The following is a 54,180-nucleotide window of genomic DNA, read 5'->3' as shown; positions in this document are numbered from 1 at the left end:
CAGCTGCATGCCAGGAAGCTATCAGCGAATGAGAATCTTTCCCACTTGAGGGCGTGTGTGCTGGGTCACGGCCACCCCGGGCGGCACCCGACGCCTGTCCGATTGCGCACTTGAGTTCCACGAACGGAACCCCAGCGCGCATTCGGACAGCCCGCCACCCAGACATCGCGCCCGCCACGCGAGCCCCCACGCCCGATTGCGCACTTGAGTTCCACGAACGGAACCCCAGCGCGCCATCGGACAGCCCCGGATGCACCGCGCCCCGCCGGCCGCGGGAGGCGGCCGGCGGGGCGAGGGGACCCGGAGCGACGGCGCTGGTCAGCACGCCCGGACGAAGGCGCTGGTCAGCGCGCCTGGGGGAACGGCCCGGGCAGAATGGCGGGGCTCAGATCACGCCGAAGGCGATCATCGCGTCGGCGACCTTGCGGAAGCCGGCCACGTTCGCACCCACCGCGTAGTCACCCGGGCGGCCGAACTCCTCGGCGGTCTCGAGGCAGGTGGTGTGGATGTCGCGCATGATCTGGGTCAGGCGCGCCTCGGTGTGCTCGAAGCTCCAGGCGTCGCGCGCGGCGTTCTGCTGCATCTCGAGCGCGGAGGTGGCGACACCGCCGGCGTTCGCGGCCTTGCCGGGGCCGAAGGCGACGCCGGCCTCGCGGAGCACCTCGACGGCGTCCGGCGTGCAGGGCATGTTCGCGCCCTCGGAGACGGCCTCGACACCGTTCTTGACGAGCGCACGCGCGGCGTCGGCGTCGAGCTCGTTCTGGGTGGCGCAGGGCAGGGCGATCGCGACGGGGACGTCCCAGACGCTGCCGCCGGCGACGAAGCGGGCCTTGCCGCCGCGACGCTCCGCGTAGTCAGCGATGCGGCCGCGCTCGACCTCCTTGATCTGCTTGAGCAGCTCGAGGTCGATGCCGTCCTCGTCCACGACGTAGCCGGAGGAGTCCGAGGCGGTGATCGCGGTGCCGCCCAGCTGGGCGATCTTCTCGATCGCGTAGATCGCGACGTTGCCGGAGCCGGAGACGGCGGCGCGGCGGCCCTCGACGGAGGTGCCGCGGGCCTTGAGCATCTCGTCCGCGAAGATCGCGGCGCCGTAGCCGGTGGCCTCCTTGCGCACGAGGGAGCCGCCCCAGTCGAGGCCCTTGCCGGTGAGCACGCCGGCCTCGTACTTGTTGGTGAGGCGCTTGTACTGGCCGAACAGGTAGCCGATCTCGCGGGCGCCCACGCCGATGTCCCCGGCGGGGACGTCGGTGTACTCGCCGATGTGGCGGTGCAGCTCGGTCATGAAGGACTGGCAGAAGCGCATGACCTCGCCGTCGCTGCGGCCGCGCGGGTCGAAGTCGGAGCCGCCCTTGCCGCCGCCGATGGGCAGGCCGGTGAGGGAGTTCTTGAAGATCTGCTCGAAGCCGAGGAACTTCACGATGCCGAGGTTGACGCTCGGGTGGAAGCGCAGGCCGCCCTTGTACGGGCCGAGCGCCGAGTTGTACTCGACGCGGAAACCGCGGTTGATCTGCACCGAGCCCTTGTCGTCGACCCACGGGACACGGAAGATCAGCTGGCGCTCGGGCTCGCAGAGGCGCGCGAGGATGCTGTGCTCGGCGTACTCCGGGTGGCGGCCCTGGATGACCTCGAGCGACTCGAACACCTCGCGCACGGCCTGGTGGAACTCGGGCTCCCCCGGGTTGCGGCGGAGGACCTCGTCGTAGGTGTCCTTGAGCATCGAGTCGAGCATCGCGCGCCTTTCGTCGTCGTCCATGGTGGGTGGTCGCAGGCGCGCGCGGGACCGCGCGGCGGTGCCCGCCACCGCGACCACGCTACGGAGCGACGGCCGTCGAGCCACCCCATGTCCGCTCCTCGGACGCTTCTGAGACACCCGTGGACGGGACACGGCCATGTGGCCGACGGACCTCCGACCCCCCCGTGCGCACCCCCATCCCGCTTGTGTACGATCGTACGCATGTCCGTCTCCTCCAGCGCCTCCTCCCCCGCCGCGCCGCTGCGCCGCGCCCGCGTCGCCGTCGCCGCGCTCTTCCTCACCAACGGCGCCCTGCTCGCGAACCTCCTCCCCCGCTACCCCGAGATCAAGGCCGCCCTGGGTCTCGCGAACTCGACCTACGGCCTCGCCCTCGCCGCCTTCCCCGCGGGCGCGATCCTCGCCGGGCTCGCCGCCGCCGGGCTGATCCGCCGCCTCGGCTCCGCGCGGCTCGCCGTGCTCGGCACCGCGCTCACCGCGCTCGGGCTGCTGCTCGCCGCATGGGCGCCGAGCGCCGCCCTGCTGGGCCTCGCCCTCCTCGTCGCGGGCGGCTGCGACGCGATCACCGACGTCGCCCAGAACGCCCACGGCCTGCGCGTCCAGAAGCGCTACGGCCGCACGATCATCAACTCGTTCCACGCCGTGTGGTCCGTGGGCGCGGTGATCGGCGGGAGCATGGCCGCCGCCGCGATCGCCCTGGGCATCCCCCTGCGCTGGCACCTGCTGGGCTCCGGGATCCTCTTCGCGATCGTCGCCCTCGTGGCGCTGCGCTTCGCGCTGCCCGGCCACGACGAGGAGGACCACCTCCCCGACCCCGCCGCGGGCGACGCCGCCGTCGGACCGGACGCCTCCACGGGCGGCCGCACCCGCGGCCGGCTCCCCCTCATGCTCGCCGCGCTCGTGCTCATCGCGATCGGCGGCACCCTCGTCGAGGACTCCGGCAACTCCTGGGCCACGCTCTACCTCTCGCGGGACCTCGGGGCGGCCTCCTCGATCGCCGCGATCGGCTACATCGCCCTCGTGGGCGCCCAGTTCGTGGGACGGCTCCTCGCGGACGGCCTCGTGGACCGCCTGGGCCAGCGGGCCGTCGCCCGGGGCGGCGGCGCGATCATCGCCCTCGGCATGGGCACGGCCCTCGCGGTGCCCACCGTGCCCGGCACGATCGCGGGCTTCGCCCTCGCGGGGCTGGGCAGCGCGAGCCTCGTGCCCGCCGCGATGCAGCAGGCGGACGACCTCCCGGGCCTGCGCCCCGGCACGGGCCTCACGGTCGTCTCGTGGCTCATGCGGCTCGGCTTCCTCGCCTCCCCGCCGCTCGTGGGCCTCGTCGCGGACTCCGCGGGGCTGCGCACGGGCCTGCTCGTCGTGCCGCTCGCGGGCCTGCTCGTCGTGCTCCTCGCGGGCGTGCTGCCTCCGCGCCGCACCGCCCACCCGGAGCGCGAGCGGGAGCTCAGCGCCGCCGGCTGAGGCGGGCGACGCCCTCCCGGGCGAGGTGCGGGAGCGGCTCCTCGAGGTGCAGGGCGCGGTGGATCGTGAGCCCCTCGTTCATCGCGTCCAGCAGCGAGGCGGTCTCGGGGTCCACGTGCGGCGCGAGGCATGCGCGGGTGCGGGACATCCACCGGCTCGTGATCTCCCGGAACTCGGGGCGGCGCGCGGCGAGCGTGTACAGCTCGAGGGTGATCACGAGGTTGCGCTCGGTGTCGAAGACGTCCTCGTCGATGTTCGCCTCGAAGCCGGCGAGCGCCTCCTCGAGGGTGGTCGCCTGCGCGGTGCGCCGCTCGACACGCTCCGCGGCCTGGTCGGCGAAGCGGGTGAACGCCTCGCGCAGCAGCTCGTCCATGCCGGTGAAGTGGTAGGTCATGGAGCCCAGGGGGACGTCGGCCGCGGCGGCGACCCGGCGGTGCGAGGTCCCGGCGACCCCGTGCTCGGCGATCGTGTCCAGGCATGCGTCGATGATGCGATCGCGGCGCTCCGGGTCGTGGCGGCGCGGTCGCGCCGCACCGGAGGCGGAGCCGGGTCCGACGGGGGCGGGCGATGCGGTCATGCCCCCGACGGTAGCGGGCCGCGCCGGGGACCGGCGCGACCGCCGCCCGACCCGGCCCGGCCCGCGTCCCTCAGGCGGCCGGCGCCGTCTCGCCGAGGCCCAGCTCCCGCACCTGCACCCACTGCCCGCCGGGGTTCGGCGCGGTGACCCGCACCCGGGCGTACCTCGCGGGACGGGCCTCCTCGAGGCGCACCTCGAGCACGGGCGTGCCGTCGGTCCTCCCCACCTCGGTCCAGCTGTCGCCGTCCTCGGAGAGCTCGAGCACGCCGGAGTGGATCTGGTCGCCGGGCGTGCCGTCGGACTTCGCCATCTGCACGCGGGCGAAGCGGAGCGGATGGACTGCGCCGAGGTCCGCGCGGATCTCGTCGCCCGCCTTCGGAGCGCGCGAGGACCAGTAGAAGGTCCCGAGGTCGCCATCGACCATGCGGGCGGGAGCGTAGTCGCGGTACGTGCCCATGGTGGTGCTCGCCGTCGCGGGGAGTCCGCGGAAGGGGAGCGAGGGGTCGTCGGGCAGCTCCGCGCGGAGGATCTCCCAGGCGGCGCTGACGAACACCTCGACGCGGCCGTCACCCACGCTCGGCACGATCTGGTCCTCCTTGTGGACGCCGTCCTCGCGCTGGTCGGGGACGGTCGCGCGGCCCGCGAGGTCGAACTGCTCGACGGCGCGGGCGGCCGCGGCGGAGGCCTCCTCGTGGTCGCCGGCGGCGAGCGCGGCGAGCATGGCGTGCTGCTCGAGCAGGCCCTGCGCCCACTGCGCGCCCGCGACGACCCACGGCCGGACGTCCTCGAGGAAGCCGGCGCAGGCCATGCCCGCGAGCGCGTCCTCGAGGCCGGCGATGCGGGTCAGGCGGTCCCCGAGGGCGGTGCCGGGGGCGCCTCCCGCGGCGGAGGCCGCCCAGTAGGCGTCCACGTCGGCGCCGAGGGCCGGGGCCTGGGGCGAGCCGTCGCGGTAGGGCCAGTTCTGGTGGAGGTCGGTGAGGTCGCGCAGGGCGGCGCGGGTGGCCTCGTCCGGTCCGGCGAGCTCGTCGACGACGGCGTCCCAGGACTGCGCGGCGTCGTAGCTCGGCGGGTTCCAGCAGTAGTCCGCGTAGTTGCCCAGCGAGATGAGCGAGGCGTACGGCTGGATCATCGGGTTCGCGGTGAAGCCGGCGAGGTGCTCGTGCAGGCTCGGGTCACGACCCTCAAGGGGGTTGAGGAAGAGGCGGTCGCGCCTGCCGTCGTTCACCGGGAAGTTGTCCCAGATGTAGAGGTGGTCGGTGCGGTAGGACTCGACGGCCGCGACCACGGACTCCTCGGTGACCGAGGGCGAGAAGACGCCCTCGCCGGTCCACTGGATGCGCACGTCGGGGTCGGTGTCCTCACCGAAGGTGGTCTTGTAGTCGCTGGGCCCGGAGCCCCAGTACTCGGTGGGGACGGTCTGCAGCGGGGCGAGGTCGTGGGCGCGCACGTACTCGTCCTGGACGCGGTTGAGGTAGTGGGCCTGGGCGGCGGCGAGGGAGCCGAACTGCGCGGCGTCCTCCTCGCCGAGCTCGGTGGGGATGTCGTCCAGGGCGATGTAGAAGCTGTCGACGCCGAGCTGGCGGAGCTGCTCGAACTTCGTGATCGTGGCCTGGAGGTCGTCCTCGGAGCCGTAGGTGATGTCGTTGCCCGGGGAGAGCGCGAAGGTGAAGGTCACGTGGTGGGCGTTCGCGGTCTCGACGAGCTCGCGGAGACGGTCGAGCTCCTCGCCCTCGTAGAGGTCGCGCCACTGCGCGCGGAGCAGGAGGTCGTCCTTGGGCGTGTAGATGTAGGTGTTGAGCTTGTGCTCGCCGGAGAAGGCGAAGAGGTCCTTGCGGGCCTCGTGGGACCACGGGATGCCGTAGAAGCCCTCGATCGCGCCGCGGATCTCCATGAGCGGGGCGTCGCGCACGGTGAGGGCGGGCAGGGAGGCGCCGCCCGCGAGGAGCTGCCGGAGCGTCTGGACGGCGTAGAAGGTGCCGCGGGCGTCGCGCCCGGCGAGGGCGAGGTGGGGGCCGCCGTCCTTGCCGGCGGCGAGCACGTAGCCGTCGGCGGCGAGGTCGGCGGGGCCCTCGGCGCCGAGGGCGTCGAGCGCCGCGGCGAGGGCGGGGTTGTCCTCGGGGGTGCCGAGGTGGATGCGGGCGCCGTGGACGTCGTCCTCCGCGCCGGTCGCGGTGACGAGGCGGGGCTTGCAGTCGGCGGACTCGAGGAGGTCCACGAGCGCCTGGCGGGCGACGGCGTCGGTGCCCTCGCCCACGATCACGCTGACGCGGCCGGCGAGGCGCAGGCTCCCGCTGCCGGTCGTGACGGACTGCGGGGTGGGGCGGATCGCGGGGACGTCTGGGGACGGGGGCGCGGCGACCGCAGGGTCGACGAGTCCGGGGAGGGTGGCGAGCCCGGGGAGGGCGAGGCCCAGGCCGATCGCGGTGCGGCGGCCGGGGCGGAGGGAGGAGGGGGCGGAGGCGTGGGTGCCGGAGGAGGGGCCGGTCGGGGATGTCGAACGATTCACAGCGAGCACGTTCCGATCCGCGGGCGACGAGCGCCGGCTGGGAGGGGAGGTGGTGGCGGGCCATCGACCGTCCCGGCCGGTGACCCGCCTCACAGGTCGCTGTTCACGCTAGCAGCGCCCCTCCGCCCCGACACCGCTTTCGCGGGGAGAAGCTCAAGCGGTCAAGGATCAGCCGCCGATCGTCAGCGCGATCTTGCCGCTCGTATGGCCTTCCATGCTCGCGCGGAAGGCGTCCGCCGCCTGCTCGAGCGGGAAGCTCCGGTCCACGTCTACGCGCAGGGTGCCGGCGTCCACGAGGCCCGCGAGGTGGTCGAGGTCCGCGGCGTCGGGCCGCACCCAGAAGTACTCGCCGCCCTGGGCGAGCACGGCGGGATCGGCGATGGAGCCGTGGCGGCCGCCCTCGGCGAGCACGGCGAGGGTCTGCTCGAGCACGTCGCCCACGTAGTCGACGACCACGTCCACACCCTCCGGGGCGAGGGCGCGCACCCGCTCGGGCAGGCCCTCCCCGTAGGCGACGGGCTCGGCGCCGAGCTCGCGCACGCGATCATGGTTGCGCTCGGAGGCGGTGCCGATCACGCGCGCGCCGAGGCCCGCGGCGATCTGCACGGCGAAGGAGCCCACGCCGCCGTTCGCCCCGTGGACCAGCACCGTGCTGCCCTTCGTGACGCCCAGGCGGGTGAGGGTCTGGTACGCGGTGAGGCCGGCGAGCGGGATCGAGGCGGCCTGCTCGAAGCCGATGCCGGCGGGCTTGCGGGCGAGGGTGCGGGCGGGGAGGGTCATCTTCTCGGCGAAGGATCCGGCCTGGACCCAGTCGCGGCGGCCGTAGGCCATGACCTCGTCACCCACCTGGAACTCGGGGGTGTCGGGGCCCACCGCCTCGACCACGCCGGCCACGTCCCAGCCCGGGACCACCGGGAAGGTGACGGTCATGAGGGAGTCGAGGTAGCCCGCCATGATCTTCCAGTCCACGGGGTTCACGCTCGCGGCGCGCACCGCGATGCGCACCTCCCCGGGGCCCACCTTCGGGTCCGGGAGCTCGGTGAGGGTCAGGACGCTCGGGTCGCCGTAGCTGCTGTAGGTGATCGCCTTCATGCCCCGTCCCAACGCGTCGACCGCGGGACGGATTCCCGGGTGACGCGACTGTGAGGGGCGAGACGGACGGCCGACGGCCGCGACGCCCGGGCGGGGTGTCGCGGCGACGGTCCTGACCGGGTGACGGTCAGTCCCCGGAGCCGGGGGTGAAGATCTGCTCGATGGGAGCCCCGAAGACCTCGGCGATCCTGAAGGCGAGCGGGAGGGAGGGGTCGTAGCGGCCCTTCTCGATGGCGATGACCGTCTGCCGGGAGACCCCGAGGGCCTCGGCGAGCTCGGCCTGGGACCAGCGGCGGTCGGTGCGGCGGGCCTTGATGTCGTTGTCCACGGCGGGCCCCTCAGTGGTGACGGATCGCGACGACGACGGTGCCGACGATCCAGCCGAGCATGAGCAGGGAGAAGGCGAAGATCCAGTTCAGGGCCGGCAGGCCCATGAACTGCAGGACGCCGACGGCGAGGATCAGCGGGGTGGCGAGGAGGAAGGCGAGCATGACCGCCTCGGCGACCCGGCTGCGCTGGTACTCGTCCCCGGAGCGGTACATGTCGAGGTTCGCCCAGGCCATGAGTGCCACGGCGGGGAGCACGAGCAGCGCGGGCAGCCACAGCGGCACCCCTGCGCCGGCCAGCAGGCCCGGCAGGATCAGCGCGGCGAGGTACACGACGACCCCCGCGACGAAGCGGAGGGCGAAGGTGCGGTTGGCCTGGCGTCGAGCGGTGGGGGTGGTGGCGGTCATGGCGGTCACGTCCTTCGGTGGTGTCATGTTTCCTTGACACCATGAAGGTATGGCCTCCTTGACATCGAAGTCAAGGGTTCTTGACAGAAGAAGTCAATGTCCCTTGACCGCCGGTCAGCGGCCCCCGGCGATCAGACGGTTCAGGCCGTCGACGAAGCGCTGGGCCGCGGCGTCGTCACCGGAGCGGATCCACACCCTCGACCCTCCGCGCGTCCTCACGATCACTGGGCCCCACCAGAAGCGGCGTCGGAACTCCGCTCCCGCCACGTCGTGCGCCGGGACCTCCCGGATCCTCCGCCACGGCAGGACCGTCCCCTTGCGCAGGTGCAGCAGCCGACGATCGGTGACGACCAGCATCGGGTCCCACCAGGTGAACCCGTTGCCCTCGAGCGCGAGCAGGACGGTCTCCTGCGGGTCCAGGAACCGCTCCGCGACGCTCGCCCACGCGCCCGGGTGGATCCGGTGCTCCCTCCCCACCTGGAGCGCGTCGACGAGGCTGGCGAGGGCAGGCGATGGAGTCGTCACGGCGGCGAGTCTAGGTCGTGGCGCCGTGCGCTCCCCATGGAAGCTCTCCCCATCGCGGAGCCCGAGGCCGCCGGCCTCGGCTGACCCGGCTCCCGCCGTGCGGCGGGGCGGGCAGCTCAGCCCTCGAGCGCGGCGCGCACCCAGGCGGGGTCGTCGGTCGTGATGGTGTCGACCTCGCAGGCGAGCGCCACCGCGAGCTGCTCGGCGGCGTTGATCGTCCACGGGTTCACACGGAGCCCCGCCTCCCGGGCGGCGCGCGCGGCACCCAGGGAGAGGCCGTCGACGGCCGGGCCGATCCCGGCCGCGCCGATCTCCGCGGCGACCCGCAGCGCCTCCTCGTCGATCGCGCCGACGAGGTAGGAGACGGGCACCTGGGGCACGCTGCGGCGGATCTCGGCGAGCGCCTCGGGGTGGAAGCTGATGACGGTCGAGGCCGCGGCCGGGGACCCCGCGGTCAGGGCCAGGAGCTGCTCGGCGACCGCGGCGGCGGCCGGGGCGGCCTTCACCTCGATGAACACGGGCACGGTGGTGAGGGCGAGCAGCTCCTCGAGGCTCGGCACCTTCTCCCCGCCCTCGAGCAGGACCGTGTCGAGCTGCTCGCGGGTGAGGTCGGCGATCGCGCCGGTGCGCAGCGGGGAGTCCGCGGCGGCGGTGCGGTCGATGCTCTCGTCGTGCATGACGACCACGTGCCCGTCGCGGCTCAGGTGCACGTCGCACTCGAGGGTCTGCGCGCCGTCCTCGAGCGCACGGCGGAACGCGGCGAGCGTGTTCTCCGGGGCGTGGGCGGCGGCGCCGCGATGGCCGACGACGAGCGGGGCGGTGGCGGGGGCGGTCATGGTGCTCCTGTCGGGGCGGGACGGCGGGTCGGGGCAGGGTGGGACGGCGGGTCGGGGCAGGGAGGGGAGGAGTCGGGGTTCGGGGAGGGGCCGACGGTCGCCCACCATGATGGGCGACCGTCGGCCCCGGAGGGAAGGACGGGTCAGGCGGCGGGGCCGGTCAGGGCATCGATCCGCTCGAGCGCCCAGGTGGGGTCGTCCACCGTGATCGTGTCGCAGCCCAGCTCGAGCGCCCGCTCGAGCTCGACGTCCACGCGGGCCGTCCACAGGTTCAGCTGCACGCCTTGCTCGAGGCACCAGGCGACGTCCGCCGCGCGGGCCTCCGCGATGCGCACCCCGATCTGGGCGACCTCGAGCTCCTCCGCGGCCGCGAGGAACTCCGGGGAGGTCACGGTCGTGGTGAGCAGGCGCGGGATCTCCGGGGCCTCGGCGCGCGCGGTCGCGAGCGCCTCGGCGTGGAAGGAGATGATCCAGGCGGGGGCGGTCGCGGCGTCGGCGAAGGCCTCCGCACCGAAGCGCTCCCGGAGGATCCGCGCGACGAGCGAGGCCGCTGCCGGGGCCTTGACCTCGACGAGCAGCGGCACCGGGGTGCCGTCCTCGCGCCGCGCGGCGTCCAGCACCGAGGCGAGATCGGGGACGTGCTCCCCCTCCCCCACGAGCACCCGGTCGAGCTGGGCGCGCGTGAGCTCGGCGACCGCGCCGGTGCGCAGCGGGGAGTCCGCCTGCGCGGTGCGGTCCAGGGTCGCGTCGTGGATGATCACGTCGCGGCCGTCGGCGCTCAGGTGCACGTCGCACTCGAGCAGCGCCGAGCCCTCCGCGACACCGCGCCGGAAGGAGCGGACCGTGTTCTCCGGGTCCAGCTCCGCCGCCCCGCGGTGGCCGACGACGGCGGGCCGCGCGGGCATCGCCGAGCGCGGGGTCCCGCGGCGCACGGGCGCCGGGGCGCTCACTTCCAGCCCTCGAACTTCACGGCCTCGTAGTCCTCGCGGTTGTCGTCGAGGATCTCCTGCAGCTTCGGGACGACGGCGCCGAGGGCGTCCTTCGCCGGGGTGTTGTCGCCGTAGACCTTCGCCTGCGCGGCGGAGATCTGCGTGACCGCACCCTGGTTCCAGTTCGTGTAGTCCGCGGTGCGGGCGTTCTCGAGCTGGGCGAGGGCGACCCCGTAGTTCGGGTTCTCCTTGACGAGGTCCTTCACGGTGGAGGTCTCCGCCGCGGCCTGCACGATCGGCACGTAGCCGGTCGCCGCGTGCCACGCGGCGGACTGCTCGGGCCCCGCGAGGAAGCGGAAGAACGCGGCGGCCGCGTCCTGACGGTCCTTGGAGTCCGCGCGCACCACGGAGAGGCCGGAGCCGCCCGTCGGGACCGCCTTCTCCTGGCCCTCGCTCGAGAGCATGAAGGCCGTGCCCACCTCGAAGACGCCCTCGGTGGCGGCGGTGGTGCCGGTCAGGCTGGCCGTGGAGCCGCGCATGCCGGCGGAGATCCCGGAGGTGAAGTCGGTGCCCGCGGCCTGCGCGAGGTAGCCGAACTTGTCCTCGTGGATGAACTTCCGCTGCCACTCGAGCCACTCGAGGCCCGGGTCCTGGTCGATCGTGACCTGGAAGTCCTTGTCCGAGTTCGCGCCGCCGAAGCCCCAGATGTCCGCCTGGCCGTGCCAGGCGTCGTCGGCCGTGAAGGCGAGCGCGGCGAGGGGGCGGCCGTCGACCTTGATCTTCGCGAGCTCGGGGGCGAACTCGGCGAGGTCCTGCCAGGTCGAGGGGCCCTCCTCGGGGAGACCCGCCTCGATGTAGCGGGTCTTGTTGAAGTAGAACAGCGGCGTGGAGCGGGCGAAGGGCACCACGTAGGTCTGGCCGGCGGCCTTGCCCTCGGCGACGTAGTTCTGCAGGTAGACGTCGAGGTTCCACTCGTCGTCGAAGTAGTCGTCGAGCGGGGCGAGCGCGCCGGAGGAGTGGAACTGGAGCCACTGCATCTCGGGGAAGCAGACGATGTCCGGCACGGCGCGGGCCTGGAGCGCCGCGGTGAACTTCTGGTTGAGCTCCGCGTACCCGCCCACCGACTCGGCGACGACGACCACGTCCTCCTGAGAGTCGTTGAACTCCTTGATGAGCTTCGCGAGCGCGTCGAAGGGGCCCCCGGTCCAGGGCGCCCAGAAGAGCACCGCGGTGCGGCCGTCGTACTCGGCGGGGACCTTGAGGTCCGCCTGGGCGAAGCCGTCGCGCACGGGGTTGCTGGCGTCGGCCGCGTCGGACCCGCCGGGGGCGCCGCAGGCGGCGAGACCGGCGGCGCCGGCGCCGAGCCCGAGGGCGGTGAGCATGCTGCGGCGGGACAGGCCGGGGAGGGAGAGGCCGTGGGGCGAGCGGGACATGGTGGCTCCTTGCGAGGGGGTGGGGTGGTGGGGTGTCACTTGAGCGCGCCGGCGGTGAGCCCGCCGATGATGCGCTTCTGGGCCAGGAAGAAGAGGATGAGCATCGGCAGGGAGACGAAGAGGGCGCCGGCCATGATGGCGCCCCAGTTCGAGTAGCCCTCCTGGCTGCGCAGGAACAGCAGGCCGATGGGCAGGGTGCGCATGTCGGTGGTGCTCGTGACGATGAGCGGCCACACGTACTCGTTCCACTTGCCGACCATCACGATCAGCGTGCAGGTGAGGATCATCGGCGCGGAGAGCGGGATGACGATCGTGACCATGCGGCGCAGGTGGCCGGCGCCGTCGATCTCCGCGGCCTGCAGGATGTCGCGGTCGATCCCGCGCATCGACTGGTACAGCAGGAACATGGCGAAGGCGCTCGCGATGCCGGGCAGGATCATGCCCTGGTAGGTGTTCAGCCAGCCGAGGTTCGCGACGGTGATGTAGTTGACGATGAGCGTCACGTGGCCGGGCAGCATGAGCGAGGCGATGATCAGGCCGAACAGGATGTTCTTGAAGCGGAACTCGACGAAAACGAAGGCGTAGGCGCACAGGATCGCGAGGGTCACCTCGAGCACGGTGCCCACGCCCGTGGTGATGATCGAGTTCATGAAGAACCGGTCGAACGGCGCGGAGGTCCACGCCTCCACGACGTTGTCGAGGGTGAGCTCACTGGGGAACCAGCGCAACGGCCACGAGTAGATGTCCTGGCGCGGCTTGAACGCGGAGGAGAACAGCCAGTACAGCGGCACGAGGAACACGGCGATCGTGGCGAGCACGCCCGCGGTCAGCAGGATCGTCTTCCACAGGGCGCGGCGCGGGCCGCGGGGTCGGCGGCTGCGGCCGGTGGCCGACGGCTGCGGCGTGCTCTCGGCGGTGAGGGTCGCGGCGCGGCCCGGGACGGTGGCGCTCATGCGTCGGCCCCCTGCTTCTGGCTGTAGCGGACCTGGACCCAGGTGATGACCAGGAGGATCACGAGCAGCACGGTCGCGGCGGCGCTCGCCCGGCCGATGTCGAAGTTCTTGAAGGCCTCCTCGTAGACCATCCAGCTCAGCGTCGAGGAGGAGGTGCCGGGGCCGCCGCCGGTCATGATCGAGATGATGTCGAAGGTCTGCGCGGCGGAGATGATCCCCGTGATGGAGAGGAAGAACGTGATGGGCCGCAGCAGCGGCAGCGTCATGTGCCGGAACAGGGACCAGCCGGAGGCGCCGTCCAGGGCGGCGGCCTCGTAGACGTCGCCGGGCAGGTCGAGGATCGCGGTGTAGCAGATGACGGTCACGAAGCCGAGGCGCTGCCACGTGTAGGCGATCGTGATCGCCCACAGCGACCAGTCCGAGGTGGTCGTCCAGTCCGGCGAGGTGAGCCCGAATAGGGAGAACAGCCAGCGGGACAGGCCGTAGTTCGGGTCGAACATGAACAGCCAGAGGATGCCGACGGCGGCGCCGGGGAGCATGTGCGGCGCGAAGGCCATGGTCTGCGCGAAGCCCGTGAAGGGGACCTTGGTGGCGAGCAGGCTGCCCAGCAGCAGGCCGCCGGCGATCGAGCCGATCACGCTGACCGCGCTGAACACGAGGGTGTTCAGGAGGACCTGCCCGAACTCGGGGTCCGTGAAGAGGCTCGTGTAGTTCTCGGTGCCCACGAACTCCGGCACCGGCTCCACGAAGTCCCAGTCGAAGAAGCTGAGGCCGATGTTGTAGAGCGCCGGGTAGTAGGAGAAGACGAGGATCGCCAGCAGGTTGGGGGCGATGAGCGCGAGGAAGAGGATCGCGGCGCGGCGGGTGCGGCGGCGGCGCTGCGGGGAGCGGCGGCGGGTCGCGGCGCGCTCGCGGAGGGCGGCGAGCCGCTCGGCGTCCGTGGCGCCCTGCGGGAGCGGCTCGGGCGCGATGCGGGCGTCGCCGGGGGCGACGGGATCGACGGCGGGCGCGGCGGTCCCGCGGGGCGGCGTCGTGGTCTCGCCCGCGGGGCGGGCACCGACATCCATGGTCATGGGTCTCCCTGGTGGAGGGTGATCGCGGGGGTGGTGTCCCGCCGGGTTCGGGGTCGCGCTGCGGCGACCGGTGGCGACCCGCTCCGGAGGTTCTGGTGGTGGTGCTCCCGTGGTGGCCGCTCGGACACCGTAGGAGCGCTCCCAGTGCTCCTGCCAGCACGGACGCCCCCGGGTGAACCTCGGGTGAACGGGGCCTGTCCCTGCTGGTGGGAGCGCTCCCACACCGTTCAGGAACGCTCCCCGAGGGCCGCCCCGGAGGCTCGCTCCACCCGCGCGCCACCCACTGTTCACCCCGCGCTCGACGACTGTTCTTCCCCCGCCCGGGAGCGCGCGGGACCGCCGCACCGAGGCTTCACCGGGGCGTCACCCACCTCCCCCGAAGGGAGCCGGATCCTGCGCTACCCTGCACCGACGACCAGGGCTCCGGCGAGGACAGAGCAGTTCCTCGCCCCTGCCGGGACCCTGTCCCTGCCGACCGGAAGGCCACCATGAACCGTCCGCCGACGATGCTGGACGTCGCCCGCGCCGCCGGGGTCTCCCGCTCCACCGTCTCCCGCGTGTTCCAGAACCAGGGCGAGCGCGTCTCCCCCGATGCGCTGATCAAGGTGCACGAGGCCGCGAAGCGCCTCGGCTACGTCCACAACCTCGTCGCGAGCGGCCTCGCCCAGCGCCACGGCCGGCAGCTGGGGCTGCTCATCCGCGACGCCACGAACCCCGCCTACGGCCATCTCCACTCCGAGGTGAACCAGGCCGTCGAGGCCGCCGGGCGCACCCTCATCTCCGTCACGGCGTTCCGCCACGACTACGGCACTGCGGAGGTCGACGGCCTGCGCCGCCTGCTCGGGCAGCGCGTCGCCGGGGTGTTCGTGGGCACCGGCGTCACCGCCGCGGAGGACCTCGTCGAGACCCTCACCGCGGTGCCGATGATGATCGTGGGCCGCCCCAACACGCATCCGCTGATCGAGTCGGTGAGCTATGACGAGCGCACCCACGGGCGCCTCGTCGCGGAGCTCCTCGCGGCGGCCGGGCACCGCCGGATCGCCGCGCTCACCGCCCCGCTGCTCTACTCCCGCGTGTTCGACCTGCGCATGCGCAGCCTCGTCGACCGCTGCCGTGAGCTGGGCGTCCACGTCGAGGCGGTGGATCTGCTGCCCGTCGAGGCCGGCGTCACGCGGGCACTGGACGCGGCCGCCGCCGATCGGCTCTCCGCGATCGTGTGCCCCGTGGACTACGTGGCCCTGGACCTGCTGCGGGCTGCCCGCGCGCGCGGCACCCGCGTCCCCGAGGACGTCTCCGTGGTGGGCTTCGACGGCGTGGCCGACGGGCTCGACCTCATCGGCCTGGCGACCGTGCGGCTCCCGGTCCGGGAGGTCGCCCGTCGCGCCGTCGAGCGGATGGAGGAGCTGCTGATCCGTGCGCAGGAGGATCCCGAGGGCCCGCCCGCCGCTCTCACGGAGTCCTCGGAGTCCGAGCGCGCGGCGCGGCATGCGCTCGTGGTCGGCGACGTCATCGAGGGGACGAGCCTGGGGCCGGTGCCCGAGCACCTGCGCTGACCCGCCCGACGATCGGGAGCCTCGGATCGCCCACCCGGGATCGACCTCCGGGCCGGGCTCCCGCCCCTACGCTGTCGCCATGGCCGCGAAGACCCAGCCCACCGACGTCGACCCCGCCGCGTACTGCGCGGGGCTGCCCACGGCGCGCCGCCGCGAGGAGGGCGCCCGGCTGCTCGTGCTCTTCGGCGAGGCGACCGGGGCGGAGGCCGTGATGTGGGGGCCGAGCATCGTCGGCTACGGCGAGGACCCCTCCCCCACGCCCGGCGGGGACACCTGGCCGCGGGTGGGCTTCAGCCCCCGCAAGGCGTCGATCTCGCTGTACGGCCTGCAGGAGGTGCCCGGCGCGGAGGAGCTTCTCGCTCGGCTGGGAAAGCATCGCCTCGGCGCGGGCTGCGTGTACGTCAACGGCCTCGCGGACGTCGACGAGGAGGTCCTCGAAGCGCTCGTCGCCCTCGCCTGGCGCCACGGTGAGGGCTGAGCACCTGCCACGGGGACGAGGACGCCGGGCCGCGCCCGGGCCCGATCGACCGTCCGGTCCCCGTCGCCCCAGATGAGGCGTTGTTTCGCGGGGGCTGACAGTCCCCGCGGGCGCCGCTAGTCTCAGGAGCATGAAGCTCAGCGATTCCCTTGAGAAGAAGTTCCAGGACCAGATCACCCTCGAGTTCGCGGCGTCGATCACGTACCGCCAGCTCGCCATCGAGGCGGACGAGCAGGACCTCACCGGCATCGCCGCGTGGCTGCGCCACCAGGCGGACGAGGAGATCGTCCACGCCAACAAGTTCATCCAGCACGTCTCGGACCGCGGCAACCACGCGGCGATCGGCACGATCGAGGCGCCCGGCGTGAAGACCGGCCTCTCCGTGCTCGAGATCTTCGAGGCGGCCCTCGCCCACGAGGAGAAGGTCTCCGAGGCGATCCGCGACCTGTACCGCGCGGCGGACAAGGAGGGCGACTACGACTCCCGTCCCCTCCTGAACTGGTTCGTCGACGAGCAGATCGAGGAGGAGGCGACCGTCTCCGAGATCGTCGGCCGCGTGAAGCTCATCGGCGAGGACGGCTCCGGTCTGCTCCGTCTCGACTCCGAGCTGGGCCAGCGTCCCACCGGCTCCACCGAGGCCGACGCCGAGTGATCCGACCGGCCCGGCGTCCTCATGCGCCGGGCCACCCGGCGGGCCCGTCGATCTGACGGGCCCGCCGCTCTGTCATCCCTGGCGATCCGGCGGGTCCGTCGGGACCGACGGGGCCGACGGGGTCGGCGGGGTCGGCAGGGTCGGCGGGTCCGACGACGGAAGGGAACCGCAGGGTTCAGCGCCCGGACGGACGCCGGAGTCACCCGCCGCGAGCCTCGCGAGGCACGGTCCCTGTGCCGAAAAGGGCACTCATCATGTACATGATGAGTGCCCTTTTCGGCACGATGCTCCGGCAGCCCGGCCGCCGGGCCGCCGGGCCGCCGGGCGGCACCGCATCGCACCGGCGCCCTCGTCGGCCCCGCTGCGTCGTGCCAGACTGTGCGCGGGCGGCAGGCCCGCCGTCCGTCGAGTCGAGGGAGACCGATCATGGCAGCACCGCAGTTCAGCCCCTACATCACGTTCCCCGGCAATGCCGGCGAGGCCTTCGAGCACTACCGCGAGCTGTTCGGCGGGGAGCTCGAGCTCATGCAGTACGACGACTTCCCCGATCTCTCCGGGTTCCCGTTCACCCCGCCGCCCGGCGCGGTCGCGCACGCGCAGCTGCACGGCGGCCTCGTGACCCTCGCGGGCGGTGACGGGATCGCCCCTCCCGGCGAGGAGCTGCCGCCGCTGCCGTCGGACGTCTACTCCTTCCTCATCGGGCCGGACACCGTCGAGGACGCGAAGGCGCTGATCGAGAAGATCACGACGGCCGGCGGCAAGATCGCCATGCCCTTCGAGCTCGCACCGTGGGGTGACAACTACGGCCAGGTCACCGACCGCTACGGCGTGCTGTGGGCGCTCGTCGTGGGCGGGGACCAGCAGCAGGGCTGAGCGCGCAATCGGACAGCCGCCAGGGCCGGCGCGGTCGCGGACCGGACGGCGTCGCAGGACTGACCTCCCGCTCAGCCCTCGCCGGCTCCGTCGGCCCCGGCCGACTCGGCGCGCAGGCGCTCGAGGACCCGCGCGGCCGCCCGCTCCCGGGCGGCAGCGGTGCGGGCCGAGAGCACGGGGTGCAGCACGCTGTAGCGGGCGCTCCCCCGCAGGGCCTCGAACGCGGCGCGCGCGGCGGGGTCGCGGTCCAGGGCGGCGGTGAGCTCGGCGGGGACCTCGGCGGTCGCGGCGCCGGCGTAGGCGGCGTCCCAGCGGCCGTCGGCCCGGGCGCGCTCGACCTCGGCGCAGCCGCGCTCGCGCATGCGCCCCTCCTCCTCGAGGCGGGCGATGATGCCCACGTTCCGCGCGGACCAGATCGATCGGGGCCGGCGGGGCGTGAAGCGCTGCAGGAAGGTCGCGGCGTCGCGACTGCGCTTCTGCCCGTCGATCCAGCCGCTGCACAGCGCCTCCTCGAGCGCCTCCTGATAGCCGAGCGACGTGGGCTCCGTGGTGCCCTTCTTCGCGAGCACCACCCACGTGCCGTCATGCGTGCTCTCGTTCTCGTCGAGCCAGGCGCGGAAGGCGGCGACGTCGGCGAGGACGAGCTGGTCCTGCGGGTCCGGGGTGCTCATGCGCCCAGCATCCCACTGCGGGCCGACGGCCGGAGGGGCGGGGCCGGCGGGGCAGGGCCGACGCCGATCGCCGCGGCCCTGTTCCGATCGTCGGCGGGGAGTGCCACGCTGTGCCCGAGCGGGCGGCGACCGGCCGCCCCGACGCCAGGAGGTCCCTCATGTCCACGAACTCCCCCTACGTCAACTTCCCCGGCAACGGCGCCGAGGTCCTCGCCCAGTGGCAGGAGCTCTTCGGCGGCGAGCTGGACGTCATGAGCTACGACGACTTCCCCGATCCCGAGGCGGCCTTCGGCTTCACCCCGCCGAAGGGCGCGCTCGCCCACGGCACGCTCACGGGCGGCCTGCTCGACGTCGCGGGCGGTGACGCGATCATGTCCGAGACCCCTCCCACGCTCCCGTCGGAGACCTACTCCTTCCTCATCTCGCCGGACACGGCGGAGGAGGCGTCGGCCCTCGCGGAGCGCATCGCCGAGGCGGGGGGCGAGGTCGTCATGCCGATCGAGCAGGCGCCGTGGGGTGCGCACTACGGTCAGGTCAAGGACCGCAACGGGGTGCTGTTCCAGCTGAACGTCGAGGCCGCCGCGCCGCAGGCGTGATCTCGGGGCGCGGCGGGGCGGCCGCTCACCGCCCTGCCGTCGCCCGCTCCTCGCCGGCCGTGCGGCTCGTCGCCGGTGGGGTCGTCGCGGCCGGCGGGTCCTCGAGCCCGAGGAGGACGAGGAACGCGATCACCGGGAGCACGAGCAGCGGGAGCAGCGCACCGGCCAGGCCGACGGCGTCCGCGAGCGCGCCGATCACCGGGGCCGCCACCCCTCCCACGGAGACGGCGAGCCCCAGCGTCACGCCGCTCGCGGTCCCCATCCGTCGCGGCAGGGCATCCTGCCCGAGGGTGACGTGCAGGGAGAACGGCACATAGAGCACGAGCGAGGTCAGGGCGATGAACGGCCAGACCAGCGGCCCGGGGACGAGGAGCATGCCCGCGAGCGCCGGCACCGAGAGCAGGTAGGACCAGCGCAGGATGCTGATCCGCGGCCAACGCTGCGCGAGGTGCCCTCCGATCGCGGTGCCGAGCGCCCCGCCCAGGTAGAAGACGAACAGCGAGGCCGACGCGGCCCCGTCGCCCATCCCGCGGCAGCGGTGCATGAACAGCACGAGGAAGGAGCCCACGCCGACGTAGACGATCGATCGGCAGACGATCGCCGCCGAGAGCCGCAGGAACGTGGCCCAGTCGTCGTGCCCCGTCTCGGAGGGGGCGCCGCCCGCCCCGCCGCTCGCCGCGGGGACCCGGGGGATCATCAGGACCGCCGCGGCGCCGGCGACCGCGGGGATCAGGAGCAGCGGGCTCGCGCCGAGCCCGAGCACGCCGACCGTCGCGGCGACGGCGAGCGGCGCGAGGGCGAAGCCGATGTTCCCGCCCAGCGAGAACCACGACATCGTCAGGTGATCCCCACCGCCGATCTCCCGGGCACGGCTCGCCCCGGCGGGATGGAAGGCCGCGACGCCGACCCCCGCTGCGGCGGCGACGAGCGCCGTCGCCCAGAACGCCTCGACGACGCCCACGGCGGCGATCCCTGCGCCGGCGGCCAGCACGCTGACCGGGAGGAGGCCGCGCACCGCACCGCGGTCCCCGAGCGCACCGAAGACCGGCTGCACGATCGAGGAGACGAGCGAGAAGGCGAGCACGATGCCGGCGGACGCCGCGTAGGTGTACCCGCGCTCGAGGACGAGCAGCGGGACGAGCGCGGCGATCGCGCCCTGGGAGAAGTCGACGGCCACGTGGGAGGACGCGAGCAGGAGCGCACCGCGGCGTGCTGTCGGGGAGGAGGTGGGGGGCATGGGTCGAGCCTCACCGTTCCCGGTGCGGCGCACTGCACATACTCTGTCAGGTGATGTCAGGAATCCGCCACGTCGCCGTCGCCCCCACCGAGACCCGCCCCCTCCTCCCCGGGGACGAGGCCACCCCGCATCGCCACGACGACCACCAGCTGATCTACGCGAGCAGCGGAATGCTCGAGGTCGTGGTCGAGGAGGGCACCTGGTTCACGCCCGCCGTCCGTGCGGTCTGGGTGCCGGCCGGGACCGTCCACCGCTGGCAGGCCCACGGGGCGACGACGGTGCGCATGGTCGGGATCCCCTCCGTGCTGATGGCGCCGGCCGGGAGCGTCCCCGCGCTGGTCGCGGTCGACGCACTGCTGCGCGAGCTGATCATCGCCTGTGCCGAGCAGGGCGAGGCCGAGACCCCGCAGGCCCGCCGGCTCCTCCGCGTGCTGGTCGACCGGGTGCGCCCGTCGGACGATCCGCCGACGGTCGTCCCCTCGGTGACGGACCCTCGCCTGCGCGCCGCCCGGCAGCTGCTGGATTCGGACCTCTCCCGCTCGCCGGGTCTGCGCGAGCTCGGCAGGGCCGTCGGCGCGAGCGAGCGCACGCTCTCCCGGCTGTTCCGCGAGGAGGTGGGGATGGGGTACACGGCATGGCGCACCCAGCTCCGCCTGCACCGGGCGGTGCTGCTGCTCGCGTCGGGGTGCTCGGTGACGCAGGCCGCGGCGGACTGCGGGTTCTCCTCGCCGAGCGCCTTCGTCAGCGCGTTCCGTGCGGCGTTCGGGCGCACGCCCGGCTCCCTGTACCGCTGAGCGGCGCACTCGACGCGCCGGCCGCCACGCCCTACACTGATCCAATATTCAACGATTCCAGGAGGTCGGTGCGGCCATGCGCGCTTTCGGATTCCTCAGCTTCGGCCACTACGGCGGCAGCCCCGCCCTGGGCGGCCTCAGCGCCCGCCAGATGCTCCACGACGCGATCGACATCGCCGTGGGCGCGGAGGAGATCGGCGTCAACAACGCCTCCTTCCGCGTGCACCACTACGCCCGGCAGTCCGCCGCCCCGATGCCGCTGCTCTCCGCGGTCGCCGCGCGCACGCAGCGCATCGAGGTCGGCACCGGCGTCATCGACATGCGCTACGAGAACCCGCTCCACCTCGCCGAGGAGGCGGCCGCCCTCGACCTCATCGCCGACGGCCGCGTGGCGCTCGGCATCTCCCGCGGCGCCCCCGAGGCCGCCGACCGCGGCTGGGAGTCCTTCGGCTACACCGGCTCCACCGATCCCCGCGGCGCGGACCTCGCCCGCGAGAAGTTCGACCGCTTCCTCCGCGCGATCCAGGGCGAGCCGATGACCCGCGCCGCCGCCCAGCCGTACATGTCCGACGCCGCCCCGCACGCCCCGCTCGCGATCGAGCCGCAGTCCGCCGAGCTCATCCGCCACATCTGGTGGGGCGCCGGCTCCCGCGCGACCGCCGAGTGGACCGGCGCGCAGGGCCTGAACATGATGAGCTCGACCCTGCTCACCGAGGCGACGGGCGCCGCGTTCGGCGACCTCCAGGCGGAGCAGATCAACGCCTTCCGCACCGCCTTCCGGGAGGCCGGGCACACGCACGCCCCGCGCGTCTCCGTCTCCCGCAGCGTCTTCCCGATCGTGACTGCGCAGGACAGGATGCTCTTCGGCGCCCGCCCCGGGGACGGCGCGGACCAGATCGGCATCATCGACGGCACCCGTTCGACCTTCGGCCGCACCTACGCGGGCGAGCCCGACCAGCTGATCGAGGAGCTGAAGGCCGACGCCGCGGTGCAGGCGGCGGACACCCTCATGCTGACCATCCCCAGCCAGGCCGGCGTCGAGCTGAACCTCCACATCCTCGAGAGCTTCGCCCGGCACGTCGCCCCGGCGCTCGGCTGGAAGCCCAACACCGAGGGCCCCGTCCAGGGGGACCCCGTCGGCTGACGCGCAGGGCCGCCCCGGGACCAGACGGCCCTGCAGGGTCTACAGAGGCGAGAGCCGACCGTCCACGAAACGGTAGATGTCCTCGTGCTTGTACCCGTAGCTCCCGCCGGGCCGGCGGATGTGCGGTTCGAAGGTGAAGCTCCCGACGCTGTCCAGGCGCGCCCGGTTGCCCGGCTCGATGTACACGCGATCCCCGCTCGCCCTGGCGATGGAATGGCCGAGGTTCCCCAGGAAGTCGAGGTTCTCGTAACCGAGGGCGACGACGCGCTCGTTCATCCGACGCGCGAGCTCCTCGAACGTCATGTCGGGCACGGCGACCTCCCGGAGCTCCGCATGCAGCTGACGCTCGGCCAGGATGCCCGAGCGCCACTCCTCGTTCGAGGTCGCCGCCGGGTCCTCGAGCGGGACGCCGTCCTCGATGACCAGCGTGCGCGCGAAGTCGCCCCAGACACCTCCGCGCTGCGGGCTGAGATCCAGGGTCACGAGCTCGTCCTCGCGCAGGACGTGGTCGGGGGTCCGGTAGTCGCGCCCGGAGACGGAGGCGATCGTGCCCGTTCCGGCGAACACGAAGGCGCCGATCCCCCAGTACCAGAACGCATCCGCCCCCAGGTCGAGGAGTCGGGCCTCGCAGGAGGCGCGGACGTCGGCGAGGGTCTGACCGGGGCGCAGCGACGCGCGGGTGAGCTTCATGGCCTGCTGGGCGATCTGCTGCACCTCGGCCTCGTCCGTCATGTCGGCAGGCTACAAGTCTTCGTCGACCCCGCTCAGACCCCTCCGGCGACCCGCAGCGTGGTCCCGGAGACGTAGCTCGCCGCGTCGGAGAGCGCGAAGGCGACGACGGCGGCGACCTCCTCCGGCGTCCCGACCCGGCCCATCGGGTGGCGTGCGGCGACGCGGGCGGGGCGGCCCGGGTCGCCGGCGTCAGCATGGACGTCGGTGTCGATGGTGCCCGGCGCGACGCCCACGACCCGCACGCCCTGCGGGGCGAGCTCGACGGCGAGCCCCTTCGTGAGCGCGTCGACCCCGGCCTTCGCGGCGGCGTAGTGCACGTACTCGCCCGGGGAGCCGGTGGTCGCGGCGCCTGAGGAGAGGGTCACGAGCACCCCGCCCGCGGGCAGGACCTGGGCGGCGCGGCGCGCCACGAGGATCGCGGAGGTGAGGTTGAGGTCCACGACCTCGCGGATCACCGCGACCGGGGTGGAGGCGAGGTCGCCGATGTGCAGCGTGGCGCCGGCGTTGCTCACGACCGCGTCGATGCCGCCCCGGAACGCGATCGCCTCCGTGAACAGGTGCTCGATGCCGTCGTCGGTGCGCAGATCCGCGCGGACGGAGCGGCACTGCCCGCCCATGCCCCGGATCTCCTCCGCGACCTGCGCGGCGGAGGCGTCGTCGCGGCCGTACCCGAGCACGAGGTGGTGGCCCGTCGCGGCGAGGGCGATCGCGCAGGCACGGCCGATCCCCCGGGTCCCGCCGGTGATGAGGACTGTCCGCTGGTGCACGCACCCATCGTAGGAGCGCCGGGCCCTGGTGGCGGGCGCGGGGCCACCCCGTAGCCTCGGGGGATGCTCCGCATCGCGACCGCCAACGTCAACGGGATCCGTGCCGCGCACCGCCGCGGGTTCGGCGACTGGCTCGCCGGCCGCGGCTGCGACGTCGTCGCCCTGCAGGAGGTGCGCGCGCAGGCGGCGGTCCTGCCCGAGGGCGCGTTCGGCGACTTCCACGTGGCGCTCGAGACGGGCTCGCTGCCCGGCCGCAACGGGGTCGCGGTGCTCACGCGGGAGCCGCCGGCGGCGGTGCGCACCTGGTCCGGGACCGCGCTCGTGGGCGGCCCGTCGGCCCCGCTGCAGGAGGTGCCGGCGCCGGACCACGTGGCCCTCGCGCGGGGCCTCGGGCCCTTCGCCCACCAGGGCCGTTACCTCGAGGTGGATCTCGCGGACGCTCCCGTGACGATCGCCTGCCTGTACCTGCCCAAGGGAGGGCTCCCCGCGCACCTGCAGCGCCCGGAGCGGATGCGGGAGGCGCCCGACGGCGGCGCGAAGTACACGCGCAAGATGGGTTTCATGGCGGCGTTCTCCCGCTACCTCACCCGCACCCGGCGGGCGGCGGCCGCGCAGGGCCGGGAGTTCCTGCTCATGGGCGACCTCAACATCGCGCACACCGAGCGGGACCTCGCCGCGTGGCGCCGCAACCAGCAGACCGACGGCTTCCTGCCGGAGGAGCGGGAGTGGCTGGGCGCGCAGCTGTCCTCCCGCACGCTCGTGGACGTGGTGCGTCGCCTGCACCCGGACACGGCGGGCCCGTACTCGTGGTGGTCGTGGCTCGGGCAGTCCTTCGCGAACGACGCCGGCTGGCGGATCGACTACCACCTCGCGACGCCGCGCCTGGCCCGTGCCGCGGTGCGCGCGGAGGTGGACCGCGACCACCTCGGTGTGCGGCTCTCCGACCACTCCCCCGTGGTCGTCGACTACGCCCTGGACCGAGGGACCGGGGTCGCGGCCGACGGGCGCGGCCGCGCGTCCGCGGCGCCGCTCACGAGAGGGTCCGCCACCCCGTCGTGACCACGCGACCATATGGTCGACGGCCGCGCCCCGCCCCTGGTCAGGGGCGAGGGAGGCGACTGCGTCACGTCGGCCGCGGAACCTTCCGGAGGGCGTCGCGGGGACCGTAGAGTAGGCGATGATCGGGCACCGGTGGGGATGCCCACCCCGTCAGGTCCCGGAGGTCCTCGATGCCCGCGCCGCACCTCGTCGCCGCACCGGCGGCCCCGGCGCCCCTCCCCTTCTCCACCGCCGCGATCGGCAGCGCCGCGGCCCGCGCCCTGCTCGCCGCGAGCGGCACCCGCGACCTCGCCCTGTGGGGCTCCTCCTCGATGAGCTCCGAGCGGGGCGACGAGTCCACCCCGCTGCCCATCCGCATCCACGAGCATCTCGCGCTCACGGTCGCCCCCGGCACCGTCCACGCGCACGGCGTGGGCGCGACCTGGTCCCAGCACGCCGTGCTCATGCGCGGTCTCGACACGCCGCAGGCCACTCCGCAGGGCTCACCGGACGCCGCCACCGGCGCCGTGACCGTGACCCTCGACCCGGACCTCCCGCCGCACGGCCGGATCCGCTTCCCCGCGAGCCTCGGCGACGTGCCCGGGCAGATCGACGGCAGCTCCGGGACCTGGATCTTCACCCCGAGCGACGCCTCCGCCACCGTGACCGCCGGCCGGCTCGTCTCCGCCCTCGCCGAGCGGACCGCGGGCGCCCGCCAGGTGCTGTGGATGGGCAAGAACAACATCCTCGACACGGCCCGCGTGCTCGAGGACACCCAGCGCATGTGGGACGCCGCGCCGGACCCGGAGCAGGACACCCTGGTGCTGGGCCAGTGGGCGACCGAGCACGATCCCCGCGGCTCGGCCACGGCGGAGGCGCTCGCGGCGGTCAACGCGGAGCAGGCCTCCCGCTACGGGGATCATTTCGTGGACGTGCAGGCCCTGCTCACCTCGGAGAGCGGGCTGAGCTGCGCGCCGCTCGCCCCGCTGCAGGTGCTCGAGCAGGCGACCACGCACGACGCACTCGCGCAGGGGGTGGTGCCGCCGGTGCTCATCGCGCACGACCTGATCCACCTCAACGGCTGGGGCAACCTCGCCGTGGGCTGGACGCTCATCCGTCGCATGCGGGAGCTGGGATGGCTGTGAGGCGACCGGCGGCCCCGCATGTGCGCGCGGGCCGTCCCGGGGCGCCCACCCCGGCGCGACCTGCGGCGATGCCGAGTCCGACGGTCCCGGCGCCGGTCCCCGAGCCGGCTCCTGCGGCGCCGACCGCGCGCACGCACCGGCGGCGCACGGTGCTGCTCGGCTCCGCGGCGATCGCCGCCATCGCCCTCCCGGTCACGGCCGGCGCGCTCCTGCTGCAGCGCGGGGACGCCTCCGCGAGCACGGCCGACGGGACGTTCACCGACGTCGGAGCCGACGACGACGCGCTCGAGGCCTACCGCTGGGCGGACGCCAACGGGGTCCAGCCGGCCCTCGAGGACGGCAGCTACGCGCCGGGGACCGCCGTCACCCGCGGCGACCTGGCCCTCGCCCTGCACCGCTTCGCGGGCGCTCCGGCGGTGCCGTCGGACGCCGTGCCGGCCATGCTCGCGGACCTCGACACCGATCCGGAGCGGCGCGACGCGCAGCTGTGGCTGTTCGGGCACGCGGCCCTGTGGGGCGACCTGTCGCTGTGCGTGCACCCGGACGAGCCGGCGAGCCGCGAGAGCGCCTCCCAGACCCTCACCGCCCTGCTCCGGCCCAGCCTCACCGCCCGCGGCCACAGCCAGTCCGTCACCGACCTCGCCGCCGCGGACGCGGACCCCACCACCTCGGCGCTCGCCTGGCTGCAGGACTCCGGGCTGCTGCCCTCCGCCCTCACCGGTCTGAAGGCGGACGCCACCGCCGTCACCCGCGGCGAGCTCGCCCAGCTGCTCTTCCGCGCGGACCAGGTGCTGGCCGGCGCCCGCGGCTGAATACTCCCGCCGGTGCGCCTCACGGGCGCATCGGCAACAACGCGTCGATGCCGTCGCGCCGGAACCCGGTCCCCTCCTTCACCACATTGGAGGCCAGGGGGAGCTGATGCGAGGCGCTCTCCAGAATGTGCATGAGATAGCCCGCCGTGTTCGGCAGCGCGAGCACATCCCCCACGGCGACGCCGCCGGGGAACGCCAGCCGGCGTCGCAGGATCAGCTCGGCCTCGATGCAGTACGCGCCCACCAGGAATCCCTCCATCGGCCGCGAGGGCTCTCCCCCGGTGCGTACCAGCACCGGGTCCACCAGGAAGTCGTCGGAGGTGGACCTGCACTGCGTGCGGTTCATCTCCACCCCCACGAGCGGGACCCCGTCACTGGTCGCCGTTCGCTGGACCACCCTGGCGAGGGTCAGCCCGCAGCCGTCCAGCAGCGATCGGCCGGGCTCGCACCGCAGCTCAAGATCCCGCGCCCTCAGATCACCTGCCACACGTCGCAGCAGCTCCTCCATCCAGGCCCCGCGGGTCAGGGCCTGATGGTAGGGGTAGACCTGTCGCAGAGGCTCGCCGCGCCAGGTGACCTCGCCGCCGGGGTCGTGGCCCTGCTCGTCGTGGGCCGCCCAGAACGCGTCCCATCGTCCGGCGTCATCGAGATAGGACATGGGGATCCCGCCGCCGATGTCGAGGAACCAGGGCCGATGCCCCGCCTCTCGCAGCGCGTCGATCAGCGTCGTCGCCTCGCCGACGGCTCGCGCCCGCGACTCCACGTCGTAGCCGTGGAGGTGGAAGTGGACCCCCTCGATCCGTAGGCCCTGCAGGGCGCTGGCCCTTCTCGACCAGTCCCTCCACGTTCGTGGGGACTCCCCGAACCGGGTCGGCGCGATGAGCTCGTCGGGGGTCGGTGCGAGGCGGAGGGCGATCGGGTGCGACCCCGCCGCCTGGCGGTCGGCGACCTCAGCGGCCAGCGACGCCGCCTCGTCCAGGTTGTCCAGGACCAGCAGGGCACCGGAGTCCAGCGCCAGCCGCAGCAGCGGGCGCGGCTTGACCGCGGCGGTGACCACGATGTCGGCTGCCGGGATCCCCCGGTCCAGGGCCTGCGCGAGCTCCCGGTAGCTCCCCACGTCCACCCCGTGACCGGCCGCGTGCGCCGCGTCCATCATCCCCAGCGTCTTGTTCGCCTTGCGGGCCGCGAAGATCCGCAGCCGCACGCCGGCACGATCCGCGGCCTGCTCGAGCTCCGCGGCATTCCGTGCCAGGGCGGAGAAGTCATGGAGGTTCAGCGGGCTCCCGAACTCCTCCAGCATCGCTGCGCACCCCTCCGCATCGGCGAGGACCTCCTGCATCCAGGGCTCCAGACGAGCGGGAAGCGGCGGCAGCCCACGGCAGCCCTCACTCAGGTCGTGCTCGATCACAGCGCTCCTCCTCGGCGGTGGCGGCCACCCGTGCGGCCCAGTTCTCGATCTCATGGTGCAGGTGCCGGTTCAGCGTGTCGTGCCCGATCACATGGTCCTCCGTCGGCCGGCCGATCAGCGCGAGGTGCTCACGGCGCCGGCCGGTGACGTCCAACGCGGTGCCGTCGACGTCGACCATCGCGCCGCGGCGCCCCGGCCTCACCGCGACGATCCCCTCCTCCAGCAGCTGGCGGGGCAGCGGATCGAGGAGCGCGACGAGGCCCGGTGGGGGAATGACCGCATCGATGACCAGGTCGACCTCCGACGAGCTCGGCAGAACTCCCGCAGAGGTCGGGCCCACGCCGGCGTCGAGCCAGCTGAGGTCCACCGCCCCGGAATCGATCATCGCGAGGAGCTTGCGGGCGGTGACGAGCGGCGGGCCGAAGGCGAAGCGCTCCAGGGTCCGCGCCGCGCGCTGCAGCGCGGCCCACTGCCGAGGGGACATGTCGGAGCCCCTCAGCACCGCGGTGACCGACGGGTACAGCCGGGACCACGTCCGGCCCAGGGCCCACGCGGGGCCCGGATCACGATGCCCCAGGGCGACGTCGACACTGTGCCGCAGCGCCCGCTCGGCGCCGCGCCGTCCCCCCGGCGCCGCACCGGTGCGGAGGGTGGCCAAGACCTCCGGATGAGCTTCCGGACCACCCAAGAGGCGCGCTGCCGTGGCGGTGATCTCGGAGAGGAGGCGCTCCGCAAGAAGGGGGTCGCGCGCGTCGAGATCATCCAGGCGCTGCTCCGCAGCGGCGATGACAGCGGCATCGACCTCCGCCGCGGGGGTTCCCGGATCGGGCTTGGCGTCCAGCAGGATCCCCTGCCGGGAGGTGGGCAGAAGAGTGGCCGGCTCTCCCGAGCCGCGCTCGTGGAGGAGGACCCCGGGCCGGCCGGGCGCCGGCACGAAGGTCGCCCCTCTTCCCTCCGTCAGCGCGAGCGCGGCATCGAGGAAGGTCAGCGCCGCCCCGCGCACCACCGCACGCGAGCCGGCGGGGACGGAGGAGGGCGAGAGCATGGTGGCGACCGGGAGGACGGCGGGCCGCAGCGGGACCACGGAGGACCACGACCGCGCGAGCTCGCCCTCATGGTGCCGGCCGTGCCCGGTCGCGACGAGCACCTCGTCGAACTCGTCGCGGGGCAGCCGCGGCTCGCACTCCACCAGCCATCGCCGGCCGTGCGGTCGCACCGCGACCGCGCGCGCCGCCACCGGCTGTAGGTCGGCGACCTCACCGAGGGCGGCGACCAGGGCCCGCCACCGTGCGGTGAGGTAGCCCCCGATCACCGCCCGGGGCGGGTAGACCTCTCCCGCGAGGTCGGGCCGATGCGTGCCGACCCAGTCGGGGAACCCGGGGAAGGTCCGGCTCACGGGAGCGTCCAGAATCGCGGCGGAGACGTTCAGCCGCAGGAACTCCGGCTGCTCGAGCTGGTACGCGGCGCCGGTGCCCGGATGACTCCCGGGGTCGATCACGGTGATGGCCCAGCGGGGGGCGTCGGGTCGGGAGGTGAGCCGGGCCAGCAGCGCCTCCAGGGCGAACAGGGCCTTCGGCCCCGCCCCGATGATCGCCGCACGCCGGCGGTCCGGGTCAACCACGGAGTGACGCGGAGATCAGCGAGTCCTGGGCCGCGGCGAGCGTCGACGTATCGGCGCCGATGACGCGGCGGACCCAGTCGTCGTCGTAGACCGTGTCGAGGTACGGGGCACCGCCGTCATGCACGATGAAGGCGATCCGGCCACCCGCCTCGAGCCGCGGGACGAGGGACGCCATGGCGCGCACGATCGCACCGGTGGACGCACCGGCGAGGATCCCCTCCCGCTGTGCGAGAAGCCGGGCGCCGGCGACGGCGTCCACCGCACCGATCCGGTGCACCTCGTCGGGGACGACCGTCCGTGAGGTCTCCGTGACCACGCCCGCGCCGATGCCGGGCAGCGGCCGCGCGGCGACGGCACCCCCGAAGAGCACGCTGCCCACCGCGTCCACCGCGATCATGCGTGTGGCCATCGCGTGCTCGCGCACGTAAGCGCTGCACCCTGCGATCGTCCCCGTCGTGCTGACCGCTGCGAGCATCACGTCCAGCCGGTGATCGGTGGCCTCGGCGATCTCCCGCATGGTGCCCTCGCGGTGCGCACCGGGATTGGCGGGGTTGCCGTACTGGTACAGGTTCACGGCGCCCGGGATGTCCTCCAGGAGCGCGGTCACACGGGCCAGCCGCGCCGTGAGCAGATCCCCGGTGAGGGGATCGGGCTCGGCCACCAGGTCGATCTCGCCGCCCAGCGCACGGATCGCGGCCATCGTGGACCGGTTCGTCCTGGAGTCCACCACGCACACGAATCGGATGCCGCGGGTGCAGCACACGCGCGCCAGGGCGACCCCGAGGTTGCCCGAGCTCGACTCGACGACGGTCCCGCCCTCCCTCAGGCGACCGGAGGCGATCGCCTCCCGCACCATGGCGAGCGCGGGGCGGTCCTTCGTGCTGCCGCCGGGGTTCACCGACTCGAGCTTCGCGAGGATCTCGACGCCGCTGTCGGGGAAGAGACGGGAGAGCCGCACCAGAGGGGTGCGCCCCACGGCCGCGTCGATGCCGTCGAGGATCTCTGGAGAAGTGCTCATGCGCGCCACACTACGGGCTGCGTGCGCGCACGAGCCCGGGTCGACCAGGCGGTCCGGACTCGCACGCGTCAGGTGGGTGCCACCGGCACGCAGCGCCCGACGTCTCGTAGGCTCGACGGGCGCCGGAACGGGCCCCGCCGCTGCTCGCCGTGCGTGAGAAGCGCACCGCCCGCTCGGCGGCGATCCACCCGCGACCATGATCGGAGCTCGATGTGCAGGCCACCTCCCGACGACCCGTGAGCATCCTCCTCATCTCCGACCCCGGGCTCCCCACGCGCCGCGCTCAGGCCGTGCGCGATGACCTCCAGAGACTCCTCGACGCGTCCTTCCAGGAGCCCGTCCGACTGCTGCTGCACACCTCGATGCTGCGCCTCCGCCCGGACGATTCGCTGGATCTCGGCGACGCCGTCGCCCTCGCCGATCAGTACGAGGGACCCGATGTGGTCCTGCTGCTCACGGAGATCCCTCGCCTGATCGATGGCCACCCCCTGATCGCGGAGATCTTCCCCGCCGAGCGCGTCGCGGTCGTCTCCTGCCCCACCCTGGGCGCCTTCCGGAGCCGCTCGAAGATTATCGACGCCCTCGTGGACTGCACCCGCCGCATGCATCCGCCGCCTGAGCCCCGTCCGGGCGTGCGAGTGGGCACCCGCTGGTCGCACTGGACCGAGGCCGAGGGAGAGGACGGGCACGCCATGCTCCGCGCACGGGCGTGGCTCGCCGGCCCTCGGACGGTGCTCGGCATGATCGCGGGCAACGAGCCCATCCGCACCGCGCCCCGCCTGTCGAGCGCCATGGCGGCCGCGGCGGCAACGGGCGCCTTCGGGATCTTCTACAGCTCCATCTGGGCGATGTCCACGTACCTCTCGACCCCTCGCCTCCTCGGCATCGGCGCTCTCGCCATCATGGCCATGGTGACGTGGCTCATCGTCAGCAACGGTCTCTGGGACCGGCCGCGGCGCTCGAACCTCGCCCGCGTCGTCCTGCTGTACAACCTCTCGACGGTCGGGACGCTGCTGCTCTGCGTGCTCGCGCTCTACGCCGCGCTCGTCGCGCTCATCCTGGCCGGAGGGACGATCGTCATCGCCCCGGACTACATGGCGACCGTCATCGGGGACGCTCCCTCGTGGAGCACCTACCTCGACATCGCCTGGCTCAGCGCGGCGATGGGCGTGGTCGCCGGGGGGCTCGGATCGAGCTTCGACAGCGGGACCGACCTCCGCTCGCTCACACACGGTCAGCGGGAGCGTCAGCGCCGGTACACCGAGGAGGACGGGGATCGTGCCGCGAAGAGCCGCGGCGCGGTGGCCGACGACGGGGGGAGCTGATCCGACCGCCCCCCAGGGCCGCCCTGAGGGCGTCCCTCACAGCTCCGTGGTGTCGGTGCCGCCCGGCGCCCGGTCCTTCGTGACCATCGCTCGCACCATCTGGGCCGCCCCGGCGATCCGCCCTCCGGACAGCCCCCAGAACTGGGCGGAGTCGGTGGTGACGCGCAGCAGGGCCAGGTCCGGGTCGTCAGGACCCTGGGGGAAATAGCCCTCCGCGGAGTCGTTCCACAGCTCACGGACCGTGGCGGCGTCCTCCACGAACTCCGCATGACCGGCGACCGACAGCCAGGACCCTGCCTCGCTGATCGAGATGTTCACCGCGCTGCCGGAGGTGAGGGCGTGCGCCTGGTCACCGCGGCGACCCACGAAGAACCACACGTCCGCCTCGTCGGTCACTCCCTGGATCGTCATGGGGTGGGAGACGAGCTTGCCGTCACCCACCGCCGTTGTCAGCATGACCACGCTGGTGTCGCGGAGTTTGGTGGCGACACCAGCAGGAGTGAGGTCGTTCGCGTCCGGCGCCTTCTGGTCGTTCTCCATGAGGAGCTCCTTCTTCTCGGTGATGCGCCCTCCCCCGGGTGGGGAGTGCGTTCGATGGACATCGTCGGTGGCCCTGGTCGCCGCGACGGGGCCGTCCGGGCGGGCGACGACGCGCACACGCGCGGCCCGCGGCCGGGCGCCGGGGACGCCTGGGTCACAGGCCGGCGAACTTCTCGCGACCCACCCACGCGCGGCCCGCGGACCCTCCCCATGCGTCCCACGCGACACGGCCCGGGGACGGATAGCCGTGCTCCCCGCGCCGGAAGCCCTCGGCCTCCGCATCGTGTCGGTGCCGGGAGAAGTAGCGCTTCATCCTGCCGATCTGGTCGTCGTCCACCGCCTCACGGCGAGCGAGCTGATGGGCACGGTGATCGCCGACATCCGTGAATCCCCTACCCGCCCTGCCCTCGGCGATCCACTCCACGGCTCGTCGGGCGGCGGCTGCCACGTCCTGGGGCGGCACATGTCCTGTCACGGGGCCTCTCCTCGGGGATCCGGATCGATGGTGATCCATGGTGGTGGATGGTGCGGTGGCGGGCAGGGCCGGCACGCCTAGGAGATGGTCAGCACCTGCGCCGGGGCCACGGTGCCGGCGCGAGCCCATCGTCTCCCCGCGAAGCAGAACTGGATGCTCCGCCGCGCGTCGACGGCTCCGATCTCCGTGCCGAGCAGGGGCACGATGCCGTCCACGACGTGGGCGACGACCGTGGCGAAGTCACCGCCGGGGGCGATGCCGATCCGCGCCTCGAGCAGAGCGCCCTCCGCGGTGTGGACCAAGGCGAACGACGCCTCGCGAACGTCCTGCAGGCGGAGTGCGGCAGCACGAGCTCGGGCGCACGCCCGCGCGGAGGGGACACCCTCGGGAGCGGCGACCCTTGTCTCGGGGACGCTCGTCATGGTCTCGCCGGGGAGGGCGGGGGCGAGGATCATGCGCGGGTTCTCCATCGTCGCAGCAGGCCCGATTTGCTATCATCGGGCATCTAATAGTTAGAAAGGCTATGTTTTTTCATCCAGCACGTCAAGCCCCGGGGACCTGGAGGTCGGATGGATGCGAGCGAGGATCAGGAGGCCAGGAGCGCCGGCTACTGGTACACGACGACCGTCGGCGCCCCCGCCGAGGCCGTGGACGTCCTCAACGAGCTGCGTCGCTATCGCGAGTCGACCACGACCCTGAGGTCCAAGGTCCGCCAGGACATGGGCATGGGCGAGAAGGATCTGCTCGCCCTGCGCATGCTCCTGGCGGCCCGTTCCCGCGGCGAGGTCATGCGCCAGCAGGACCTGGCCCGGCGCCTGGCCATCACGGCGGCATCCACGAGCGCGCTCGTGGATCGGCTGGTGCGGGACGGCTGTGCGAGCCGCGAGGCGCATCCCGAGGATCGTCGCTCTATCGCCGTCGTCCCCACCGCGCACGCGGAAAGAGAGGTCCGGGACACCTTGCAGGACATGCACCGACGGATGCTCGCCGTCGCCGAGGCGCTGAGCCCCGAGGAACGTGCCGTCGTGAACCGCTTCCTCCGGGACCTGAACCATTCGATCGATGCAGAACCAGGAACGCGCTGAGGCAACTCGGCGGCGGAAGCCATCAGCCCGGCCCGAGCAGTCGACGTGGACGCCGCGGGTCACGGTTCCCGGATTGCTCGAGGGCGAGCCCCGACACCGATCCCCTTGGAGTACTCCTTACGCCGACGTCATCACGACGACTGTGCTCTTCCGGCGTGCTCGGGGACAACGCGACCTCAGCGACGCCAAGCTGCCAGGTCTTTCACGGGCGAGTTGCGACGACGCGGTTCTGGTATGCCCACACGACCGCCTGCAACCTCGAGGTGACACCCAGCTTCGGCAGCATCCTCGCGAGGTGGGACTTCACTGTCGACGTCTCCACGTGCAGCTGGGCGGCGATGTCGGCATTGCTCATCCCCTCGGCCAGCAGCCGCAGGATGTCCCGCTCGCGGGCAGTGAGGAGCTCCTCCGCGCCGCGCCCACGGACGACCACCGGCTGCAGCCGACGCCGCTCGGCGACCTCGCGGAGGATCCGACGGGTCAAGGACTGGTCGATCGTGCCGCGCCCCGCCGCCACCTGCCGCAGGGCGTGCGCGATCACCTCCGGGTCGGAGTCCTTGAGGAGGAAGCCCGCGACGCCGGCCTCGAGGGCGCCGAAGACGTACTCGTCGAGGTCGAAGGTGGTCAACATGAGGACCTCCACGTCCTCGTCGCGGATGGCCTCGGCGACCTCGATGCCGTTCATCCGGGGCATGCGGATGTCGAGGCAGGCGACGTCGGGCCGCAGCTCGCGGATGAGCTCGAGCGCACGTGCGCCGTCCTCCGCGATGCCGACGACCTCGATGTCCTCCTCGGCCTCGAGCAGGGAGGCGAGGCCCTTGCGGACGAGCGCCTGGTCATCGGCCAGCACCACACGGATCATGGTCGCCCACTCCTCTCCTCCGTCGGCGGGGCCGACCTGTCGGCACGCTCGCGCGGGAGTTCCAGAGTGACGTGCCAGCCCCCGTCCTCCGTGGGGCCGTGGTCGAGGCGGGCGTCGACGAGCTCCGCGCGCTCCCGCATGCCGAGGAGTCCGAAGCCGCCGTGACCGCTGCTCGCTCCGACACGGAGCGGGGCCTCGTTGACCACGGTGATCCGTACCCGGTCCGACGCCGTGGCGTCGACGCGGACCTCGCAGCGTGCCCCCGGCGCATGGACGGCCGCATTCGCGAGGGACTCCTGCACCATGCGGTAGCCCACCAGCTGGGCGAGCGTGCCGACCCCAGCGCCGGGATCCGCCTCCGGCGGCAGGACCACCAGGGTCCCCGCCGTACCGGCGCCGCGCCGCTGCTCGACGAGATCCGCGAGGGAGGCGAGCGAACGGTCGGCGAGCGGGGCGGCGTCCTCGACACGGAGCAGACCCACGAGCCGGCGCAGGTCGCCGAGCACGGCGGTGCTCTGCGCGCGGATGTCCCGGGCGGACTCCTTCGCCGCTTCCGGAGAGCGGTCCACCTGGCGCTCCAGCGCCGAGGCGAGCATCGCGATGCCCGACATGTGGTGGGCGGCGATGTCGTGGAGATCGCGGGCCACGGCGGTCCGCTCGGCCGCGATCGCGGTGGCGATCCGCGCGTCCTGCTCCCGTCGCAGCGCAGCGAGCTCCCGCTCCTGCGCGGCACGTGCCTGCCGACGGCTGACCACGATGAGAGCGACGAGCATCGGCGCGCCGATGACGATCACCGCCTGCCCCAGCCCGGCGAGGACCGCCTGACCGGTGCTCGTCCCGCCGGATCCCACGAGGTTCACGCCGGTGACGACCGCGGTGAGCACGGCCATGCTCGCGGCCACCGGCGGAAGCTGCTCCCGCCGGACCCGGACTCCGGTGAGATACGCGGCCACGAGCACCGCGAGCGTCGTCGTCCCGACGGCGCCACCCGGCGCGAGGAGCGCGAGCGGCACGGGGAGGGCCGCCACCGTGATTGGCGCGAGGCGCGGCGCAGGACGCGAGGCGGCGAGCACGACCGCCTGGACGAGCAGGGTGGTCGCGACGCCCCACCACGGGCCCGTGCCCGGCGCGGGCGAGCTGACCGGGTCCCCGCCCGCGCGCTCGATCAGCGGGAGGACGAGGAGCGTTCCGAGGGCGAGGACCAGGCAGACCAGCGCCGCCGCGGCGTCCCTCCGCCGGTGGTCGGGACGGGTCCGCGGCGGCGCGAGGGTCGTTCTCGCCGTCATGACCCCGACGGTAGTCCCTGACGCGCCGGGACGGTCGCCCGTGCCGTCGATGACGGGTCCGCCTCCCGCCTGCCGAGTCGGCCGCGGGTGCCGACGACGACCGCCACCGCCGCGACGACCGCGGCGAGGGCGAGCAGCGGGTACACGTGCTGGGCCGCGATCGCGGGGAACATGGCCGACCACAGCACGGAGGCGAAGGTGTTCGCGCTGACATGCATGAGCATCGACAGCGGCAGCGACTCGCCCGTCCGGTTGAACATCCAGGACATGACGATGTTGAAGCCGAGGCAGAACACGGTGAAGGCGAGCAGGCCGGTCCAGCTGCGCCCGGGCCCCTCGGCCCAGTCGGTGAGGAACAGCGGGTAGTGCCACAGCGCCCACACGGGCCCGAGGATCGCGGCCGACACGAGCGGGCTGTGGCGTCGCTGCAGGCGGCTGAGCCCGAAGTCCCGCCAGCCGGGCTCCTCCGCCAGACCGGTGGTCACCAGCTGCAGCACGAGCACCGGGGCGTAGAGCGCGAGGAGGGTCGGCGCCGGCGCGACGACGCTCCCGCCGATGACCAGCGAGGCCACGGCGCCGACGGCCACGAGACCCGCGGGGACGGCGAGCAGCGACACCGCGTACCAGCGCCAGTCCGCGCGCCAGCGGAACAGCCGACCCGCCCAGGCGCGCAGGCCTGCGCGCCCGTCGACGACGGCGGTGACGATGAGCGCGGAACCGATCGGTCCGAGGAACGCGCCGGGGATGACGCCGAGCGGCTGGGTCGAGCCGAGCACGACCGGGTAGTCGACGTCGATGACGCCGAGACCGCTGCGGGAGAGGATGTAGTTCAGCCAGCCCAGCCAGCTGAGCCCGCAGGCCAGGACGAAGAAGCTGAGCAGCGGTCGGGAGCGGATGAGGGACACCATGGGTCCTCCGATCGAGAGGGGGATGCTGACTCCTCCACGATCCCCGGCGCCGCGACGGGTCTCGAGACCCATCGGATCGGTCCGCCGCGCCTGCACCTTTGGATGCAGGCGGGCGGGACCGCGGCGACCCGCATCCGGGAGCGGACCAATCCGCCCGCGGGACCGCTCCGAATGACCGGTGTCACCGTCCCCTGCGGCCTCCTCGCCGCACGGTGACCCAGGAACGGAGACATCATGCGCACGACGATGAAGTCCATCACCCTCATGGCCGCCTCCATGGCGATGATCGGAGCGGGCGCGGCCGCGCCGGCGATGGCCCATGGCGATGACGCCCACAGCTACCAGGCCGATCTCACCCAGCTCAACGACTCCGGCGCGTCCGGCACGGCGTGGTTCACCCTCGACGGTGACGAGCTCACCGTGAAGATGGACACCCAGGGCCTGCTCGCCGGCTCCCCGCATGCCCAGCACATCCATGTCGGCGGTGCGGGCACGTGCCCGGATCCCGACATGAAGGGGTCGGGCGTGGACGGGGCCATCCGAGTCACCGACGCGATCGACGACTACGGCATGGTCGGAGCCTCCCTGACCACCAAGGGCTCGACCGGAGCCGATCACGGCCTCGACGTCGCGAACTTCCCCACCGAGAGCGGTCATTACGAGCGCACCTTCACCGTGACGGACGAGGTCGCCTCGGCCATCGAGGACGGCACCGCCGTCGTCGTGCTGCACGGCGTGGACCACAACGGCAGCGGGGAGTACGACGGCGACCAGAAGTCGGACCTGGACGAGTCGCTGCCCAGCGAGGCCACGGATCCCGCGGCCTGCGGTGTGGTCGGTGCGAGCCAGATGGCCGACATGCCCGAGGGCGGGGTCGAGACCGGTGACGGCACGACCGCCGGCATCGAGGACGCCGGCCTCCTCGCCGCGGGTGGCGTCCTCGCCGCCGCCGGTGTGGCCGGCCTGGTGGTGAGCCGTCGACGCGCGGCTCGTCGCGAGAACTGAGGACGGCAGACCGTCCATGGCACGGTCGATGATCGACACCCCGCGCGGTGGTCGCCCCTGGGCGACCACCGCGCTGGGCGTGCTCTGCATGGTGGGTCTGCTGCTGGTGGTCGTCGCGCTGCTGCGACAAGAGCCGGCTCCGCCGCAGGCGCCTGCCGTCGCAGCCGGGACCGAGAGCTCGGCGTCCGAGTCGAACCCCGGCTCGACGTCTCGCCCCTCCACCCCCGAGTCGTCGCGGCCGACCAGCACCCCGGAGGCCACCCCGAAGGCGCTTCCCGCCTCGGAGCCCACGAGGGTGCGCCTCGACGGCCGGGGCATCGACGGGGACGTCTTCCCGATCTCACTGGCCGACGACGGGACCCTTCCCGCGCCCAGCGGTGCGCGCAAGGACGACGCCGCCTGGTACGACGGATCGCCGACGCCAGGCCAGCCCGGCCCCTCGGTCATCGAGGGGCACGTGACGTACGGCGGTGAGCCGTCCGTGTTCTTCGAGCTCGGCGCCGTGCGGAAGGGTGACCGGGTCGCGGTCGACCGGGAGGACGGTCGCACCGCCACCTTCGAGGTCTACGACGTGGCGCGCTTCCCCAAGGATGCGTTCCCCACCGAGGACGTGTACGGGAACACCGCCGGCCCCGAGCTGCGTCTGATCACCTGCGGCGGCAGCGTCGACGACGAAGGACGGCACGCGGACAACGTCATCGTGTTCGCACGGCTCCTGGACGATGCCTGACCTTTTCCCCGCCCCGAGCGCAGCGAGACGCTCAGGAGTAGGTCACCGCGATGAACGGCGGCGTCGTCGGCTGCTCCGAGCCGCCGGCCGGTTCCAGGCTGACCGCCGTGCCCTCCGCACCGCCCGAGCCGATGAGCAGGCGGGCACGGCCGTCGCCATCGGGGCGCAGGAGGCCGGCGTCCTCCGGCCCCGCGGGGCTCATGCTCCAGATCTGATAGTCGCGACCACGGGGGGCCGGGGGCAGGCCGCGCACCTCGATCACCGACGATGCCGAGGACGCCGAGTGCACGACCGTGACCTGCGCTGACTCCCAGGTCGTCGAGTAGAGCCGGGCGTCACCGGCGGTCAGGACCCTCGCGATCTCCTGATCCTTCTCGGAGCGACCGGGTCGCGACAGCACGACCCCGGTCGCCACGACGGCGCTCGCGGCGAGCGCCAGGGCGCTGCCGATCACCGCGCGGCGCGACGGTCGCATCCGTGCCTCCGTCGGCGAGGAGGCGGCGGCTTCTGCGCGCACGGCGTCCAGGACGCTCACCCGCAGGCGCGCCGGGGGCGCACTCTCCAGCCCGGCGGAGATCTCGACCGCCGTCTCCCGGAGGGAGGCCTCGAGGGTACGGCAGCGCGGGCAGGTGGCCAGGTGCGCATCGACCTCGGCCTGCTGCCGCCGGTCGAGGACGTCGAGCACGGACGCGACGACGAGTGACTCCATCTCCTCGTGCTCGTCGGGATCGGGATGCTTCCCGGCCATCACTCCTCCTTCCTCTGCCGTGGGGCGCTGACGATGCGTCGTAGGGCCAGCAGCCCGTCGCGGAGCCTCGTCTTCGCGGTGCCCAGCGGAATCCCGAGCCTGTCGGCGACCTGTGTCTGGGTCAGACCGTCGAGATAGGCCAGCCGTATCGCCTCGGCCTGCCGCTCCGAGAGTTGCTCGAGCGCCGTCCGCACCCGCTGCGCCTCGAGCGTCGCGAGAGCGGCCTCCCCGGTGGGATCCGGCTCCTGTGTGTTTGCACGGGATTCGTAGGCGACGTCCCGATCGGATTGTGATTGTGACGAACGCACCCTGTCCACCGCCCGGCGGTGGGCCAGGGTCAGGATCCATGCCAGCGCGGACCCGCGAGCGGGGTCGAAGCCGGCCGCCCGTCGGAAGACCTCGAGGTACACCTCCTGCGTGACCTCCTCCGCCTGTGCGGGGTCACGAAGGACCCTCAGCACCAGGCCGTGCACCCGCGCGCTCGTGGCATCGTAGAGACCCGCGAAGGAGTCCGCGTCACCGGCGGCGACCGAGAGGATGGCATCGCGCAGAGCGTCGGGCGAGGCCGGAGCGGGGACCTTCGCGTCCTCGGACGCGAGGTCCTCGGGCGGCGGCGTCATGGGGCCATTCTAGGGGCCCCGGGCTCACCTGGTCCCCCAACCTCGGATGCGGCGATGGGCATGGTCTCCTGCGCACCCACGGGGGACTGCCCGTTCCCGAGGGCGCCCCCCGGCGGGCTCTCATGGGGGCTCAGGTTCACCAGGACGCCGGTGACCACGAGCACGCCCAGCAGCAGCACCGCCTCGCGCCGCATGATGCGCAGCAGCCGCTCCCACGGGGCATCGGCCGTCGCGATGGCCGGCAGAAGTCGAGTTCGGTTCCACGCGGCCAGGCCCACGGCCACCCCCACCACGTTCAGCTTCAGCAGCAGCGCGCGTCCCCATCCGGTGGTGACGAGAGCCGCGGGCGCGTCGAGGATCAGGACCGTCATCAGGCCTCCGCTCACCGCGAGGACGAGGACGCTCACGAGGGCGGCGGACGAGAAGCGACGGATCACGACCACCGCCTCCTCCGCCGTGCCATCGCTGCGCAGCGCGGCGATCACCGCGACCGTCCCGATCAGGCCACCGGTCCAGAAGGCGCCGGCGAGCAGATGGCCGACGTCGACCACGAGCATCAGCGGGCGGGGGCCGACGGAGACCGAATGGCCGGTGAGTGCGGGGCCGAGCAGTCCCAGCAGCGCCCCTGCGAGGGTGGGCACGGGCCGCCGCGCGCCGCCCGCGACGACGACGATCAGGGAACCCGTCCCGACGAGGACCGCCGCCGCGAGCTGCTGGGGGATGATGCCCGCGGTCCATCGTGACCAGCCGGCGACATCGATCGCCGCCGCCACCATGAGCGCCACGCTCGTCAGCGCGGCGGCAGAGGCGAGGACCCTGGTCCGCCGCACCGCGGCGACGGAGCCGAGAGCCTGCGCAGCGTCCCTGCCCCGCGCCACGGTGACCCTGCACAGAAGGAGTCCGGCCGTCACCAGCAGGGAGAGGTACTGCAGGCCCGTGAGCGCCTGGACCGCGATCGCCATCATCTGCGGCCCGTCCTCGACCGCGTCGCCGTGACCCGCCGCTGGTCAGGCGGCGAGCTGCGGGAGGTGGCCGTCCGGCCTCGGTGAGTGAGCATAGGGGTCCTCCGGGGGTGTGCTGTCCCCCGGAGTTCGTCGCCGAGCCGCCAACGGATGGGATGAAGGGTCACCTCCGGCATGAGCGGCGAGGCGGTCTTCCTCGCCTCCGGTGAGTGGAGCAGCAGCGGCCATGAGCACGCCACTCGCGGGCGCTGGGTCTGATGCGTCGCCGTCCACCGGCCAGGACGCCACCGACGTCGACGCCGAGTACGCTGACTCCACCGCCTCGGCCCTGGCCCTGCTGCAGGACCCCGCCTCATCGCGTGAAGGCGCTCCTCGCATCCCCGGAGAGGACTGATCAACGATGATGCTTCCGAGCCACGTGCGTTTCACCTGGGACTACATGCTTCTCCTCGATTGGGCCGAGGACTGCATCGATCCGCCTGACGCCGATCTCCCGGCCGTCCTCGACGTGCTCCCCGCACCGATCAGTGAGCGCATCGTGGCCTGGGCCGCCGAGATGGACGCGACCTACGGCGATCTGCACCTCGACCAGCCGACGCACATCAGCGCCGAGGTGGACTCCCGTCTCGAGGCGGAGCACGACGCCCTCTGTCGCGAGCTGCACCGCTTGGGCATCGAGGTCACCCCCGAGAACGGGAACTGGCCCTTCCGGCTCTACCGCTCATGACAGATGAGGGCGGAGCGCCTGCTACCGGCCGGAGCTGCCGCCGACAGGTTCGGCCCAGACCATGACGGCTCCTTTCGGGGTGGACCGATGGAGCGCGAACCCACGGGAGAGGTACAGCGCTCGGGCGATCCCGTTCGCGGAATCAACGTGGAGGCTGAGTCCCGACACGCTCTGATCGACGGCAAGGTCGAGCAGCCCGTCGAGCAGGCGCCCTCCGATGCCTGTCCCGCGAAAGCGGTCGTCGACGGCCAGGACCAGCTCCGGAGTCGAGTCGTCCACGAAACCCGCCCGTGCGTTCTCCCGGGTGAAGCGGCGGAACCACGCTGCACCGCACACGCCATCGGCGTTCGCCGCCACGAGGCCCGCATCCCCAACGCGAGCGCCGAACGCATCCACGTACGAATCGGGGTCTGCTGACAGCAGGTGCGCTCGGAACGCCGACTCGTCCCAGGGCTCGCGCCACTTCCACGCCGCGTAGACCGCTCGCCTCATCACCGCCACATCAGCGGGCCCCGCATGCCGCAGCGTCACGTCCATGGCTCGAACGTAGCAATGGGTCTCGCGCCGTCGGGGTCGACGCCGGGCGAGCGCGGCTACAGACACGGGGCGTCCGAGGCGCACCCAGATGTGGATCGCGCTCGGGCCCTAGACTCGTCCGCGCCACCATCACGCGCGCACGAGGGGGATGTCGAAGCGTCACATATGGAAGGTCGCGGCCGGATTCCTGATCGCCGGCCTGGTGGCCGTCTGGCTCCGGCACCTCTCCGTCCTGCCGGACTCGTTCGCCACCCCGGCCCTGCTCGCCTGCGTCATCGGTTTCCCGGCCTGCGTGCTCCTCGGTTCCGTGGCCCGCCGGCGCGAGTAGCGAGGGTCTGGGGCGGCCACCCCTGACGAGCGCGATAGTCACGCCGCCGCAGGAATGCAGGTCCGGCGATCAGAGTGCCGGGAGCACCAGATGACCACGCCTCGTCAGGTGCGAGACTGGGGCATGGATTGGTACAGGACTCCCGACTGGAGCCTCGATGATCAGGAGCACTTCGAGCTCAAGCTGCGCCGCGCGCGCCCGGAGAACCGGGGACAGTACCTGCGCATCAAAGGCCTGTCCCTCGAGAGCGCGGGGCTGACCGGTGCGGCCCGCTCGCTGTTCGTGCGGGCAGCGGTCGAAGCCGGCAAGGACCCGTTCGAGAAGAGCACCGCATGGGAGAACCTCGCCGATTCAGTGAAAATCGATGATCCCGCGCTTTCCGAACGACTGCTCCGCCGGATCCTCGAGGTCAATCCGACGTCGAACTTTACGACGGGCATGGCGGAGGTCCACCTCGCCGACCTTCTCCTTCGCGAAGAGACGCCAGAGTCGCTCGACGAGGCTCGCGAACTCCTGGACGCGTGGGATGAGCGAGGCGAGGGTCGCTTCTCCTCCGCGCTCTTCGAGGCCGCGGTCGCCCGAGCCCGATGGAGCGAGGCGACTGGCGACGCCACGGGCGCGTCGGAATGGGCCGCACACGCCCTCGAGCTCGCCGAGATCGAGTCGCCTCTCGCGAACGCCCCTGGCCTCGCCGTGCAGGACCTCGATCGCGACCTCGCCGAGTGGTTGACGGTTCTGGCCAGGCGCGCGACGGCGTAGTGCTCATGAAAGAGCGCGACTGTCCCCTCACGGATGCTGACGCGAGGCCACCAACCCCGCCACGGACTCCCGACAGTCGGGCTCTAGAGTGCGCCCATGACGACGATCGAGCCGTACCGCCCTCTCCCGCCGCTCGATGACGGCGTGCAATACGAGCACGGGCCGCTCTCCGTCCCCGGCCGCCATCGCGCGGGAGAGGTGAGAACCTTCGACGTCACGGACCCCTCCGCGTTCCCCGGCACCACGCGCCGCGTGTGGGTGCACACCCCGGCGGGCCATGACTCCGCCGCGCCCGCTCCGGTGATGGTCTTCAACGACGGCTGGTGGTACCTCGACCTGGACGGCGACGTGCGCGGTGGCATCGTCCTCGACAACCTCGCGGGCGACGGTCTGCTGCCCCCGATGGTGGGAGTGTTCGTCGACCCCGGCACGTTCCCCGATGCGGAGGACCCCAAGAACCGCAACCGCGAGTACGACGCATCTAGCAGCGACTACGCAGACTTTCTCGCACAGGAGATCCTGCCGCGCGTCGCGGAGATGCACCGCCTCACGGACGACCCCGCGCAGCGCGGCATCTGCGGAGGGAGCTCCGGCGGGAACGCCGCCTTCACCGCCGCCTGGCAGCGGCCGGACGTGTTCGGCAAGGTCATCGCCTACAACGCGAGCTTCGCCCAGATGCCGCAGGGCAACCCGTACCCGCGGCTCCTCGCGGAGCACGCGCAGCGGCCACTCCGCGTGCTCCTGCATGCTGCCCAGCGCGATCTCGGATGGGACCAGCGGGAGATGAACTGGTTCGCCGAGAACCTCGAGACGGCGGCGGCCCTCGCCCGCGCCGGCTTTGACACGCGACTCGTGGTGGGCGACGGCCCCCACAGCCCGAACCACGGAGGGGTCCTCCTGCCCGACGCCCTGCGTTGGCTCTGGCGGCAGTGATTCCTCGGATCCGACGTGGGCTCCGTCAGCCTTCGCGGATGGTCATCGCGGCGATCTTGTCGCCGTCGAGGTCGAAGCGGAAGCTCGAGAGGCCGTTGGCATGCTGCGAGCGCCAGTCGCCGACGACCGTGACCGCGCCGTCCGCGACGGTGACGTGGTCGACGGTGAGCGTCGGCTCCGAGCCGATGAACTCCTTGTCGCTCCATGCGGTGATCTGCTCGAGGCCGGTGAGGGTGCGGCCCCAGTCGTCGACCGTGGGGCTGCCGGTGAAGTGCTCGGCGAAGGCACGCTCGTCGTGCGCGTTGACCGCCTCGAGGAACGAGGCGACGGGCTCGGGGATCTGCTGGGTCATGGTGCTGGTCCTTCCGGTCTGATCAGCGAGTGGTGTATCCGCCGTTGGCGAAGATGGTCTGGCCGGTGATCCACCAGCCCTCGGTCGCGAGGAAGCGCACGATGGGGGCGATGTCCTCGATCCGGGTGAGCTGATCACCCATCCCCTGGGACTTGTGGAACTCGACCCGCTCCGGGGTCTCCTGCCCGTAGAAGAAGGGCGTGTCCATGGGGCCGGGTGCGACGGCGGTGACGGAGATGCCGCGGCCGGCGAACTCCTTGGCCGCGGCGCGGGTGAAGTGCTCCACGGGCGACTTGCCGCCGGCGTAGGTGGAGTACCCGTCCGTGAAGGCGGCGAGGAGCGCGGTGACGATGGTGATGATCTTCCCGCCGTCCGCGAGGTGCTTGCCCGCCTCCTGGATGAAGAAGTACGCGGCCTTCGCGTTGATGTCGAACATCGCGTCGTACTCGGACTCGGTGGTCTCGAGGATCGGCTTGCGCAGCACCTTGCCTGCGGTGTTCACGGCGACGTCGATCCTCCCGATCGCCGCCTCGGCCTCGGCTAACAGTCGCGTGACGTTGGCGGGGACCGTCAGATCTCCCTGGAGGATCACGCCCGTGCCGCCTGCGCTCCGGATCGCGGCGAGGGTCTCCTCGGCGTCGGCCCGACTGGCGTCGGAGTTGTAGTGGACGGCAACGTCCGCCCCGGCGAGCGCGGACTGCCGGGCGATCAGGCCGCCCAGGTTCTTCGCGCCTCCGGCGATCAGCACGTTCTTGCCTGCGAGGGTCCGCTCGGTCATGCCACTGCCTCCGTAACGTAGATATGTAGCACCATATCGGTGATACACAACGTAACCTAGCACGATGACGGAGCACACGGGCAGCGGCACACGAGAGCGCCTGATCATCGCCGCGGCGGAGCTCATCGCCTCGAGCCCCGGCGAGGACTTCTCCCTGCGCGCCGTGTGCGACGCGGTCGGCGTGAAGATGCCGACGCTGTACCACTTCTTCGGCTCCAAGCAGGGGCTCATCGACGCCGTCGTCGACCACGGCTTCGACGTCTACCTGGGCCAGAAGCAGGCGATGGAGCACTCGGGGGATCCCCTCCAGGACATCCGGGCCGGATGGGACGCCCACGTCGCCTTCGGCCTCGAGAACCCGGGCTTCTACACCCTGATGTACGGCACCGTCCGACCGGGCTACTCACCGCAGGCGCAGTCCCGGCCCAGCGAGATCCTCCGCGGCCTGACGGCGCGGGCGGCCGAGCAGGGACGGCTCACGGTCCCCCCGGACCAGGCCGCGGCGCACATCCTGGTGACGAACATCGGGGTCACGCTGCGCCAGATCATCCTCGCCGAGCCGGACCCGGCGCTCTCCGCCGCCGTCCGCGAAGGGGCCCTCGCCGCCATCACCGGGGCGAGCGGCGCCGAGGGAGACCCGGTGGCGTCCGCGATGGAGCTGGCCGCCGCAGATCCCGCCGTCCTCGGCGAGGCCGAGACCACCCTTCTGCTGTCCTGGCTCGCGCGGCTGCGGGAGAGTCGGCGCGACGGGACCGGCCGCCCCTAGGGCTCCAGCGGCGGAGGCGCTCCGGGGCCCGGCTCGATCACCCCGCGCCGACACCTACCGCCAGGCGCTGCACATGCTCGGCCGCGCTCGCGGGCGCCCGAGGAGCGTGCTCGATGAACCGACGAGCGACTCGGCCGACGCTCGGCAGACCATGCGAACCCGTCCGCTGAACCCGAACCGCTCGAAGCGCCGGGGTCACGTGCGGCACGTACGGCGAGTGGGATGGTGGTGCGACGCGACTCCTCGCGACAACCACCGGAGGTGGACATGCGACGCAACGGCCTCCTTCCTGCGGCGCTGCTGCTCGCCTGCTCAGGGCTCTCGGCCTGCGCCCCGGCCGAGGTCACCGTCCCGTCCAAGGAGACCCCGAGCTCTCACCACTTCTCGGCAACCTATGCGCGGCTCAACGACGTGGAGTACGCGGACGGGGAGGTGTGCCCCTTCATGGACCGCACGGCCGGGCGGACGCTCGTGGTGTTCGAACCAGGGGCCGTCGGCCAGGCACACCCGGCAGGGGTGATCGTCGACGGGGTGACGCTGCTCGACGGCACGGCCTTCCGCGCCGGCCCCCTGTACAGGCTCAAGGACGGCCACGGCTGCGGCGGGACGCACGACGAGAGGGCTGTGCTCGTCATCGGCGACGTCACGCTCGACGACTAGGCCCGCCTGCTGCGTGCAAGCAGCGTGGGCTCAGCCGCGCCCCCTGGCCAGGAACCCCCCGGAGCTCCGGCGAGCGCAGGATCCGATTGACGACGGCATCGGGCGCGAGCTCCGAGGTGTCGATCCGCAGGTCGGACTGCTCGGCGTCGGCGATGCCGAGATGCCCGCGCGCGTTGCCGACGTGCTGACCGTGCCGGCGCGTGCTCTCCCGCGCCTCCACGACGTCGAGCCGCGCGCCGAGGTGGATCCACAGCGCGTCCCGCGCCCCGAGGGCCTGCTTCCAGGCCGGGACGATGGTCGCGTCCAGGGGCATCTCGTCGAGGATGACGTCGTTCCCGGCGTCGAGCATCGCCACGACCGCGCCGCGCATGCCGGCGAGCAGCCGCTCCCCTACCTCGCCGTAGCGGATGCGGGTGTGCGGCGCTCGAGGAGAGCCCCGGACGACCGCGACGCGAACAGGTAAGGTCACCCTGCCTCAATAATGCTACTTTTACCTTGCCTTAAACCGACCGAGCCGACGTGGCCCTCCCGCGCCGACCTCGGCCCCCGGTCGGTGACCACCGATCCCGCCCCTGGCTCCGCCACTCCTCCGGAAGAGAACCATGCCCACCATGCGCCGTCGCGCCCTGCTGCTCTCCGCCCTGGCCCCTCTGACCCTCGCCGCCTGCGGCAGCGCCGACGGCGCCGCCACCGGTGAGGCCGCGGAATCGGCCACCGGCACGAGCTTCACCTACTCCCCCGAGGGCTACGACGGGCTGACCGTCACACTCGACAAGCCCGCCGAGCGGATCGTCGCGGACTACTACTCCGCCGCCGCGCTCTCCGCCTACGGCATCACGCCCGTGGCCGTCTTCGGGTACGGGCACGACGGAACACCGGGGCAGCACGTGAGCGCCGACGTCGAGGTGCTGGGCCAGGACGACGCCCTGTCGATCGAGAAGCTCGCCGCGGCCAGGCCGGACGTGATCATCGCCTACGGCAACGAGGACGGCACCGGCTGGACCTGGTGGGACGACAAGGTCATCGAGCAGGCGACGGCGATCGCCCCGTTCGCCCCCGTCAAGCTCGGCGGCACCCCCGAGGACATGTTCGCCCGCTACCGCTCCGTCGCCGAGGCCCTCGGCGCCGACACCGACGCCGCCGAGGTGACCACGCAGCGGGAGGGCTTCGACGCCGCCCGTCAGAAGCTCCGCGACGTCACCGCCGCGAGCCCGGACATCACCGTGCTCGCCGCGCACTTCGCGGCCGACGTCATCTACACCTCCGGCACCCTCGGCGTCACCGCGATGCTCGCGGAGGACGGCGTCACGCTCGTCGGCCCCGAAGCGGGCGCGGACAGCGCCTGGGCGGAGCTGTCCTGGGAGACGATCAGCGACCATCCGGCGGACGTCATCCTCGTCCACGACTTCTCCGAGGCCTACGAGGAGAACCCGATCTACCAGAGCCTGCCCGCCGTCGAGGCCGGCCAGCTGGGCACCTGGGACGACAAGCGCTCCTACATCTACGAGGACTACACGGCGTGGCTGACCGAGCTCGCCGGGGTGCTCGAGAAGGCGCAGGACATCGTCCCGTGACCGCCCTCGATCGCCCCGGCGCCGACGAGGCGACGGAGGTGCACGGCCCCTCGGCCGCGCTCACCCCGGCGCGGCGCTCGCCGACCGCGGTGAACGTCGTCCTGCTCGTCGTCCTGCTGGCCCTCCTCCTCGGCGCGTGCTGGGCGAGCCTGACCGTCGGCGAGAGGCCGATTTCGCTGGGGACGGTGCTGGAGGCGCTCCACGCGCGCGCCACCGGGAACCCCGATCACGAGGTCGTGTGGGGCGCACGCATCCCCCGCACCGTCGGCGGGCTCGTCGTCGGCTCCGGCATCGCGGTGGCCGGCGCGCTCATCCAGGCCGTCTCGCGCAACCCGCTCGCCGATCCGGGGATCCTGGGCGTCAACGCGGGCGCCGCCTTCGCCGTCGCCCTCTCCGTGGCCGTGCTGGGCGCCTCCACGATGGGCGCCCAGCTGTGGGCCGCGCTGATCGGCGCCTTCGCCGCGACCGCCGCGGTGCTCGCCATCGGCTCCCTCGCCCGGAGCGGGATCGATCCGATCCGGCTGACGCTCGCGGGCGTCGCCTTCGGCGCGGTGATGGGCGGCCTGACGACGGCGCTGACCCTGCTGGACGTCGACGCCTTCGCCGCCATGCGCTCCTGGGGGGCGGGCTCGCTGTCCGTGCGCGGCCTCGGCGGGACGCTCCAGGCGCTCCCCTTCATCGCCGTGGGCCTCCTCGCGACCCTGCTCTGCGCCCGCTCGCTCGACGCCGTCGCCCTCGGCGAGGATCTCGCGGCGACCCTCGGCGTCCGCGTCGGCCGCACCCGTGTGATCGCCGTCCTCGGGGTCACCTTCGCGTGCGCGGCGGCCACCGCGGTGGCCGGACCCGTCGGGTTCGTGGGGCTGATGGTGCCGCACGTGATCCGGTTCCTCGTCGGCCCGCAGCAGGTGTGGGTGCTGGGACTGTCGGTGATCGGCGGTCCGGTGCTGCTGCTCGCGGCCGACGTCGTCGCGCGCATCGCCGTGCCCGGCGGCATGCCCGTCGGCGTCGTCACCGCGTTCATCGGCGCCCCCGTGCTCATCGCCCTGGTGCGCTCGAAGGCGGTGTCGACCCTGTGACCACCACGTCCCTCCGCGTCGCGGCGCCGCGGGCGACCACCGGCGAGCTCGACCTCGGGCGCCGCGTGATCCGCCTCCCCTGGCCCGGCGGCGGCCTGCGCGCCGACCTGCGCGGCGTCGTCGTCACGCTCGCCTGCCTGGTGATCGCCCTCGCCGTCGCGATCCTCGCGATCGGCACCGGCGACTTCCCGCTCACCCCTGCCCAGGTGGTCAGGGCCCTCCTCGGCACCGCTCCCCCGGGTGACGTGTTCGTCGTCCGGGAGCTGCGCCTCCCGCGCACCGCGGCGGCGCTCGCCCTGGGTGCCGCGCTCGCCATCGGGGGCGCCGTGTTCCAGTCCCTGACCAGGAACCCCCTCGGCAGCCCCGACATCATCGGCTTCGGCACCGGCGCGTACACGGGGGCGCTCGTGGTGATGCTGCTGCTGGGCGGCTCCTACCTCATGACCGCGACGGGGGCGCTGATCGGCGGGGTGCTCACCGCCGTGCTCGTCTACGCGCTCTCGGTGGGACGCGCGATCGGGCGCAGCGGGGTCGCCGGGTTCCGGCTCATCATCATCGGGATCGGCGTCTCGGCGATGCTCTCCGCCTTCAACACCTGGATCATGCTGCGCGCCGAGATCGAGGACGCGATGCGAGCCGCCGTCTGGGGCGCGGGCTCGCTGACGGGGATGGCCTGGGCGCAGGCGCTCCCGGCCGCGATCGCCTGCGGGATCATCGTCGCCGCGGCCGCCGCTCTCTGGCCGCGGCTGCAGATGCTCGAGCTGGGCGACGACTCCGCCGCGAGCCTCGGGGTCCGCGTCGAGCCCGCCCGGCTCGCGCTGATGATGCTCGGGATCGCCTCGGTCGCCGTGGCCTCGGCGACCGCCGGCCCGATCTCCTTCATCGCGCTCGCCGCGCCGCAGATCGCCAAGCGCCTCACGCGCGGCGCCGGGATCCCGCTGGTCACGTCGGCCGTCATGGGCGGCCTGCTCCTGCTCGTGAGCGACCTCGTCGCCCAGCGCATCCACCCCCAGACCCCGCTGCCGGTCGGCATCGTCACCGTGTGCGTGGGCGGGGTCTACCTCATCTGGCTGCTCATCTCCGAAGGAAGGAAGGGGCTGCGATGACCGCACCTCCCGCGACACCTGCCCGCCTCGGCGTCACCGACGCGACGATCGGCTACGGGGAGCGCACGATCATCCCGGACCTCTCCTTCGAGGTCCCCGACCACTCGTTCACGGTGATCATCGGTCCCAACGCATGCGGCAAGTCCACGCTGCTGCGGTCCATGGCGCGGCTGCTGCGCCCCACGAGCGGGCAGGTGGTGCTCGACGGCAGCGAGATCCACTCGCTCGGCCCGCGCGAGGTCGCGACCCGCCTCGGGATGCTCCCGCAGACCTCCGTCTCCCCCGACGGGATCCGGGTCGCCGATCTCGTGGCGCGGGGGCGCTTCCCGCACCGGCGCTTCCTCCGCCAGCTCGACGACGAGGACCGCCGGATCGTCCGCGAGGCCCTCGTGGACACCGGTGTCGAGGAGCTGTCCGGGCGCCTGGTCGACGAGCTCTCCGGAGGCCAGCGCCAGCGGGTGTGGATCGCGATGGCGCTCGCCCAGCAGACGGAGCTGCTGCTCCTCGACGAGCCCACCACCTACCTCGACATCGCCCACCAGGTCGGCGTGCTGAACCTGTGCGAGCGGCTCCACCAGGACGGTCGCACGGTCGTCGCGGTGCTGCACGACCTCAACCATGCGTGCCGGTACGCGACGCACCTCGTGGCGATGCGCGACGGGCGGATCCTCGCGCAGGGGCCGCCCGCGGAGATCGTCGACGCGGAGCTCGTCGAGCGGGTCTTCGACCTGCCGTGCCTCGTCGTCCCGGACCCGGTCTCCGGGACGCCCCTCGTGGTGCCCCGCTGAGGAGCCGTCGGCACGCGTCACGGGCCCGAACCGGGACAGTCCGACATAAACCTGCGACCGCCGTCACAGGACGGTCCTAGGCTTGCCCCATGACCTCCACCCCGGCACATGCCGCATATCTCCGCCACCCCGATGTGCACGGCGACCTGGTCGCCGTGACCGCCGCGAACGACGTCTGGCTGGCCCCGCTGGCCGGCGGCCGCGCCTGGCGGCTCACCGATGAGGGCGCGCCCGTCGGCTACCCGCGCTTCTCGCCGGACGGCGCGCACGTCGCGTACACGTCCCGCACCTCCGGCGGGCCCGAGGTGTGGGTGACCGCGACGGACGGCTCGACCGCGCCGCGGCGCCTCACCACCTGGGGCAAGCCGACCACGAAGGTCGCGGGCTGGTTGGCCGACGGCCGCGTGCTCGTCACGAGCTCGCACGCGGCGCCGCAGGCCCGCGACGGGCAGCTGTGGGCCGTGGACCTCGAGGGCCGGGCGACGCTGCTGCCGCTGGGCCGCAGCGGGGAGGCCGCGATCCACACGGACGGCACGACCGTCGTCGCGACGCCGTGGCGCCGTGACCAGGCCTCCTGGAAGCACTACCAGGGCGGCACGGCGGTGAAGCTGTGGATCTCGCGGCAGGCGCTGCCGCTCGACGCCCCGGCCGAGCAGCATGCGCAGCGCCCGTGGGAGGCGCTGCTGGACGAGCTGCTCGCCTCGAAGCTCCGCGTGGCCTGGTACGGCGACCGGCTGATCTTCGCCTCCGACACCCCGGGCGCGGGCGCGGCCCGCACGGACCGGGCGAGCGCGAACCTGTGGTCCGTCGCTAAGGACGGCTCCGACCTGCGGGCCCACACGCATCTGCGCTCGGAGGACGGCTACCTGCGCGAGCCCGCGACCGACGGCTCGACGATCGTCTTCACCTCCCGCGGCCGCCTGTTCGCGATGGACTCGCTCGACGCGGAGCCCCGCGAGGTCGAGGTCCAGGCGACCGGCGTGGGCGCAGCCCGACTGCCGCGCCCGGCCTCGCCGAGCGAGAACCTGCTGGCCATGCGGCCGGTGCACGACGCCCGCGCGAGCGTCGTCGAGTGGCGCGGCTCCGCGCACCTGCTCACCCATCGCCGCGGCCCGGCCCGCCTGCTCGCGGGCCGCTGCGGCCTGCGCATCCGGGAGGCGCAGCCGCTGGGCCGCTCCCCCTTCGCCCTGCTCGTCACCGACGAGGCCGCGCAGGCGGACCGCACCGACGGCGACGTGGGCTCGGACCAGCTGGCGCTCGCCCGGCTCGACGGCGGCGGCGAGCAGATCGCCCTGGACCTCGGCGATGTGGGCCGCATCCTCCACGCGGTCCCCTCGCCGGACGGCTCGAAGGTCGCGATCTCCACGCACGACAACGTGGTGCGCCTGGTGACCCTGCGCGGCATCGAGGACCCGGCCCGGCCCGCGACCTCCGGCACGGGCTCCGCCCCCTCGGCCGCGTCGTCGGCCGCGTCCCCGTGGGAGCAGGACGCCGAGCAGGTCCCGGGCGCTCCGCACCTCGACGCGGTGCGGGAGGTGGGCCGCTCGAACGGCGGCGAGATCCGCCACCTGACCTGGTCGCCGGACAGCCGGTGGCTCGTGTGGACCGAGCCGGACTCGTGGATGCTGGGCCGGCTCATGGTGACGGACGCCGAGTCGCACGAGCCGACGGGCCGCGCGCTCACCTCCGGCCGCTACCAGGACACCGAGGCGGCGTTCAGCGCGGACGGCAAGCACCTGGCGCTGCTGTCCCTGCGCACCTTCGAGACGGTCTACGACGACATGGTCTTCGACCTGGGGTTCGTCAACGCCGAGCGGCCGTTCCTGCTGCCGCTGCAGGCGACGACGGCGGATCCCTTCGGCCCCCACCCGGACGGCTGGGCGGGCGGCGCGGAGGAGCCGAAGCCGCAGTCCGAGGACGAGAGCGCCGAGAGCTCCGCGACCGCCGCGACCCCCGGGGCGTCGGCGGCCGAGGGCGCGACCACCGCGGCCGCCGGGCCGTCGGCCCCGCACGCGGAGGAGACGGTCTCCGCGGCGAGCCCCGCCGGGGCCGCGGACTCAGCGAAGGCACCGCGCACCGAGATCGACCTCGAGGACGCGGAGGCGCGGATCGTCCCGTTCCCCGTCCTCTCCGGCTCCTACTCGCACCTGCGGGCCGTGACCGGCGGCTTCGTGTGGCTGCGCCACCCCCAGCAGGGCGTGCTCGGCACCTCGCGCGCAGGCGTGGACGGCGACGCGCCCGGCCCCGCCCTCGAGTTCTGGTCCCTCTCGGACCGCAAGCTCACCGTGCTCGCGGAGGGCGTGGACGACCTCGCCGTCTCCGGTGACGGCGAGTGGCTCGTCATCAAGCAGGGCGGCGCCTGGGTGCAGGTCCCCGCGACCCGCAAGGCGGAGGACGAGGACCCGGGCCGCGTCACGATCGAGACGGACCGCCTGCGCCTCACCGTCGACCCGGTGCTCGAGCGCGCCGGCATGCTCTGGGACAACTACCGGATCATGGCGCAGCAGTACTGGCGGGCGGACATGGACGGCCAGGACTGGCACGCCATGACCTCCTGGTACGAGCCGGTGCTCGAGCGCGTGGTCACCGAGGACGACTTCCAGGACCTGATGTGGGAGGTCGTGGGCGAGCTCGGCACCTCCCACGCGTACGTCATGGGCGGCGTCTACCAGGCGGATCCGCCGATGATCCCGGCGTTCCTCGGCGCGGACCTCGCCCTGCGGGACGGCCGCTGGGTGATCACGCGGATCCTGCCCGGCGACTCCTCGGACCCGGACGCCCGCTCCCCGCTGCTGGCCCCCGGGGTCGCCGCCCGCGAGGGCGACGCGATCGTGCGGAT

58 protein-coding genes (1 of these 58 cut by a window edge) are annotated in these 54,180 nt (G+C 73.1%); 26 read left to right on the top strand and 32 right to left on the bottom strand.

All coding sequences use genetic code 11. The annotated features are described in order from the left end of the window. Positions 1-385 precede the first annotated feature (385 nt). Positions 386-1,729: an NADP-specific glutamate dehydrogenase gene (gene gdhA, locus NLU66_RS03860; protein ID WP_259362535.1), complete on the bottom strand. Its 1,344-nt coding sequence runs from the start codon at positions 1,727-1,729 to the stop codon at positions 386-388. A gap of 225 nt (positions 1,730-1,954) precedes the next feature. Here gdhA and NLU66_RS03855 point away from each other — a divergent pair, with 225 nt between their 5' ends. Beyond that, entirely contained in the window at positions 1,955-3,214 is a 1,260-nt protein-coding gene (locus NLU66_RS03855) for an MFS transporter (protein ID WP_259361628.1), read from the top strand. Here NLU66_RS03855 and NLU66_RS03850 read toward each other — a convergent pair. The 11 genes from NLU66_RS03850 to NLU66_RS03800 form a co-directional block, all read right to left on the bottom strand. Continuing rightward, on the bottom strand, positions 3,198-3,791 hold the full coding sequence (locus NLU66_RS03850; protein WP_259361627.1) for a TetR/AcrR family transcriptional regulator: 594 nt from the start codon (positions 3,789-3,791) through the stop codon (positions 3,198-3,200). The genes NLU66_RS03855 and NLU66_RS03850 overlap by 17 nt on opposite strands. A gap of 70 nt (positions 3,792-3,861) precedes the next feature. Further along, complete coding sequence (locus tag NLU66_RS03845; protein ID WP_259361626.1) at positions 3,862-6,297, bottom strand: beta-N-acetylglucosaminidase domain-containing protein; 2,436 nt, start codon at positions 6,295-6,297, stop codon at positions 3,862-3,864. Positions 6,298-6,465: 168 nt separating this feature from the next. After that, positions 6,466-7,389 carry an NADP-dependent oxidoreductase gene (locus tag NLU66_RS03840; RefSeq protein WP_259361625.1) on the bottom strand — a complete coding sequence of 308 codons (924 nt, stop codon included), beginning with the start codon at positions 7,387-7,389 and terminating at the stop codon, positions 6,466-6,468. Positions 7,390-7,516: 127 nt separating this feature from the next. Continuing rightward, a complete protein-coding gene (locus tag NLU66_RS03835) occupies positions 7,517-7,717 on the bottom strand; it encodes a helix-turn-helix transcriptional regulator (protein WP_259361624.1) in 201 nt (66 codons plus the stop codon). 10 nt (positions 7,718-7,727) lie between these two features. Continuing rightward, positions 7,728-8,123: a hypothetical protein gene (locus NLU66_RS03830; RefSeq protein WP_259361623.1), complete on the bottom strand. Its 396-nt coding sequence runs from the start codon at positions 8,121-8,123 to the stop codon at positions 7,728-7,730. A 114-nt stretch (positions 8,124-8,237) separates the two neighbouring features. Further along, positions 8,238-8,648, bottom strand: coding sequence for a hypothetical protein (locus NLU66_RS03825; RefSeq protein ID WP_259361622.1), 411 nt, complete (start codon positions 8,646-8,648; stop codon positions 8,238-8,240). Between the two features lie 116 nt (positions 8,649-8,764). Further along, on the bottom strand, positions 8,765-9,484 hold the full coding sequence (locus NLU66_RS03820) for a glycerophosphodiester phosphodiesterase (RefSeq protein ID WP_259361621.1): 720 nt from the start codon (positions 9,482-9,484) through the stop codon (positions 8,765-8,767). A gap of 143 nt (positions 9,485-9,627) precedes the next feature. Further along, positions 9,628-10,434 (bottom strand): glycerophosphodiester phosphodiesterase, encoded by an 807-nt coding sequence (locus NLU66_RS03815; protein WP_259361620.1) that lies wholly within the window; start codon positions 10,432-10,434, stop codon positions 9,628-9,630. Then, entirely contained in the window at positions 10,431-11,846 is a 1,416-nt protein-coding gene (locus NLU66_RS03810) for an extracellular solute-binding protein (RefSeq protein ID WP_259361619.1), read from the bottom strand. The genes NLU66_RS03815 and NLU66_RS03810 overlap by 4 nt, the downstream gene beginning before the upstream one ends. A gap of 35 nt (positions 11,847-11,881) precedes the next feature. Continuing rightward, positions 11,882-12,799 (bottom strand): carbohydrate ABC transporter permease, encoded by a 918-nt coding sequence (locus tag NLU66_RS03805; protein WP_259361618.1) that lies wholly within the window; start codon positions 12,797-12,799, stop codon positions 11,882-11,884. Then, on the bottom strand, positions 12,796-13,872 hold the full coding sequence (locus tag NLU66_RS03800) for a carbohydrate ABC transporter permease (protein WP_259361617.1): 1,077 nt from the start codon (positions 13,870-13,872) through the stop codon (positions 12,796-12,798). Before NLU66_RS03800 ends, NLU66_RS03805 begins: the two co-directional genes overlap by 4 nt. A gap of 488 nt (positions 13,873-14,360) precedes the next feature. Here NLU66_RS03800 and NLU66_RS03795 point away from each other — a divergent pair, with 488 nt between their 5' ends. The 4 genes from NLU66_RS03795 (at position 14,361) to NLU66_RS03780 (ending at position 17,428) form a co-directional block, all read left to right on the top strand. Then, the gene (locus tag NLU66_RS03795) at positions 14,361-15,425 is read left to right on the top strand and encodes a LacI family DNA-binding transcriptional regulator (RefSeq protein WP_259361616.1); all 1,065 of its coding nucleotides are present in this window, start codon (positions 14,361-14,363) and stop codon (positions 15,423-15,425) included. Positions 15,426-15,504: 79 nt separating this feature from the next. Next, positions 15,505-15,903, top strand: a complete 399-nt coding sequence (locus NLU66_RS03790) for a DUF1801 domain-containing protein (RefSeq protein WP_259361615.1) — start codon at positions 15,505-15,507, stop codon at positions 15,901-15,903. A gap of 130 nt (positions 15,904-16,033) precedes the next feature. Continuing rightward, positions 16,034-16,555: a ferritin gene (locus tag NLU66_RS03785; RefSeq protein ID WP_259361614.1), complete on the top strand. Its 522-nt coding sequence runs from the start codon at positions 16,034-16,036 to the stop codon at positions 16,553-16,555. 426 nt (positions 16,556-16,981) lie between these two features. Beyond that, positions 16,982-17,428, top strand: a complete 447-nt coding sequence (locus tag NLU66_RS03780; protein ID WP_259361613.1) for a VOC family protein — start codon at positions 16,982-16,984, stop codon at positions 17,426-17,428. 71 nt (positions 17,429-17,499) lie between these two features. Here the strand turns inward: NLU66_RS03780 and NLU66_RS03775 are convergent, their stop codons facing one another. Beyond that, positions 17,500-18,099, bottom strand: a complete 600-nt coding sequence (locus NLU66_RS03775) for a YdeI/OmpD-associated family protein (RefSeq protein ID WP_259361612.1) — start codon at positions 18,097-18,099, stop codon at positions 17,500-17,502. Positions 18,100-18,257: 158 nt separating this feature from the next. Between NLU66_RS03775 and NLU66_RS03770 the strand changes: the two genes are divergently transcribed. Next, the gene (locus NLU66_RS03770; RefSeq protein ID WP_259361611.1) at positions 18,258-18,695 is read left to right on the top strand and encodes a glyoxalase/bleomycin resistance/extradiol dioxygenase family protein; all 438 of its coding nucleotides are present in this window, start codon (positions 18,258-18,260) and stop codon (positions 18,693-18,695) included. A gap of 25 nt (positions 18,696-18,720) precedes the next feature. Here the strand turns inward: NLU66_RS03770 and NLU66_RS03765 are convergent, their stop codons facing one another. Beyond that, positions 18,721-19,932, bottom strand: a complete 1,212-nt coding sequence (locus NLU66_RS03765; protein WP_259361610.1) for an MFS transporter — start codon at positions 19,930-19,932, stop codon at positions 18,721-18,723. Between the two features lie 53 nt (positions 19,933-19,985). Here NLU66_RS03765 and NLU66_RS03760 point away from each other — a divergent pair, with 53 nt between their 5' ends. Together NLU66_RS03760 and NLU66_RS03755 are read left to right on the top strand one after the other, a co-directional pair. Continuing rightward, positions 19,986-20,726 (top strand): AraC family transcriptional regulator, encoded by a 741-nt coding sequence (locus tag NLU66_RS03760; protein WP_259361609.1) that lies wholly within the window; start codon positions 19,986-19,988, stop codon positions 20,724-20,726. Positions 20,727-20,802: 76 nt separating this feature from the next. Continuing rightward, the gene (locus tag NLU66_RS03755) at positions 20,803-21,870 is read left to right on the top strand and encodes an LLM class flavin-dependent oxidoreductase (RefSeq protein ID WP_259361608.1); all 1,068 of its coding nucleotides are present in this window, start codon (positions 20,803-20,805) and stop codon (positions 21,868-21,870) included. Between the two features lie 39 nt (positions 21,871-21,909). On the opposite strand, the gene NLU66_RS03750 is transcribed toward NLU66_RS03755, so the two are convergent. Beyond that, entirely contained in the window at positions 21,910-22,602 is a 693-nt protein-coding gene (locus tag NLU66_RS03750; RefSeq protein ID WP_259361607.1) for a M24 family metallopeptidase, read from the bottom strand. 32 nt (positions 22,603-22,634) lie between these two features. Continuing rightward, a complete protein-coding gene (locus NLU66_RS03745) occupies positions 22,635-23,369 on the bottom strand; it encodes an SDR family NAD(P)-dependent oxidoreductase (RefSeq protein WP_259361606.1) in 735 nt (244 codons plus the stop codon). Between the two features lie 63 nt (positions 23,370-23,432). Here NLU66_RS03745 and NLU66_RS03740 point away from each other — a divergent pair, with 63 nt between their 5' ends. The 3 genes from NLU66_RS03740 to NLU66_RS03730 all read left to right on the top strand — a co-directional run bounded on the left by NLU66_RS03740 (position 23,433) and on the right by NLU66_RS03730 (position 26,364). After that, positions 23,433-24,428: an exodeoxyribonuclease III gene (locus NLU66_RS03740; protein ID WP_259361605.1), complete on the top strand. Its 996-nt coding sequence runs from the start codon at positions 23,433-23,435 to the stop codon at positions 24,426-24,428. Between the two features lie 170 nt (positions 24,429-24,598). Continuing rightward, on the top strand, positions 24,599-25,552 hold the full coding sequence (locus tag NLU66_RS03735) for a hypothetical protein (RefSeq protein WP_259361604.1): 954 nt from the start codon (positions 24,599-24,601) through the stop codon (positions 25,550-25,552). Between the two features lie 68 nt (positions 25,553-25,620). Then, entirely contained in the window at positions 25,621-26,364 is a 744-nt protein-coding gene (locus NLU66_RS03730) for a hypothetical protein (RefSeq protein ID WP_259361603.1), read from the top strand. A 19-nt stretch (positions 26,365-26,383) separates the two neighbouring features. Here the strand turns inward: NLU66_RS03730 and NLU66_RS03725 are convergent, their stop codons facing one another. From NLU66_RS03725 to sbnA, 3 genes are read right to left on the bottom strand one after another with little or no spacing between them, the layout of a single operon-like run. Continuing rightward, positions 26,384-27,772, bottom strand: a complete 1,389-nt coding sequence (locus tag NLU66_RS03725) for an alanine racemase (protein ID WP_259361602.1) — start codon at positions 27,770-27,772, stop codon at positions 26,384-26,386. Further along, positions 27,750-29,393 carry an FAD/NAD(P)-binding protein gene (locus NLU66_RS03720; protein WP_259361601.1) on the bottom strand — a complete coding sequence of 548 codons (1,644 nt, stop codon included), beginning with the start codon at positions 29,391-29,393 and terminating at the stop codon, positions 27,750-27,752. Before NLU66_RS03720 ends, NLU66_RS03725 begins: the two co-directional genes overlap by 23 nt. Beyond that, on the bottom strand, positions 29,386-30,411 hold the full coding sequence (sbnA, locus tag NLU66_RS03715) for a 2,3-diaminopropionate biosynthesis protein SbnA (protein ID WP_259361600.1): 1,026 nt from the start codon (positions 30,409-30,411) through the stop codon (positions 29,386-29,388). The genes NLU66_RS03720 and sbnA overlap by 8 nt, the downstream gene beginning before the upstream one ends. A 236-nt stretch (positions 30,412-30,647) precedes the next feature. On the opposite strand from sbnA, the gene NLU66_RS03710 reads away from it, so the two are divergent. Further along, a complete protein-coding gene (locus NLU66_RS03710) occupies positions 30,648-31,736 on the top strand; it encodes a hypothetical protein (RefSeq protein WP_259361599.1) in 1,089 nt (362 codons plus the stop codon). Positions 31,737-31,772: 36 nt separating this feature from the next. On the opposite strand, the gene NLU66_RS03705 is transcribed toward NLU66_RS03710, so the two are convergent. From NLU66_RS03705 to NLU66_RS03695, 3 genes are all read right to left on the bottom strand, one after another. Next, entirely contained in the window at positions 31,773-32,276 is a 504-nt protein-coding gene (locus tag NLU66_RS03705) for a pyridoxamine 5'-phosphate oxidase family protein (RefSeq protein ID WP_259361598.1), read from the bottom strand. Positions 32,277-32,430: 154 nt separating this feature from the next. Beyond that, on the bottom strand, positions 32,431-32,613 hold the full coding sequence (locus NLU66_RS03700; RefSeq protein WP_259361597.1) for a hypothetical protein: 183 nt from the start codon (positions 32,611-32,613) through the stop codon (positions 32,431-32,433). A gap of 215 nt (positions 32,614-32,828) precedes the next feature. Further along, entirely contained in the window at positions 32,829-33,206 is a 378-nt protein-coding gene (locus NLU66_RS03695) for a hypothetical protein (RefSeq protein WP_259361596.1), read from the bottom strand. Between the two features lie 114 nt (positions 33,207-33,320). Here NLU66_RS03695 and NLU66_RS03690 point away from each other — a divergent pair, with 114 nt between their 5' ends. Beyond that, positions 33,321-33,836: a MarR family winged helix-turn-helix transcriptional regulator gene (locus NLU66_RS03690; protein ID WP_259361595.1), complete on the top strand. Its 516-nt coding sequence runs from the start codon at positions 33,321-33,323 to the stop codon at positions 33,834-33,836. 202 nt (positions 33,837-34,038) lie between these two features. On the opposite strand, the gene NLU66_RS03685 is transcribed toward NLU66_RS03690, so the two are convergent. Genes NLU66_RS03685 through NLU66_RS03675 form a run of 3 tightly spaced genes read right to left on the bottom strand, consistent with a single transcriptional unit; the run spans position 34,039 to position 36,892 of the window. Further along, a complete protein-coding gene (locus NLU66_RS03685; RefSeq protein ID WP_259361594.1) occupies positions 34,039-34,698 on the bottom strand; it encodes a response regulator in 660 nt (219 codons plus the stop codon). After that, complete coding sequence (locus tag NLU66_RS03680; protein WP_259361593.1) at positions 34,695-35,984, bottom strand: histidine kinase; 1,290 nt, start codon at positions 35,982-35,984, stop codon at positions 34,695-34,697. The genes NLU66_RS03685 and NLU66_RS03680 overlap by 4 nt, the downstream gene beginning before the upstream one ends. Continuing rightward, entirely contained in the window at positions 35,981-36,892 is a 912-nt protein-coding gene (locus NLU66_RS03675) for a CPBP family intramembrane glutamic endopeptidase (protein WP_259361592.1), read from the bottom strand. The genes NLU66_RS03680 and NLU66_RS03675 overlap by 4 nt, the downstream gene beginning before the upstream one ends. Before the next feature lie 234 nt (positions 36,893-37,126). Between NLU66_RS03675 and NLU66_RS03670 the strand changes: the two genes are divergently transcribed. Both NLU66_RS03670 and NLU66_RS03665 read left to right on the top strand, forming a co-directional pair. After that, positions 37,127-37,897, top strand: coding sequence for a CHRD domain-containing protein (locus NLU66_RS03670; RefSeq protein WP_259361591.1), 771 nt, complete (start codon positions 37,127-37,129; stop codon positions 37,895-37,897). 16 nt (positions 37,898-37,913) lie between these two features. After that, positions 37,914-38,627, top strand: a complete 714-nt coding sequence (locus NLU66_RS03665) for a class F sortase (RefSeq protein WP_259361590.1) — start codon at positions 37,914-37,916, stop codon at positions 38,625-38,627. A gap of 31 nt (positions 38,628-38,658) precedes the next feature. Here NLU66_RS03665 and NLU66_RS03660 read toward each other — a convergent pair whose 3' ends face one another. From NLU66_RS03660 to NLU66_RS03650, 3 genes are read right to left on the bottom strand one after another with little or no spacing between them, the layout of a single operon-like run. Next, entirely contained in the window at positions 38,659-39,375 is a 717-nt protein-coding gene (locus NLU66_RS03660) for an anti-sigma factor (RefSeq protein ID WP_259361589.1), read from the bottom strand. Continuing rightward, positions 39,375-39,995: an ECF RNA polymerase sigma factor SigK gene (sigK, locus tag NLU66_RS03655; protein ID WP_259361588.1), complete on the bottom strand. Its 621-nt coding sequence runs from the start codon at positions 39,993-39,995 to the stop codon at positions 39,375-39,377. Before sigK ends, NLU66_RS03660 begins: the two co-directional genes overlap by 1 nt. Beyond that, the gene (locus NLU66_RS03650) at positions 39,992-40,960 is read right to left on the bottom strand and encodes a copper resistance D family protein (protein WP_259361587.1); all 969 of its coding nucleotides are present in this window, start codon (positions 40,958-40,960) and stop codon (positions 39,992-39,994) included. Before NLU66_RS03650 ends, sigK begins: the two co-directional genes overlap by 4 nt. A gap of 397 nt (positions 40,961-41,357) precedes the next feature. Between NLU66_RS03650 and NLU66_RS03645 the strand changes: the two genes are divergently transcribed. Next, on the top strand, positions 41,358-41,684 hold the full coding sequence (locus NLU66_RS03645) for a hypothetical protein (RefSeq protein ID WP_259361586.1): 327 nt from the start codon (positions 41,358-41,360) through the stop codon (positions 41,682-41,684). A gap of 21 nt (positions 41,685-41,705) precedes the next feature. Here the strand turns inward: NLU66_RS03645 and NLU66_RS03640 are convergent, their stop codons facing one another. Continuing rightward, positions 41,706-42,221, bottom strand: a complete 516-nt coding sequence (locus NLU66_RS03640) for a GNAT family N-acetyltransferase (protein ID WP_259361585.1) — start codon at positions 42,219-42,221, stop codon at positions 41,706-41,708. Positions 42,222-42,369: 148 nt separating this feature from the next. Here NLU66_RS03640 and NLU66_RS03635 point away from each other — a divergent pair, with 148 nt between their 5' ends. The 3 genes from NLU66_RS03635 (at position 42,370) to NLU66_RS03625 (ending at position 44,241) form a co-directional block, all read left to right on the top strand. Then, positions 42,370-42,549: a hypothetical protein gene (locus tag NLU66_RS03635; protein ID WP_259361584.1), complete on the top strand. Its 180-nt coding sequence runs from the start codon at positions 42,370-42,372 to the stop codon at positions 42,547-42,549. 90 nt (positions 42,550-42,639) lie between these two features. Further along, on the top strand, positions 42,640-43,308 hold the full coding sequence (locus NLU66_RS03630) for a hypothetical protein (RefSeq protein ID WP_259361583.1): 669 nt from the start codon (positions 42,640-42,642) through the stop codon (positions 43,306-43,308). Positions 43,309-43,404: 96 nt separating this feature from the next. Next, positions 43,405-44,241, top strand: a complete 837-nt coding sequence (locus NLU66_RS03625; protein WP_259361582.1) for an alpha/beta hydrolase — start codon at positions 43,405-43,407, stop codon at positions 44,239-44,241. Between the two features lie 25 nt (positions 44,242-44,266). Here NLU66_RS03625 and NLU66_RS03620 read toward each other — a convergent pair whose 3' ends face one another. Then, positions 44,267-44,593 (bottom strand): nuclear transport factor 2 family protein, encoded by a 327-nt coding sequence (locus tag NLU66_RS03620; RefSeq protein WP_259361581.1) that lies wholly within the window; start codon positions 44,591-44,593, stop codon positions 44,267-44,269. 22 nt (positions 44,594-44,615) lie between these two features. Continuing rightward, positions 44,616-45,371: an SDR family oxidoreductase gene (locus NLU66_RS03615; RefSeq protein ID WP_259361580.1), complete on the bottom strand. Its 756-nt coding sequence runs from the start codon at positions 45,369-45,371 to the stop codon at positions 44,616-44,618. Between the two features lie 64 nt (positions 45,372-45,435). Here NLU66_RS03615 and NLU66_RS03610 point away from each other — a divergent pair, with 64 nt between their 5' ends. After that, positions 45,436-46,137 carry a TetR/AcrR family transcriptional regulator gene (locus NLU66_RS03610; protein ID WP_259361579.1) on the top strand — a complete coding sequence of 234 codons (702 nt, stop codon included), beginning with the start codon at positions 45,436-45,438 and terminating at the stop codon, positions 46,135-46,137. A gap of 267 nt (positions 46,138-46,404) precedes the next feature. Next, positions 46,405-46,797, top strand: coding sequence for a hypothetical protein (locus NLU66_RS03605; protein WP_259361578.1), 393 nt, complete (start codon positions 46,405-46,407; stop codon positions 46,795-46,797). Here NLU66_RS03605 and NLU66_RS03600 read toward each other — a convergent pair. Beyond that, the gene (locus NLU66_RS03600) at positions 46,781-47,266 is read right to left on the bottom strand and encodes a phosphotransferase-like protein (protein WP_259361577.1); all 486 of its coding nucleotides are present in this window, start codon (positions 47,264-47,266) and stop codon (positions 46,781-46,783) included. The two genes, NLU66_RS03605 and NLU66_RS03600, sit on opposite strands and share 17 nt — an antisense overlap. A 142-nt stretch (positions 47,267-47,408) precedes the next feature. Here NLU66_RS03600 and NLU66_RS03595 point away from each other — a divergent pair, with 142 nt between their 5' ends. The 5 genes from NLU66_RS03595 to NLU66_RS03575 form a co-directional block, all read left to right on the top strand. Beyond that, positions 47,409-48,371 (top strand): ABC transporter substrate-binding protein, encoded by a 963-nt coding sequence (locus NLU66_RS03595; protein WP_259361576.1) that lies wholly within the window; start codon positions 47,409-47,411, stop codon positions 48,369-48,371. Next, complete coding sequence (locus tag NLU66_RS03590; RefSeq protein WP_259361575.1) at positions 48,368-49,447, top strand: FecCD family ABC transporter permease; 1,080 nt, start codon at positions 48,368-48,370, stop codon at positions 49,445-49,447. Before NLU66_RS03595 ends, NLU66_RS03590 begins: the two co-directional genes overlap by 4 nt. Further along, a complete protein-coding gene (locus tag NLU66_RS03585; RefSeq protein WP_259361574.1) occupies positions 49,444-50,553 on the top strand; it encodes a FecCD family ABC transporter permease in 1,110 nt (369 codons plus the stop codon). The genes NLU66_RS03590 and NLU66_RS03585 overlap by 4 nt, the downstream gene beginning before the upstream one ends. Continuing rightward, on the top strand, positions 50,550-51,341 hold the full coding sequence (locus tag NLU66_RS03580) for an ABC transporter ATP-binding protein (protein WP_259361573.1): 792 nt from the start codon (positions 50,550-50,552) through the stop codon (positions 51,339-51,341). Before NLU66_RS03585 ends, NLU66_RS03580 begins: the two co-directional genes overlap by 4 nt. 89 nt (positions 51,342-51,430) lie before the next feature. Next, positions 51,431-54,180: the 5' portion of a S41 family peptidase gene (locus NLU66_RS03575; RefSeq protein WP_259361572.1), read on the top strand. Its footprint extends 808 nt past the window's final position; 2,750 of the gene's 3,558 nt are visible here — the first part of the coding sequence; the start codon lies at positions 51,431-51,433; its stop codon lies beyond the right edge, outside the window.

It is taken from the genome of Brachybacterium sp. NBEC-018, from assembly GCF_024860185.1.
Classification (GTDB): Bacteria; Actinomycetota; Actinomycetes; order Actinomycetales; family Dermabacteraceae; genus Brachybacterium; species Brachybacterium rhamnosum.
The sequence above is the reverse complement of the archived record's forward strand: the minus strand, read 5'-3'. Positions and strand labels throughout refer to the sequence as shown.

Bases quoted from the DNA above. Each gene is read 5' to 3' on its own strand.
- gdhA (WP_259362535.1), bottom strand. From the start codon at position 1,729: ATGCTCGACTCGATGCTCAAGGACACCTACGACGAGGTCCTCCGCCGC.
- NLU66_RS03855 (WP_259361628.1), top strand. From the start codon at position 1,955: ATGTCCGTCTCCTCCAGCGCCTCCTCCCCCGCCGCGCCGCTGCGCCGC.
- NLU66_RS03850 (WP_259361627.1), bottom strand. From the start codon at position 3,791: ATGACCGCATCGCCCGCCCCCGTCGGACCCGGCTCCGCCTCCGGTGCG.
- NLU66_RS03840 (WP_259361625.1), bottom strand. From the start codon at position 7,389: ATGAAGGCGATCACCTACAGCAGCTACGGCGACCCGAGCGTCCTGACC.
- NLU66_RS03830 (WP_259361623.1), bottom strand. From the start codon at position 8,123: ATGACCGCCACCACCCCCACCGCTCGACGCCAGGCCAACCGCACCTTC.
- NLU66_RS03820 (WP_259361621.1), bottom strand. From the start codon at position 9,484: ATGACCGCCCCCGCCACCGCCCCGCTCGTCGTCGGCCATCGCGGCGCC.
- NLU66_RS03810 (WP_259361619.1), bottom strand. From the start codon at position 11,846: ATGTCCCGCTCGCCCCACGGCCTCTCCCTCCCCGGCCTGTCCCGCCGC.
- NLU66_RS03805 (WP_259361618.1), bottom strand. From the start codon at position 12,799: ATGAGCGCCACCGTCCCGGGCCGCGCCGCGACCCTCACCGCCGAGAGC.
- NLU66_RS03800 (WP_259361617.1), bottom strand. From the start codon at position 13,872: ATGACCATGGATGTCGGTGCCCGCCCCGCGGGCGAGACCACGACGCCG.
- NLU66_RS03795 (WP_259361616.1), top strand. From the start codon at position 14,361: ATGAACCGTCCGCCGACGATGCTGGACGTCGCCCGCGCCGCCGGGGTC.
- NLU66_RS03790 (WP_259361615.1), top strand. From the start codon at position 15,505: ATGGCCGCGAAGACCCAGCCCACCGACGTCGACCCCGCCGCGTACTGC.
- NLU66_RS03785 (WP_259361614.1), top strand. From the start codon at position 16,034: ATGAAGCTCAGCGATTCCCTTGAGAAGAAGTTCCAGGACCAGATCACC.
- NLU66_RS03780 (WP_259361613.1), top strand. From the start codon at position 16,982: ATGGCAGCACCGCAGTTCAGCCCCTACATCACGTTCCCCGGCAATGCC.
- NLU66_RS03775 (WP_259361612.1), bottom strand. From the start codon at position 18,099: ATGAGCACCCCGGACCCGCAGGACCAGCTCGTCCTCGCCGACGTCGCC.
- NLU66_RS03770 (WP_259361611.1), top strand. From the start codon at position 18,258: ATGTCCACGAACTCCCCCTACGTCAACTTCCCCGGCAACGGCGCCGAG.
- NLU66_RS03765 (WP_259361610.1), bottom strand. From the start codon at position 19,932: ATGCCCCCCACCTCCTCCCCGACAGCACGCCGCGGTGCGCTCCTGCTC.
- NLU66_RS03760 (WP_259361609.1), top strand. From the start codon at position 19,986: ATGTCAGGAATCCGCCACGTCGCCGTCGCCCCCACCGAGACCCGCCCC.
- NLU66_RS03755 (WP_259361608.1), top strand. From the start codon at position 20,803: ATGCGCGCTTTCGGATTCCTCAGCTTCGGCCACTACGGCGGCAGCCCC.
- NLU66_RS03750 (WP_259361607.1), bottom strand. From the start codon at position 22,602: ATGACGGACGAGGCCGAGGTGCAGCAGATCGCCCAGCAGGCCATGAAG.
- NLU66_RS03740 (WP_259361605.1), top strand. From the start codon at position 23,433: ATGCTCCGCATCGCGACCGCCAACGTCAACGGGATCCGTGCCGCGCAC.
- NLU66_RS03735 (WP_259361604.1), top strand. From the start codon at position 24,599: ATGCCCGCGCCGCACCTCGTCGCCGCACCGGCGGCCCCGGCGCCCCTC.
- NLU66_RS03730 (WP_259361603.1), top strand. From the start codon at position 25,621: ATGCCGAGTCCGACGGTCCCGGCGCCGGTCCCCGAGCCGGCTCCTGCG.
- sbnA (WP_259361600.1), bottom strand. From the start codon at position 30,411: ATGAGCACTTCTCCAGAGATCCTCGACGGCATCGACGCGGCCGTGGGG.
- NLU66_RS03705 (WP_259361598.1), bottom strand. From the start codon at position 32,276: ATGGAGAACGACCAGAAGGCGCCGGACGCGAACGACCTCACTCCTGCT.
- NLU66_RS03695 (WP_259361596.1), bottom strand. From the start codon at position 33,206: ATGATCCTCGCCCCCGCCCTCCCCGGCGAGACCATGACGAGCGTCCCC.
- NLU66_RS03690 (WP_259361595.1), top strand. From the start codon at position 33,321: ATGGATGCGAGCGAGGATCAGGAGGCCAGGAGCGCCGGCTACTGGTAC.
- NLU66_RS03685 (WP_259361594.1), bottom strand. From the start codon at position 34,698: ATGATCCGTGTGGTGCTGGCCGATGACCAGGCGCTCGTCCGCAAGGGC.
- NLU66_RS03680 (WP_259361593.1), bottom strand. From the start codon at position 35,984: ATGACGGCGAGAACGACCCTCGCGCCGCCGCGGACCCGTCCCGACCAC.
- NLU66_RS03675 (WP_259361592.1), bottom strand. From the start codon at position 36,892: ATGGTGTCCCTCATCCGCTCCCGACCGCTGCTCAGCTTCTTCGTCCTG.
- NLU66_RS03670 (WP_259361591.1), top strand. From the start codon at position 37,127: ATGCGCACGACGATGAAGTCCATCACCCTCATGGCCGCCTCCATGGCG.
- NLU66_RS03665 (WP_259361590.1), top strand. From the start codon at position 37,914: ATGGCACGGTCGATGATCGACACCCCGCGCGGTGGTCGCCCCTGGGCG.
- NLU66_RS03660 (WP_259361589.1), bottom strand. From the start codon at position 39,375: ATGGCCGGGAAGCATCCCGATCCCGACGAGCACGAGGAGATGGAGTCA.
- sigK (WP_259361588.1), bottom strand. From the start codon at position 39,995: ATGACGCCGCCGCCCGAGGACCTCGCGTCCGAGGACGCGAAGGTCCCC.
- NLU66_RS03650 (WP_259361587.1), bottom strand. From the start codon at position 40,960: ATGATGGCGATCGCGGTCCAGGCGCTCACGGGCCTGCAGTACCTCTCC.
- NLU66_RS03645 (WP_259361586.1), top strand. From the start codon at position 41,358: ATGATGCTTCCGAGCCACGTGCGTTTCACCTGGGACTACATGCTTCTC.
- NLU66_RS03640 (WP_259361585.1), bottom strand. From the start codon at position 42,221: ATGGACGTGACGCTGCGGCATGCGGGGCCCGCTGATGTGGCGGTGATG.
- NLU66_RS03635 (WP_259361584.1), top strand. From the start codon at position 42,370: ATGTCGAAGCGTCACATATGGAAGGTCGCGGCCGGATTCCTGATCGCC.
- NLU66_RS03630 (WP_259361583.1), top strand. From the start codon at position 42,640: ATGACCACGCCTCGTCAGGTGCGAGACTGGGGCATGGATTGGTACAGG.
- NLU66_RS03625 (WP_259361582.1), top strand. From the start codon at position 43,405: ATGACGACGATCGAGCCGTACCGCCCTCTCCCGCCGCTCGATGACGGC.
- NLU66_RS03620 (WP_259361581.1), bottom strand. From the start codon at position 44,593: ATGACCCAGCAGATCCCCGAGCCCGTCGCCTCGTTCCTCGAGGCGGTC.
- NLU66_RS03615 (WP_259361580.1), bottom strand. From the start codon at position 45,371: ATGACCGAGCGGACCCTCGCAGGCAAGAACGTGCTGATCGCCGGAGGC.
- NLU66_RS03610 (WP_259361579.1), top strand. From the start codon at position 45,436: ATGACGGAGCACACGGGCAGCGGCACACGAGAGCGCCTGATCATCGCC.
- NLU66_RS03605 (WP_259361578.1), top strand. From the start codon at position 46,405: ATGCGACGCAACGGCCTCCTTCCTGCGGCGCTGCTGCTCGCCTGCTCA.
- NLU66_RS03595 (WP_259361576.1), top strand. From the start codon at position 47,409: ATGCGCCGTCGCGCCCTGCTGCTCTCCGCCCTGGCCCCTCTGACCCTC.
- NLU66_RS03580 (WP_259361573.1), top strand. From the start codon at position 50,550: ATGACCGCACCTCCCGCGACACCTGCCCGCCTCGGCGTCACCGACGCG.